We start from the raw sequence: 56,871 nt of genomic DNA on the forward strand, positions 1-56,871 counted from the left end.
CCTGGACCTGCCGACCATGCTCTGGCTGGAACACTTCCTACAGAACTGGTCGGGCAGCTTTGTGCTGGTCTCGCATGACAGACAGCTACTGGATGCCGTCACCAACGGCAGCTGGATCCTGCGCGATAAAACGCTGCACTACTTTGCCCTTCCCTGTACGGCAGCACGCAAGGCGCTTGAAGCAAAAGATGAGAGCGATGCGCAGCGCCACAAGGCGGAGCAAAAGGAGATCGACCGCGTGACCGCCAGCGCGAAGCGGCTGGCGACCTGGGGCAAGGTTTACGACAACGAAGACCTGGCCCGAAAAGCCAAACAGATGGAAAAGCAGGTCGAACGGCTCAGGGAGAGCCAGACGGAACTCACGGCAGGTAGCCCGTGGACGCTAACCCTTCGCGGCGACGCGCTGCGGGCCGACCGTTTACTGGAGATGGAAAACCTTGACGTGCCCCCTGCTCCGGGCCTGCCTGCGTTGTTCAGCGTCGACGTTGCGCGGTTAAAAAGCGGCGATCGCGTGGCGATTGTCGGTCGTAACGGCTGCGGTAAATCGTCGCTGATGAAGCTTATCTGGCGACAGTTTACCGATGAACTGACCCACGACGGGTTGAAGCTGCACCCGCGCGTGTCGCCGGGCTATTACGACCAGACGCTGAATCAGCTGCCCGACAACGCCACGCTGCTCGACGCGCTGGAGCCTTTCGCTCCGGATCCGCAGAACCGCAAAATGGCCCTGATAAGCGCCGGTTTCCCGTGGGCGCGTCACGGACAAACGGTCAGCACGCTCAGCGGAGGCGAACGCTCGCGCCTGCTGTTCGTTGGCCTGACGCTTGCCCGCTATAGCCTGCTGATGCTGGATGAGCCTACCAACCACCTGGACATGGAAGGCAAAGAGGCGCTGGCGCACACCCTTCAGCAGTTCGAAGGCGGCGTCCTGCTGGTCAGCCATGACCGTCAGTTAATTAGCCAAAGCTGCAACCGTTTCTGGCTGATTGAAGAGGGAAAACTGAGCGAGTGGCACGATGCAGAAGCGGTGTTTGAGCGGCTGCGTGATCGCGCGGGGCTGGTCACATCCACTGCGCCTGACATCGCGGCGCCGACGGATCGCCCCTCGCCGTATGACGATCTGCTTGAACGCCTGGTCGCGCTGGAAACGCTGCTGGAAAACGATCTGGCGCGTAAGCCGAAGCATCAAAAGCCGCAGCTGCAGGCGCAATGGCGTAAAGAGATAGAGGAGATAGAAGCCCAGCTGTAAGTCTGCGCCCGGCGAGCGCCTCGCCGGGCCAGAATTTTCCCCCTTAATTATTAGAGGAACGCCGTATTCTTAATCTGAAATCGAATCAAATGATGACATTATGTTGCTGCAGCCTTGCATTACCAGGCTAATGTATTAATCCTTAAGAGGTACTACACCTGCTATGCAGATTCTTATCATGAACAAGGAGATACACATGAAGGCTGCTGTTGTCACTCAGGATCACCAGGTCAACGTTACCGAAAAAACCTTACGCCCGCTAAAGCATGGGGAAGCCCTGCTGAAGATGGAGTGCTGTGGCGTATGCCATACCGACCTCCACGTGAAGAACGGTGATTTCGGCGATAAAACCGGGGTCATCCTGGGCCATGAAGGGATTGGTATCGTTAAAGAAGTCGGCCCTGGCGTGAAGTCGCTGAAAGTCGGCGACCGCGCAAGCGTGGCCTGGTTCTTTGAAGGCTGCGGGCACTGCGAATACTGTAATTCCGGCAACGAAACCCTGTGCCGTGACGTGAAAAACGCCGGTTACTCCGTTGACGGCGGCATGGCGGAAGAGTGCATCGTCACCGCGGATTACGCGGTAAAAGTGCCGGACGGTCTGGATTCGGCGGCGGCCAGCAGCATTACCTGCGCGGGTGTCACCACCTACAAAGCAGTGAAGGTATCGGGTATTAAACCGGGCCAGTGGATTGCGATTTACGGTCTCGGCGGGTTGGGTAACCTCGCGCTGCAGTACGCCAAAAACGTCTTTAACGCCAAAGTCATCGCCCTTGACGTTAACGACGAACAGCTGAAGCTGGCGGCCAGCATGGGTGCGGATCTCACCATCAACTCCCGCAGCGAAGATGCCGCTAAAATTGTGCAGGAAAAAACCGGCGGCGCGCATGCCGCAGTCGTCACTGCCGTCGCAAAAGCCGCCTTCAACTCGGCGGTGGATGCCGTGCGTGCCGGTGGCCGCGTGGTCGCCGTTGGTCTGCCGCCGGAAGCGATGAGCCTCGACATTCCTCGCCTGGTGCTGGACGGCATTCAGGTGGTGGGTTCGCTGGTCGGTACCCGTCAGGATCTGCAGGAAGCGTTCCAGTTCGCCGCTGAAGGTAAAGTCGTGCCGAAAGTCACGATGCGCCCGATCGAGGACATCAACGCCATCTTCAAAGAGATGGAACAGGGCCAGATCCGTGGCCGTATGGTGATTGACCTGCGTTCATAATCACCCACCGTTCAATTACCGCTCCTGACAGGGGCGGTTTTTTTATAGCCATTTTCCGGCAATCCTTATCTTAATTCCTTTGTTCCCTTGTTTTCCCCTGCGCCCGATGATGAATCCGACGCTAACAAGAAGATAACAAAGGAATTCACCATGCAAACCCCATTTCGTCTGCCGCTGTTGACGGCGCTGATTCTGACGACCACCGCCGCCTGGTCCGCGGATGCGCCTGTTAAAGGCGGCACGCTGATTTATCTGGAGCAACAGGCGCACACCAACCTCTATCCGCCTGCCGGCGGCTTCTACCCGAACGGGGGCATTCTGAACCAGATTACCGACAAACTGACGTGGCAGAACCCAAAGACGCTGCAGGTCGAACCGTGGGTGGCCGAAAGCTGGACCACCAACGCCGATAAAACCGAATACACCTTCAAAATTCGCCCGGGGATCACCTTCTCCGACGGCACGCCGCTGGATGCTAACGCCGTGGCGAAAAACTTTGATACCTACGGTTTGGGCAACAAGGCGCAGCGCCTGCCGGTGTCAGAAGTGATCAATAACTACGATCGCAGCGAAGTGGTCGACCCGCTGACCGTGAAGTTCTACTTCAAAAAACCGTCACCGGGATTCCTGCAGGGCACCGCCACCATCGGGTCGGGCCTGGTCTCGCTCAGCACGCTCGAGCGCAATTTTGAAGAGCTGGGTGACGCCCGGCATATCATTGGCTCAGGCCCGTTTGTGGTGAAGGACGAGAAGCTGGGTCGCGAAGTGACGCTGGAAGCACGTAAGGACTACCAGTGGGGGCCCAAAAATCTGGCGCAACAGGGGCCAGCCAATCTTGATGGCATCAAGTTTATCGTGACTCAGGAAGACAGCGTGCGCGTCGGCGCCCTGCTGGCTGGTCAGGCCGACTTTATTCGCCAGGTGCAGGCGTATGACGAAAAGCAGGCGACCGATCAGGGCTATAAAATCTACGCCGCCCCGACCCGCGGGGTGAACGACAGCATTAGCTTCCGTCCGGATAACCCGCTGGTCTCCGATATTCGCGTGCGCCAGGCGCTGCTGCATGCCACCAATGCAAAACAGGTGGTTGAGACCCTCTTCTCGGCTAACTATCCGCAGGCGAAGTCGGTAATTGCCGATTCCGCCGCTGGCTTTGTCGATCTCAGCGACAAATTGTCCTTTGACCCGGCAAAAGCCAACCAGCTGCTGGACGAGGCAGGCTGGAAAGCAGGCAGCGACGGGATCCGCACCAAGGATGGACAGCGGCTGGCGCTGACGGTGTATGAATCCCTGCCGCAGCCACAAAATAAAGAGGTGCTGCAGCTGGTTGCCCAGCAGTGGCGTCAGGTGGGCGTGGCGCTGAACGTGAAAGCCGGCGACGCAGGCAGCCGCACGCTGGATAACCTTGATCCGCTGAAAACCCCGTTAACCGTCTCCGAAGTGGGCCGCGCCGATCCGGACGTGGTGAAAAGCATGTTCTACCCCGCTAACCGCGACGCCCTGCTGCAAAAAGGCGGCTCCAGCGACAAGGTCAAAAGCTTCCGTGACGACAAGCTGAATGCGCTGCTGGTGAATATCTCCTCAGAGGTTGATCCACAAAAACGCCTGCAGCTGACCGGCGATGCCCAGCGTTACCTGCTGGATAACGCCTACGTCATTCCGATTTTCGAAGAGCCGCAGGTCTTTGCCGGTGCGCCGTGGCTGAAAGGCGTCAATTTTGAAGCAGTCGGCCGCCCGTCGTTCTACGGCGCGTGGATAGAGAAACACTGAGGAGCTGACGATGCGCCACGCACTTCTTCAACGTTTTGGGCACGGGCTGCTGGTCTTGTGGACCGCCTTTACCCTCTCGTTCGTGTTGCTCCAGGTGCTGCCGGGCGACGCGGTGCTGATTAAATTTCAGAACCCGGACCTGGGCTTAAGCCCGGCGCAAATCGAGGAGATGCGCGTGGCCTACGGCGCGGACAGCCCGCTTTGGCAGCAATACGGCCACACGCTGCTGGCGATGCTGCGCGGGGATTTCGGCTACTCGTTACAGGCCGGGGTGCCGGTCAGCGAGCTGATTGCCAGCAATCTGCCGGATACCCTGAGCCTCGCCCTGCCCGCTTTTTTACTCGCGGTCCTGCTGGCGTTTGCGCTGGCCTTTGCGTCGCGCCTGCCGGGTCTGCGCTGGCTAAGTAATACCCTCCAGTCTCTGCCGGTCCTGTTTATCTCCTTACCGACGTTCTGGCTGGGGATTGCCCTCATCCAGCTCTTTTCTTTCCAGCTGCGGCTGATCCCGGTGATTAACCCGACGCCGCTGCAGGGGCTGATCCTGCCGATCGTGACCGTCGCGATCCCGATCTCCGCCCCGCTGGCACAAATCCTGATGCGCAGCCTCGACCAGGTGGCGACGCAGCCGTTTGTCGCCGTGGCCAGGGCTAAAGGGCTGAGTGAAACCGCTGTGCTGTGGCGTCACGTCACCGGCAACGCCCTGCTGCCGGTCCTGAACATTGCCGGGCTGCTGCTGGGCGAGCTGATTGCCGGGGCGCTGATCACCGAAACCGTTTTTGGCCGCAGCGGGCTCGGGCAGCTGACCCAGCAGGCGGTGAACAACCAGGACATCGCCGTGCTTCAGGCGGTGGTCATGATATCCGCCCTCGGTTTTGTCCTGATCAATCTGCTGGTGGATCTGCTGATGCCGCTGCTGGATCCCCGTCTGCAAACCGTTACCGGAGGTGCATCATGAGCCTGGTTGATTACGCTGCCGCTGCGCGAAAACGCGTTCCGGGCTGGCAGGGCGTCGCGTGGCAGCCCGGACTGTGGCTGGCATGGGCGGTCATTATTATTGCGCTTTTTGCCGCCGTGGCGCCCGGCCTGTTAACCCACTACAGCCCGATTGAGGGCATCGCCGGAGCGCAACGTCTGGCGCCGCAGGCGGGCCACTGGCTCGGCACCGATCAGCTTGGCCGCGATGTTTACACCCGTATTGTGTATGGTGCGTCCCACTCCCTGAGCGCGGCGCTCGCTGCCGTCACGATGGGGCTGGTGGCAGGCACCGGCCTGGGGGTCATCGCCGGGGCGTTCGCCGGACGCGTCGAGTCTTTCCTGATGCGTTTTGTCGACGTGCTGTTGTCCATTCCGTCTCTGCTGCTCTCGCTGACGGTCATTATTCTGCTCGGGTTTGGCACCGTTAACGCCGCGATTGCCGTCGGCGTGGCCTCCATTGCCAGCTTCGCCCGCCTCGCGCGCGGTGAAGTGGTGCGCATCCGCCATACGGATTATGTCGAGGCAGCGTTCGGCAGCGGCGGGACGTTCCTGGCGGTGCTGTGGCGACACATACTGCCCAATGCCTTAACCGCCGTCCTCGCCTTTGCTACGCTGCAGTTTGGTCAGGCCATTCTGGCCCTCTCCACGCTGAGCTTTCTCGGCTACGGCACCCCGCCGCCCGTACCGGAATGGGGTTTATTGATCGCCGAAGGCCGTAACTATCTCTCTACCGCATGGTGGCTAACCACCTTCCCCGGCGTGGTCGTCATCGCCGTGGTGCTTGCCACCAACCGTATCAGCCAGCAGTTCAGCGGAGGCCTGAAATGACCGTACTCTCGGTAGAAAACCTGACCATCAGCTACCGTACCGCGCGCCAGTGGCGCGAGGTGGTACATAACGTCAGCTTTACCCTCAGGCGAGGGGAAATGCTGGCCTTTGTCGGCGAATCCGGATCCGGCAAAACGACCACGGCACAGGCAATCATTGGCCTGCTGGCGGATAACGCCCGGCGCGATGCGGGAAAAATCGTGCTCAACGGCGAGGAGATTAGCCGGTGGTCAGCGAAGCGTCTCGATACCCTTCGCGGGGCGCGAATCAGCCTGGTTCCGCAGGATCCGGGTAATTCCCTCAACCCGGTCAAGACGATCGGCGTGCAGGTCGGGGAAATTATTCAGTTGCACCAAAAGGTAACGGCTCTCCAGCGTGACGAGCAGGTGCTCGCCCTGCTGAGAAAGGTCGGCCTGAGCCACCCCGAACAGCGCATGACGCAGTATCCGCATCAGCTCTCTGGCGGGATGAAACAGCGCGTGCTGATTGCCATCGCCATTGCCCTGCGCCCGGACGTGATCATTGCCGATGAGCCCACCAGCGCGCTGGACGTGACGGTGCAAAAACGCATTCTCGATCTGCTGGATATCCTGCGTCGGGAATCGGGTACTGCGGTTCTGTTTGTGACCCACGATCTGGCCCTGGCTGCCCAGCGCGCGGACAGGCTGCTGGTGTTTCGCAACGGTGAGGTTCAGGAGCACGGCGACACCGCCGACATTGTCCGCACGCCGCAGCACGCCTATACCCGTCAGCTACTGAGCGATCTCCAGGGCCAGCGCCTGACCATCGCCCCGGTATCAGGTCTTCCGCTCTCGTCACCGGCCATTCGCGCCCGGGCCATCAGCAAACGGTTCTCGCTGGGTAAAGGTCATCAGCTTCAAGCGTTGGATCGGGTGACGTTTGACGTCAGACGCGGCAGCACCCATGCGCTGGTCGGTGAGTCCGGCTCCGGGAAGACCACCCTCGCCCGTATTTTGCTGGGTTTTGAACAGGCGGATAACGGACAGGTCATTATTGATGACATTGATGCCACCGCGCTCAGCCGCGAGGCCCGTCGTCAGCTGCGCCAGAAGATCCAGTTTGTCTACCAGAACCCGTTCGCCTCTCTCGACCCGCGTCAGACGCTGTTTGACATCATCGAAGAGCCCCTGAAGAACTTTTCTCGACTCGCTAAGGCGGAGCGAAAGGCCCGGGTGGAGACCGTGGCGCAGCGGGTTGCCCTGCCCGTCGAACTCCTGACCCGTACAGCCAGAGAGCTTTCAGGCGGGCAGCGCCAGCGCGTGGCCATCGCCCGGGCGCTGATCCTGGAGCCGACTATTCTGGTGCTGGACGAAGCCACCTCCGCGCTGGACGTCACCGTACAGGCGCAAATTCTGGCTCTGCTTCAGCAGCTGCAGCAACAGCTGGGATTAACCTATCTGTTCATCACGCACGATCTCTCCACCGTTCGCCGGATCGCCCACAGCGTCACGGTGCTGCGCAGCGGTCAGGTGGTCGAACACGGTGACGTCGAAACCTTATTCACGTCGCCACAGAACGACTATACCCGCGAACTGATTGCCGCCATTCCCCATTTTTCACCCGCTACGGAGGAGTTCGCATGACGCGAAAACGCCTGGGATTTTTCACCCGCCTGCTTGACGATGCCACGCCAAAAGAGCGCTATCGACTGGCTACAGAACAGATCCGCCACGCCGAACGCCACGGTTTTGACAGCGCCTGGATTGCGCAGCACCACTTCCATGAGAATGAAGGCGGCCTGCCGTCACCGCTGCTGTTTCTGGCCCACGTTGCGGCGCATACCGAAACCATTCGGCTGGGTACGGCCATCATTACCCTGCCGATGGAAAACCCGCTGCGTGTGGCGGAAGATGCCGCCGTGCTGGATTTACTCGCTGATGGCCGTCTCGAAGTCGGTTTTGGTTCGGGCGGCACACCGACCTCTTTCCTGCCGTTCGGACTGACGTTTGAACAGCGCGGCGCGGCCTTTGCCGATCATCTACATGTGATCCAGAGCGCCTGGCGCGGGGATTCGCTCACCCATCCGGATAACCACCTTTACCCGCCAGCGCCACAGCTGGCTGACCGGATCTGGATTGCCACCTTTTCCGTCGACGGTGCCGTTCGCGCCGCGCGGGCCGGACACGGTTTAATGCTCTCCCGCACGCAGCCGCGCCCGGCAGACCAGTTGGATTTAACGCTTGACGCGATCCAGAACCCAATTGTGGATGCCTACCTTGAGGCGCTGCCCGCCGGTACCGCACCGCGCATTCTGGCTTCTCGTACGGCATTCGTCGCCGACAGCGATGACTATGCGCTGAAAGTTGCAACGCCGGGTCTCACGAAACAGGCCCAGCAGCATCGCGCTGCCGGACACGTGGTTAAAGGTGACACTGTCACAGATTTTCGTCGCCAGTTCGACGCCCATATCGGTTCGCCTGAGACGGTGCTGCGTTCGCTGCAGGTCGATTCCGTTCTCAGGCGCGCCACTGACATCTCATTCCAGGTCCATTCGGTCGAGCCCACCCATCGCGACACGCTGCGCTCCATCGAACTGATCGCCGAACATATTGCCCCCCATATCCATTGAGGAGATACCTATGTCATTAAGTCACGACATTCTCGCCGAGCTGGCGGAAATTAAACCCGGTTCCCCTCTGGCAGAGGCGCGCGCCACGCGGGACGCCGCCACGCGCCACGCACAGGGCAGCTACGAAATCTTATTCACTCAGCAGAATAGCGATTTTGCGCTGGACGAGCGCTTCGCCGTCGCGGCAAAAGTTGCGAGGTGGCACAACGCGGAGGCGCTGGCCGCGCACTATGCGGGGTTTGGCCTGGCAGACCCGACCTCAGACCGTCTGACCCCGGCGCTCAATTTCGCGCGCCTGCTGACCTTCTCCCCCGTCGAAGCCACGCCGACATCGTTAAGGGCGCTGACCCAGGCGGGATGGAGCAAGGAAGGCATCGTGACTCTGGCGCAGCTTATCGCCTTTGTCAGCTTCCAGAGCCGACTGATTGCCGGGCTGCGGCTGCTGAACGACAGGCCTGTCGCCACAAGCGATGCGCCGGTGGCGGCAGGCGTCTGGCACACGACCGCCACCACGGCCACCGGAAAGGCGGCTCCCGTCGCCTTCACCCAGCAGGAACTGGGCTGGGAGCCGTGGATCGCCGCCAAACCGCTGGCGGATTTTCGTGATGACGAGGTTGCTGTACTGGCGAAGTTTGGCCACACCGATTCCGACTACTTCCGCCTGCTGGGACGCAACCTGCCGGTGCTTGAACAGCGCACGCTAACGGATAAAGGGATTTTTTATACGCCGGGGGGATTGCCGCGCGCCGAGCGCGAGCTGGCCGCAACGGTCGCCAGTAAAATTAACGGCTGCATCTACTGCGCATCTGTCCATGCGCGGAAAGCCAGCCAGCTGTCAAAGGATGACGCGGCGGTAGAGGCCCTGCTGGCCGTGCGTCCGGGACAATCCCTGAGCGAGGGGCAATCTGCGCGCTGGCAGGCGGAGATTAATTTTGCGGCAGCGCTGTCGGTAACCCCGCCTGCCGCCACGCCGCTGCACCTTGCCGCGCTGGAAAAAGAGGGGCTGGACACCTTAGCCCAGCTTGATCTGGTGCAGTCCGCCGCGTTCTTCGCCTGGGCCAACCGCCTGATGCTGACTCTGGGCGAGCCCTGGATTGCCTGACTTCAATCAGGCTAGCGCGCGAGCGTTAGCCTGAGCCTGTCTGGCCCGCAGATAACCGTAGATCAGTAATGCACTCATGGCCGAGAACGAGAGTAACGCCGCAGGCAGCGTGACGTAGCGCCAGCTAAAGCCGAGGGTAATCATCATCCCGCCAAAGTACGCCCCGATAGCACTGCCGAGATTAAACGCCATCTGCCCTCCGGCCGCCCCCAGCATCTCGCCGCCCTTCGCATTTTGCAGAAGGAGGATTTGCAGCGGCGCAGAGAGCGCGAACAGCCCGGCGCAGCAGATAAAGCCCGTGATTAGCGAGGCCGTTTTCAGTTCACCGCAGGCGAAAAGCAGCAACAGCGAGGCAACAATCACCATGTCGGTGGTGGCCGCAATGCGCAGCGGGCTAAAGCGTCCCGAGAGTTTGCCGCTCAACAGATTGCCCAACACCATGCCAAGGCCCATCAACATCATGATGATGGTCATCATGCCTTCGGAGAAGCCAGAAACGTTGACCATAAACGGTTTAACGAAGCTGAACCACGCGAATACACCAGCATTGCCAAACATCGTGGCGGCAAAAATCAGCCAGGGCTCCGGTTTCTTCAGGAACTGGAACTGCTCGGTCAGTTTAATTTCTGATTTGTCATGGATGTCCGGTACCCAGATCAGCACCGAGAGGATCACCAGCGCATCGAACAGGGCGATCAGGAAAAAGGTATAACGCCAGTTGAACTGGTGTCCCAGCCAGGTGCCGAGCGGGACGCCAACGAGATTGGCGACGGTCATCCCGGCGATCATCCCGGCCACCGCAGCCGTCACCTTCCCCGGCGGCGCAATTTTAGACAGAATAATCGCCCCGACGCCGAAAATCGCGCCGTGAGGAAAACCAGAAATCAGGCGCCCGGTCGCCAGCCAGAAATATGACGTAGAAAACGTAAACAGAGCGTTCCCGACCGCGCACAGGGCAACCAGAAACAGCAGCGTGGTTTTTAACGAGAACTTGCCTGAGAACAGCGCCACAATCGGGGCGCCAATCACCACGCCGAAGGCATAAAACGAGATCATATTCCCGGCGGAGGGAATCGAAATACCGGTGTCACGCGCCAGCTCGGTTAACACGCCCATAATGCCAAATTCAGCCATGCCCAGGCCAAATGTGCCAAGCGCCAACGAAAATATTGTCTTTTTCATACCTCAACCACGGGTTAATCACTCGCAACGGGCATTATTGAATAATCTTGTATGGTGAGCCAGTTCAAATCAGCTGGCTGACAGGTTAATCCATTGATTCAGGAGTTTTCTCCAACTGCTACGCGGTGGGAGTGGCAAACAAAAAGCCCCGGCAGGTGTCAGGGCTGGAAAGGGTTCAAGGTCTGGTTTTACAGTGCGCTCTCTGCCGCTGCTTTAGCGCGTGTAATAGCACCAGCATTGAAAATAGGATGCTCATGATTGTTCGTTATGTCACGAACGCGGTAGATTTTCCATGCATCATCTTCACGACGAAGAAATACCTCAAGATGGATGCTTCTCCCGTTACCCACCCCTTCAATGACCTGGACTACTTCACCGTTTAAAAATTCCCTGGCGTTTTCCACTCGTAACGCAGGTATCCATTCACGAGAATAATCTTGGGTATACGTAAAATAGTCAGACTCAATTAACTCTTGTTCAGAAATTTCCTGAATGGTATTAATGCGAGCAATCGTATCAGCAGAAACATATTTACGTAGTTCGTCGGCAGGATAAGGCCTGGTTTCATCGCTGCCGAATACGGAAAGATAGGATTTATAAAATGATTCGGTAGCGTCTTGCGCGCTATGATGTTGATTGGTAGCCGAACTGCATCCCACCAGCAACAAAACGAATGATAAAAATATTCTTTTCATCAGTGCATCCTGTAAATTTTAAATGATGGTTGCATTTTGCGGTACCCAGGCCCCGGATACATGCTTTTTTGAATAAAATCAGAAATCCACTGCGTACCGTCATACATAGTCATATGACCTATGCCATTTCCACCAGGGTAGGGCTGTATAACAGCTACATCGCCAGAAATTAACGTTGAACCGGGCGGCAGCTCACTGAATCCTGCGCGTAATAATTCAACCCCATAATCTTTTGCATAATCTGTGTTCGCTACCTTAACACCGCCAGCCAGAATGGCCAGGCGGGTAAACTTAGCACATTCACTGTGAGAGCGCCCCAGAGCGTGTGAACGGAGATACGAAACTGCGGCTTCTTTATTCCAACTCATTCTTAGTTCCTTTAAGTAAATAAGAATGAAATTATCACATTAACCACACATAGCATGAGGAATTAAAAGTGCTAATTTTATTGCATCCGCGGCATTCTAATAGAGGAACAGGTGCTTAGCACCTTCGTGCATACCTCAGTATCTGAAAAAAGTGTCGTGACATTAATTACCTAAAAACAATACGCATAATATCAGGTGGATTACACTTCATAGTGCGGCCTCGCTTTTTCCGCACCGGACAACCTGAGGATGACAATCATGGGAAGCAAAAAGAAAACCCCTGTCGCTGTTGATGTCGTAACGAATGCACCGCTTAAGACCAAAGAGTATGAGAAAGAGCTCCGCCGCCTGCACGTCGAACTGGTTAAGCTCCAGCAATGGGTCGTCGCCAAAGGGTTAAAAGTGTGTATTGTTTTTGAAGGACGCGACGGTGCCGGCAAAGGCGGCACCATTAAAGCGATCACCGAGCGCGTCAGCCCGCGCGTGTTTCGCGTTGTTGCGCTCCCTGCGCCGACTGAAAAGGAAAAAAGCCAGCTCTACTTCCAGCGCTATGTGCCCCACCTGCCCTCAGCGGGTGAAATCGTGATCTTCGATCGCAGCTGGTATAACCGCGCGGGCGTGGAGCGGGTGATGGGGTTCTGCACGGAGGAACAGGCGGAGAAATTTTTGGACGGCGCGCCAGTCATGGAAAAAGCAATGGTCGATGCCGGGATTATCCTGCTGAAGTACTGGCTGGAGGTGACGCCGAAAGAGCAGGAGCGACGCCTGCGCGACCGTATTAACGATGGGCGTAAGATCTGGAAGCTGTCGCCGATGGATATTAAATCCTTTAACCTGTGGGACGAGTACACCCGCGCCCGCGACGCCATGTTTGAAGCCACCGATACCGCCTGGGCGCCGTGGTTTGTGGCGCGTTCAGAGGATAAAAAACGCGTGCGACTGAACATTATTTCGCATTTGCTTTCGCAGATCCCGTATAAAGAAATACATGTTGAGAAAGTGGATTTACCGAAACGCAAAATCGGCAAAGTCAAACCCACAAAATATCCGTTCCGGTATGTGGAGGAGCGGTTCTGATTTGAAGAGTAGGCCCGCGCAAGCGCAGCGCCGCCGGGCAAAGCCGACGGCGCAGGTCTTACTTCATCCCTTCCGTACTTTCCTGTTTTGCTTCCAGTCGCTCCACATCACGGTACCAGCGCGGGTGGTGTTTCTGCGCCCAGCGGCGGCTCACCTTCCCTTCAATCATCCCTTTGATTGACCCTTTCACCCAGAACGCCATATACATATGGATCAGGATGGCATGAATCAGGATGATGGCCGACGTCGCGTGGATAAGCAGCGCGTAACGCACCACCTGAATCGGGAAATAATGCGCAAAATACGGACGCCAGATCATCACGCCGGTCACCAGCAGCACAAAAATCATGCTCATGATGGTCCAGAACATCATCTTCTGCCCGGCGTTGTATTTCCCGACCTTCGCGACTTTGTGCTCGTTACCCTTCAGGACTTCGACAATCCCTTTCACCCACGGGATATCCTGCTTGTCAGGAATATTGTGATGGACGAAGCGCACGAACATAAACATCAGCACCACGAAAATCAGCACGCCGAAGAACGGGTGCAGAATGCGCCCCATCTGCGGCGTACCGAAGGTTTCGGTCAGCCACTGCAGCGTCGGGAAGAAGAACGAAATTCCCGATACCGCCACCAGGAAGAAGCAGATCACCACCGTCCAGTGACAGGCGCGATCGACAAATTTGGTGCGCACTATCATTTTCGACTTACTCATGATGCTCCTCCTCGTCGTCATCCACCTCTTTGTTTGGCCCGATACCGATGTAGTGATAGATCAGCCCGGCAAAGGTGGCGATAAAGCCGGCCGCTGAGAGCGGTTTAAGCGCCCCTTTCCACAGGTTGATGGAGGTGTCGATCGCCGGATCCTTCGGCAGGTTGTGGTACAGCTCCGGCTGGTCGCTATGGTGCAGCACATACATCACGTGCGTACCGCCCACGCCCTGCGGGTTGTAAATGCCCGCTTTGTTGTAGCCCCGCGCTTTGAGCTTATCGACGCGCTGCTGCGCCACCTCCAGCATCTCTTTTTTGGTGCCGAAGTGGATCGCCCCGGTGGGACAGGTCTTCACGCAGGCTGGTTCCTGACCGACGCTGACGCGGTCCACGCACAGGGTACATTTGTATACCCGGTTATCCTCTTTATTGAGGCGCGGAATATTAAACGGACAGCCCGCGATGCAGTAGCCGCAGCCGATGCAGTTGTCCTGCTGGAAATCAACGATCCCGTTGGCATACTGGATAATGGCCCCGGCAGACGGGCACGCCTTCAGACAGCCAGGATCTTCACAGTGCATGCAGCCGTCTTTGCGGATCAGCCACTCCAGCTTGCCGTTCTGGTCGGTTTCACTAAAACGCATCACCGTCCAGGATTTGGCGCTCAGATCCGCCGGATTATCGTAAACCCCTACGCAGTGCCCCACCTCGTCGCGAATGTCGTTCCACTCCGAACAGGCCACCTGGCAGGCCTTACAGCCCACGCAGGAAGAGACGTCGATAAGCTTGGCGACTTCTGCCTTGTAGTCCCGCGCGCGAGGCGCGGGGGTAATCGGGTTCGTCGCGGAGCGTTTAATAATGTCTTGTGTTTCCATCGCCATTTAATCGCTCCTTACGCTTTCTCGATGTTGACCAGAAACGCTTTGTACTCCGGCGTTTGCGAGTTAGAATCGCCGACGTTTGGCGTCAGGGTATTAGCGATGTAGCCTTTCTGCGCCACCCCTTCAAAGCCCCAGTGCAGCGGGATGCCGACGGTTTCCACCTGCTGGCCGTGCACGTTCAGCGACTGCAGGCGGCGGGTGACCACCGCCACCGCGCGAATAAACCCGCGCTTGCTGCTCACCTTCACGCGATCGCCGTTGGCAATGCCTTTCGCCTTCGCCAGCGTTTCGCTTATCTCCACAAACTGTTCCGGCTGCGCGATGGCGTTAAGCCGCGCGTGCTTGGTCCAGGTATGAAAATGCTCGGTCAGGCGGTAGGTCGTCCCCACGTACGGGAATTTGTCCTTTTTGCCCAGACGCAGCGCGTCGTCTTCGTAGATACGCACCACCGGACTGGAGACCACGTTCGGGTGCAGCGGGTTTGTCCCCAGCGGCGTTTCCATCGGCTCGTAGTGCTCCGGGAACGGCCCTTCCGCCAGCTTGTTGAGCGCAAACAGGCGCCCCAGCCCTTCCGGCTGCATGATAAACGGCCCGGTGTTGCTGCCCGGTGCGGCGGTGCTGTAGTCCGGGATATCGTTCCCCGTCCATTTTGCCCCGTTCCACTGGATCAGCATGCGCTTCGGATCCCACGGCTTACCGTTGATGTCCGCCGACGCGCGGTTGTACAGCACGCGACGGTTCAGCGGCCACGCCCATGCCCAGCCCAGGGTGTTGCCCAGACCTGACGGATCAGCGTTATCGCGGTTGGCCATCTGGTTACCCTGCTCGGTCCAGCTGCCGGTGTAGATCCAGCAGGAAGAGGCCGTGGAGCCGTCGTCGCGCAGCAGCGCGAAGCTGTTCAGCAACTGACCTTTCTTCGCCACCAGATTGCCGCTCGCGTCATACAGATCCGCCAGCGCCACGCCGTTGTTCTCTTTCGCGACTTCTTCAGACTCGGGACGATCCGGCTGCTTGTAGCGCCAGCTCATCTTCAGCAGCGGCTCCGCGCCTTTGCCGCCTTCGGTGCGGTACATTTCGCGCAGGCGGTGGTAAATCCCGGCCAGGATCTCGCCGTCGTTACGCGCTTCACCCGGTGCGTCCTGACCTTTCCAGTGCCACTGCAGCCAGCGGCCGGAGTTGGCAATGGAGCCATCCTCTTCCGCAAAACAGGTGGACGGCAGGCGGAACACTTCGGTCTGAATCGAGGCCGGATCGACATCGTTTGATTCCCCGTGGTTCTGCCAGAAGGTGGAGGTCTCGGTCACCAGCGGATCGATAACGACCATGTACTTCAGCTTGCTCAGGCTGCGAACGACTTTGTTCTTGTCCGGGAAGGAGGCCACCGGGTTGAAGCCCTGGCAGATATATCCCGTGACGTCGCCCTTATCCATCATGTTGAAATACTTGATGACGTCATAAGCCTGATCCCACTTCGGCAGCCACTCAAAGCCCCAGTCGTTCTCTTTCTGCGCCGCATCGCCGTAGAAGGATTTCATCAGGCTGACGTAGAACTTCGGATAGTTGCTCCAGTAGTTCACCTGGTCCGGCAGCGTCGCTTTTGGCGTGTTCTCCGCCAGATAGCTTTGCAGATCCGTCTGCTTTTCAGACGGCAGCGTCAGGTAGCCCGGCAGGCTGGTCGAGAGCAGTCCGAGGTCGGTCAGCCCCTGAATGTTGGAGTGCCCCCGCAGCGCGTTCACGCCGCCCCCGGCCATGCCCATGTTGCCGAGCAGCAACTGGATCATCGCCATGGTGCGGATGTTCTGCGCGCCGACGGTGTGCTGCGTCCAGCCCAGCGCGTACAGGAACGTGGTGGTTCTGTCGGCGGCGCTGGTGGAGGCCAGCACCTCACACACCTTCAGGAAGTCCGCTTTCGGCGTGCCGCAGATGTTTTCCACAACGTCCGGCGTATAGCGGGAAACATGCTGTTTCAGCAGGTTCCACACGCAGCGCGGGTGCGTCAGGGTTTCATCCCGCATCGCATAGCCGTTTTCATCGAACTGATAGTTCCAGGACGTTTTATCGTACTGGCGTTTTTCGGCGTCATAGCCACTAAACAGTCCGTCATCGAAGGCAAAGTCATCCCGCACCAGCAGGTTCGCGTTGGTGTAGTGCTTAACGTATTCCGCGTTAATTTTGTTGTTTTCGATCAGGTACAGCAGCACACCGGACAGGAACGTGATGTCCGTACCGGAGCGGATTGGCGCATAGATATCGGCCACCGATGCCGTACGCGTAAAGCGCGGATCGACAACGATAAGCGTCGCATCATTGTTGTTTTTCGCTTCCATCGCCCAGCGGAACCCCACCGGATGGGCTTCAGCGGCGTTACCACCCATCACCACCACGACGTTCGCATTTTTGATATCAACCCAGTGGTTGGTCATCGCACCGCGACCAAATGTTGGAGCAAGACTTGCTACCGTTGGTCCGTGTCAGACGCGCGCCTGGTTGTCTACCGCCAGCATGCCGAGAGAGCGCACAAATTTTTGCGTCAGCATGCCGGTTTCATTACTGGCCGCCGAGGCACATAACATGCCGGTGGTCAGCCAGCGATTGACCGTCACGCCCTGCGCGTTCTTTTCAATAAAGTTGGCGTCGCGGTCGGCTTTCATTAATTTTGCAATACGGGAGAAGGCCTCATCCCAGGAGATACGCTGCCATTTATCAGAACCCGGCGCGCGATATTCCGGGTAGCGCAGGCGGTTTTCGCTGTGAACGTAGTCCAGCAGCCCCGCCCCTTTCGGGCAAAGCGCCCCGCGGCTCACCGGATGATCCGGATCCCCTTCAATGTGGTAAATCGCTTCTCTGGCGTTCTTCGCGCCATCGCCCAGGCTATACATTAAAAGCCCACAACCCACGGAGCAGTATGTGCAGGTGTTACGGATCTCTTTCGCGCGCAGCAGCTTATAGTTGCGTGCCTGAGCCAGCGCCATTTTGGGAGCAAATCCCAGCATTGCGGCTGTTGTTCCGGCCATACCGCCCGCGCAGATTTTAAAAAATTGTCTGCGGCTGACGTCCATTGTTGTCCTCGTTATCTGAAAAGACTTCGCGCCGCAAACTAACAGCAAAGCCCCTGATTTTTTTGCGTCAAATCAAGGTCATCTGTCTTCCCCCCCTTAATAGTCACCCCCGCAATATTTCATTACCCCTTTTTGATTAACGGCTTAAGAGAATAATTCACGACAGCGACAGGCGTAATGCGATACATTTTTCCTTTGATTTTTATTGCGATGGCGAAGTAATGGACAGAAAGAGAGCAACGCTTATTGGGCTGGCGGCGATATTGTTATGGAGCACCATGGTCGGCCTTATTCGCAGCGTGAGTGAGGGACTGGGCCCGGTAGGCGGTGCGGCGATGATCTATACCCTCAGCGGATTGCTGTGCCTGGTGACGGTAGGATTTCCTGATATCAGACGGTTCTCGCCGCGGTATCTTATTGCGGGCAGCGTTTTATTTGTCAGCTACGAAATATGCCTGGCGCTGTCGCTGGGCTATGCCGCCACGCGCGCGCAGGCGATTGAAGTCGGTATGGTGAATTACCTCTGGCCGAGCCTGACGATCGTATTTGCGATTTTGTTCAACGGGCAAAAATCTACCCTGTGGGTGATCCCAGGCCTGGTCATTTCGCTGCTGGGCGTCTGCTGGGTATTGGGCGGCGAAGAAGGATTACACCTTGAAGAAATAACCCGCAATGTCGTTTCCAGCCCTCTCAGCTATGCGCTGGCGTTTGCCGGGGCCTTTATCTGGGCCGCCTATTGCACGGTCACCAGCAAATTTGCGAAAGGACAAAACGGCATCACCCTGTTTGTCTTGCTGACCGCGCTTAGTCTGTGGGTGAAATATGCCCTGAGCGATCAGCCCGACATGGTGTTTACCCTCCCGGTGGTGGTGAAGCTCGTTATGTGCGGCATTGCGCTTGGGTTTGGTTACGCCGCATGGAATATTGGTATCCTGCACGGTAACGTCACGGTGCTGGCTGCCGTGTCCTATTTTACCCCCGTACTCTCTGCTGCGCTTGCTGCCGCAGTGTTAAGCTCCCCCCTTTCATTCTCGTTCTGGCAAGGCGCGCTGATGGTCTGCGCCGGGTCGTTGCTCTGCTGGTACGCAACGCGAAAATAAGGTTTTCTCCCGTGGCCGGGGGAATATCAACCCGGCAACATAATTAACATAAATTTAAAATGTGATCGCACTTCAGAATATTTATTCTGATAACAGACAGTCTGTTTAAATTCGGTTTATATTTGCTGTTATCTGTAAAGCCCCCTGAAAGGAATTGACATAAACTGACAACGACATGAAATTAGTCAACCATCAATATTAACGCCATGGATAGCCATGACTGCAATAATTCAGATCTGACACATTTATTGAAATATGCGGAATAGCCGTCGAATATTCAGACCAACCCACTAATTTTAAAGAAAAAAAGTAATAGAACCCGCCTCAGCCCCTCGAACATACCGAAATCTAACGCACGATACTAAAACCTTCAGAAATTATAGCGACAGCAATAATCCCACGCATTAAATACATATTAATCGTATAAATTCCGCTCATATTGTTTGAATATCACCCTTCCCACACGATCGAGATCACACTAATTGAAATTATCTCTAATATTTTGAAACTTATTATTGAAATAAGACTACGAGATTTTTAAGAATAGCATGCCATTGACGAACAGCCTCGTTTAGAAATCGTTCAAAGTGGTTCAGGAAATACCCAAAAAAATTATAAGGAACATTTAAGATGAAACTTAAATTAGTTGCAGTGGCAGTCACTTCCATGCTGGCAGCAGGCGTTGTTAACGCTGCCGAAATTTACAACAAAGACGGTAACAAGCTGGATCTGTACGGTAAAGTGACAGGTCTGCACTATTTCTCAGATGATACAAACAACGACGGCGACAAAACTTACGTTCGTCTGGGCTTCAAAGGCGAAACGCAGATTAACGACCAGATGACCGGTTACGGCCAGTGGGAATATGAGTTCAAGGGCAACCGCTCCGAAGCTCAGGGTTCTGACGGTAACAAAACGCGTCTGGCGTTTGCAGGTCTGAAATTCAACGAATTCGGTTCTTTCGACTATGGTCGTAACTACGGTGTTGCTTACGACGTCGGCGCATGGACTGACGTTCTGCCAGAGTTCGGCGGCGATACCTGGACCCAGACCGATGGCTTTATGACTGGCCGTACCACTGGCGTTGCAACCTACCGTAACACCGACTTCTTTGGCCTGGTTGATGGTCTGAACTTTGCAGCACAGTACCAGGGTAAAAACGACCGTACCGATATCACCGAATCCAACGGTGACGGCTGGGGTCTGTCTTCCAGCTATGAGTTTGATGGATTTGCTGCAAGTGCAGCCTACGCGAAATCTGACCGTACTGACCGTCAGGTTCGTGCTGCAAGCAACCTGAATGCAGGTGGTGAGAACGCAGAAGTATGGGCTGCAGGTCTGAAGTACGATGCCAACAACATCTACCTGGCAACCACTTACTCTGAAACCCGCAACATGACGGCATTCGGTAACGGTCACGTGGCGAACAAAGCACAGAACTTCGAAGTTGTGGCTCAGTACCAGTTCGACTTCGGTCTGCGTCCATCCATCGCTTATCTGAAATCCAAAGGTAAAGACATCGGTTCTTACGGCGACCAGGATCTGGTTGAATACGTTGACGTTGGCGCGAGCTACTACTTCAACAAAAACATGTCTACCTACGTTGATTACAAAATCAACCTTGTTGATGACAGCAAGTTCACCAAAGATGCTAAAGTGGCTACCGACAACATCGTTGCTGTAGGTCTGACCTACCAGTTCTAAGATGTGTCAGGACAAAAGGCCGGCGATTATCGCTGGCCTTTTTTCTATTCGGGGCGCTTATTCCTGGCCCGCCGCCCGACGCAGCCAGGTTTGCAGCAGCTTGCCGTCCTCGGTCATCTCTGAATCTGAACGCACGCAGAGGTAATAATCGCGTCCGTCATCAATCGGTAGGTCAAAGATCTTCACCAGCTCGCCGCTCTCAAGATACGGCGCAATCAGCGGCTCACGCATTAGCGCACAGCCCAGACCAGCCTGTACGCCCGCCAGCGTCAACAGTCCGTCTTCAAACAGCGGGCCGCTGCGCCGGAGAGGACGTTTTACCCCCTGCAACAAAAACCACTGCGTCCAGCTCGTGCGCTCTTCATCGTGCAGGAGCGGCATTTGCAGCAACTGCTCAGGCGTATCGATATGGCCATGAATGCGTAAAAACGCACGGCTGCACACCGGCACCATCTGACCGGAAATCAGCTTTTCACTCTGATAGCCCGCCCACTGCCCGTTGCCAAAACGAATCGACATATCCGACGCGTCGCTCAGATAGTTACGGTGGTTGGCATACACCACGTTGATCTCGGTTTGGGGATTGGCGCGCATAAACGCAGGCAAACGTGGGATAAACCACCCCATACCAAAAAGCGGGATCAGGCTGATGGTGACCTGACGCGTTTGCGCCTGCTCCGCCAGGTGCTCCGTCGCCTGGCGCAGCACGTTAAAGGCCGCACGGATCGAGCGGTAATATTCCCGCCCGTGCTGGCTCAGCACCAGCCTGCGCCCCTGACGTTCCGTGAGCGGCATTTGCAGGTATCCTTCGAGCACCTTGAGCTGATGGCTGACGGCCGACGGAGAGATATTCAGCTCCTGTGCGGCCAGCGTGACGCTGCCCAGCCGGGCGATGGCCTCAAAGGCACGTACGGCCCGAAGCGGCGGATCGTTTGCCAGGCGGCTTTCTGCATACGCCGCCAGATTCGCCAATTGTTCTGTTTTATTCATATGTTGATTTCTTTAGGCTTTTCACCCAAAAGCAGGCATAAACTATTTTCATATAAATCATAAAGATAAAACAATATTTATTTATCATAAGAAATAATAGATGCGTATTTTACAATTTAATTCATTTATTGGATGGTAGCCGCAGAACGAGCACTTTGCGGGTACAGACGTTGGATACACTCATACAACAACTGATCAACGGTGTGATGCTGGGAAGCATCTACGCGCTGATCGCGCTGGGCTATACCATGGTGTATGGCATTTTGCGCATTATTAACTTTGCCCACGGCGATATTCTGATGGTCGGCGCGCTCACCACGCTCTCCGCCATGAACGCCCTGAACACCACCTTCCCGCATATGCCGCTGCTGTTGCAGCTTGGCATGGCCCTGATGATTGCCATGGCCGTTTGCGCCGTGCTGGCGATGGCCGTGGAACGCTTTGCCTACCGTCGACTGCGCAACGCCCCCGGCTCGCGCCGCTTATCTCGGGTATCGGCGTCTCCGTCCTGCTGCAAACCGTGGCGATGATTATCTGGACGCGCAACCCGCTGATGTTCCCGCAGATCCTGCCCATGGATCCGATTGCCGTGACGTCTGGAAGTGAAACGCACCCGCCCGCCATCGTGACCGTTACCGGCATTGTCACCGTGGCGCTGGCGCTGGCTGTGATGACCGGCCTGTGGCTGCTGGTGGAATACACCCGTCTGGGGCGCGGCATGCGCGCCGTGGCGGAAAACCCACGCGTGGCCACGCTGATGGGGGTTAACCCAAACGCCATCATCACCCTGACGTTTGCCATTGGCGGCGTGTTTGCCGCGCTGGCAGGCGTGATGATGGCCAGCAATTACGGTAACGCCAGCTTCTCGATGGGCTTTTTGCCCGGGATCAAGGCCTTTACCGCCGCCGTGCTGGGGGGCATTGGTAACATTCGTGGCGCCATGATTGGCGGCATCCTGCTCGGCATTATCGAAGCGCTGGGCGCAGGTTACCTGGGTGAACTGACCCATGGCGTATTTGGCAGCAACTATCAGGATGTCTTTGCCTTTATGGTGCTAATCCTGGTGTTGGTCTTCCGTCCGGCTGGCCTGCTGGGCGAGCGCGTGGCGCACAGGGCGTAAGGAATACCATGACAACACTTCAACTCCAGACCCCGGTGACGACACGCAAATTCTGGTCAGGCATGAGCCTGTTCTGCCTTGCGCTGCTGATTGCTCCCGTGGTGGCCACGCAGCTTGGCGGCAACTACTGGGTGCGCGTCATCGACTTCGCCCTGCTCTACATCATGCTGGCGCTCGGGCTTAATATTGTGGTCGGCTATACCGGCCTGCTGGACATGGGCTTTATCGCCTTTTACGCGGTCGGCGCCTACCTCGCGGCACTGATGGCCTCCCCACACCTGCTGGAGGTGTTTCCGATCCTCGGCGTCTGGTTCCCGGACGGGCTACACACCTCGTATCTGCTCATTATTCCGCTGGCCGCCCTCGTCGCGGCAGTCTGCGGGATTTTACTCGGTGCTCCTACGCTCAAGCTGCGCGGGGACTACCTGGCGATAGTGACCCTCGGCTTTGGCGAAATTATCCGCATCCTGATGCGTAACCTCGACCGTCCGGTAAACATTACCAACGGCGCAAAGGGCATTACCGGGGTGGATACGTTGAACCTGTTCGGCCTGAAGTTCAGCGGCGTATACCACTGGTTTGGTTTCAAAGTGCCTGCCCTGTGGCTGTGGTACTACCTGCTGATGCTGGTCATTGTGGCGATTATTTTTGTCTGCCTGCGCCTGCAGCATTCCCGCATTGGTCGCGCCTGGCACGCCATCCGCGAGGATGAAGATGTGGCGCGCGCGATGGGCATCAACGTGCGTAACTATAAGCTGCTCGCCTTTGCGATGGGCGCCTCCTTTGGCGGCGTGGCGGGTGCGCTTTTCGGCGCGTTTCAGGGCTTTGTCTCCCCGGAATCCTTCACGTTACAGGAATCGATTGCCGTACTGGCAATGGTGGTGCTGGGCGGCATGGGGCACATTCCGGGCGTGATCCTGGGCGCGGTACTGCTTACCGCCCTGCCGGAACTGCTGCGCAGCCAGGCAGCGCCGGTTCAGCAGGCGCTGTTCGGTACGGTGCTGATTGACCCGGAAGTGCTGCGCCAGCTGTTTTACGGTCTGGCACTGGTGCTGGTCATGCTGGTACGCCCGTCCGGGATCTGGCCGGTACGCCACAAGGAGGCGAAGGCATGAGCCTGTTAACCGTACGCAACATGACAAAACGCTTCGGCGGGCTGACTGCTGTAGATGACGTTTCGATAACCGTGAACAGAGGCGAGATCTACGGGCTGATCGGCCCCAACGGCGCGGGAAAAACCACCTGCTTTAACCTCATCACCGGCCTTTATCCGGCGGACAGCGGCGAGTTTTCGATAGCGGATAAGCCCTATTTCCCAAAACACATAGAGAAAGTGACCGCCGCCGGGATTGCGCGCACCTTCCAGAACGTGCGCCTCTTCAACGACATGTCGGTACTGGAAAACGTGATGGTGGGCCGCCACGTTCGCACCCGTAACGGCCTGTGGGCCGCGCTGAGCCGCCACAAACGCGCCCGTGAGGAAGAGAAACAGACCCGCGAACTGGCCTGGCACTGGCTGGACTATACCGGCATTGCGCAGTTCGCCCACTATCGCGCCTGCGATCTGGCCTATGGCCATCAGCGTCGCCTGGAAATCGCCCGCGCGCTGGCAACAGATCCGCTGCTGCTGGCGCTGGACGAGCCCGCCGCCGGGATGAACGCGGCGGAAAAAGTGGCGCTCGGCGAGCTGCTCATCCGCATCCGTGATGACGGCAAAACCCTGCTGATGATTGAGCATGACGTCAAGCTGGTGATGGGCATCTGCGATCGCCTGACGGTCCTTGATTACGGCAAAACGCTTGCCAGCGGCACGCCGGAAAACGTGCGGCGCGACCCGGCAGTGATCGCCGCCTGGCTTGGAGGCAACGCCCATGTCTGAATTACTGAAGGTAGAACGTCTGGACGTGCATTACGGCGGCATTCAGGCCGTACGCGACGTCTCCTTTACCCTGCGCGAGGGCGAACAGGCTACGCTGATCGGTGCGAACGGCGCGGGGAAAAGCTCCACCGTACGCGCCATTGCCGGGCTGGAAAGCTTTAGCGGCAGTATTGAATTCAGCGGTAAAGCGGTGCGTAAACAGAGCCCGGAGACCCTGCTTCGCGACGGACTGGTGATGGTCCCGGAGGGCCGCGGGATCTTCTCCCGCATGACGGTACTGGAAAACCTGCAGATGGGCGCCTGGCTAAGGCGTGACACTGTCACCGTTAAACGCGAAATGAACGAGATATTCGAGCGCTTCCCGCGTCTGGGCGAACGCCAGCATCAGCTTGCCGGGCTGTTGTCCGGCGGTGAGCAACAGCTGCTGGCCCTTAACCGCGCCCTGCTCAGCCGCCCGCGTCTGCTGATCCTCGACGAGCCCTCGATGGGCCTTGCCCCGAAAATGGTCGAGAACATTTTTGCCGTGATCGCCGGGCTGCGTGAGCGCGGTGTCGCCCTGCTGCTTATTGAACAAAATGCCCGGCTCGCGCTGGAAGTGACCGACAGCGCGTGGGTGATGGACAGCGGCAGCATTGTTTATCATGGCGAATCGACAGCGCTGCTTAACGACGACCAGATTGCACAGATTTATTTGGGCGAAATGCCCGTTTAACCACACCAGCCAACATCAGGGAAATACAATGAAAACAGTAAAAATTAGTGCGCTCAGCGCCGCTATTCTCCTCGGCAGCTTTGCCTCGACGGCCACGTGGGCCGCTGACAGCGAAACCGTGGTCATCGGTCTGGCGGGGCCGCTGACCGGCCCATCAGCCCGTATCGGGAAAGATCTGGAGAACGGCGCGCAGCTGGCCATTGACGACATTAACAAGCAGCACCCGACTATCGGCGGCAAAGCAGTCACCTTCAAACTGCAGTCCGAAGACGATCAGTCTGACCCGCGTACCGCCGTGGCCGTCGCGCAGCGTCTGGTGGACAGTGATGTGGCGGGCGTGGTCGGCCACTGGAATACCGGCACCAGCATTCCTGCGGCTCGCATTTATCACGATGCAGGCATCGCCCAGGTGGCACCAGTCGCGACCGGTCACGCCTATACGCAACAAGGTTTTGATACCAGCTTCCGCGTGATGGGACACGACGATGACGGCGGCCAGCTCGCCGGTCAGTATGCGGTCAATACCCTGAAAGCCAAACGCATTGCGGTGATCGACGACCGCACCGCATTTGGTCAGGGGCTTGCAGACCAGTTTATTAAATCGCTGGAAGCCCAGGGCGTGAAAATTGTCGATCGTCAGTACGTGGATGACAAAACGGTCGATTTCAGCGCCGTACTGACCGCCATCCGCAGTAAAAACGCCGATCTGATCTTCTTCGGCGGCGTCGACAGCCAGGCCGCACCGCTGGCCCGTCGCATCAAACAGCTGGGCATGAATGCCACGCTGATGGGCGCAGGCGGATTCGTCAGCCAGACGTTCCTCAAGCTGGCGCAGAAAGAAGGCGAAGGCGTTGTGGCGCTGGAGCCGGGTCTGCCCGTTGACCAGATGCCGGGTGGAAAGGCATTCGAACAGGCCTATCAGTCCCGCTACCACACCCATATCGAACTGCACGCCCCGTTCGCCTATGACGCCACCCGCGTGCTGGTTGCGGCAATGGAAAAAGCAGACTCCGTTGAGCCTTCCGCGTATCTGCCTGCCCTGCGCGCCATCAGCTATTCCGGCGTCACCGGGCAGATCGCGTTTGATAAAGAGGGCAACCTGAAATCGCCGTCGTTCACGGTCTACAAGGTTGTCGACGGCAAATGGCAGCCGCAGACCGTGCTGGGCGGCGCAAAAGCGAAGTAACGCAGCGAGGCAATGTGATGAGTGATAATAACGAGCTGGGCATTCTCGCCCGCCGCAAAATTGAAGCCGAAATTATTAAGCCAATTTATGAAATCCTGGTGCGCGAGATAGGGAAAGCCCGCGCCCAGGCGGTGATTGGCGAGGCCATTGAGCAGGCCGCGATTGACGCTGGCAAAGCGTTTGCCAGCAAAGAACCCAACGGCGCGAACATCAAGAGCTTTATCGCCCTGCAGTATCTGTGGGAGAAAGATAACGCCCTGGACGTGAAGGTGATCGACGCCGACGACCAGCAGTACAACTACAACGTGACCCGCTGTCGCTACGCCGAGATGTACCACGAGATGGGGCTGGGCGAGATTGGCCACCTGCTCTCCTGCGCGCGCGATGAAAAATTCATCGTTGGCTATGCGCCGGACGTTGAGCTAACTCGCACCACTACCATTATGCAAGGCGGTGCGTGCTGTGATTTCCGCTACCGCAGCAGCAAGGACAAGCCATGATTCGCGTCAACGCCGAACGGCTGTGGTCAACGCTTGAGATGATGGGGCAGATCGGCGGCACGCCTGCCGGTGGCGTCACCCGTCTGGCATTAAGCGAGGAAGATCGTGTTGCGCGTAACCTGCTGCGCGACTGGGCGCTGGACGCCGGTTTTACCTGTGACGTCGACAGCATGGGCAATATGTTTATCCGCCGCGCGGGAAAAAACCCGCAGCTTGCCCCGGTCATGACCGGTTCGCACGTGGATACCCAGCCACTGGGCGGGAACTATGACGGGGTTTACGGCGTGCTGGCCGGGCTGGAGCTGCTGCGTACCCTCAATGACCATCACGTTGAGACGGAGCGTGACATCGTGCTGGTTAACTGGACCAACGAAGAAGGCGCGCGCTTCGCGCCAGCCATGCTTGCTTCAGGGGTCTGGACGGGGCAGTTTAGCGAAGCGTACGCTCATGCCCGCGCCGATCACGATGGCATCACTGTGGGTGAAGCGCTGGATAACATTGGCTACCGGGGTGAAGCCCCTGCCCGCGCGTTTCCGGTTCACGCCTGCTACGAGCTGCACATCGAACAGGGACCGATTCTGGAAGACGAAGCCCTGGATATCGGGCTCGTCCGCGCGGCAATGGGCCAGCGCTGGTTTACCCTGACGCTGGACGGATTTGCCGCCCACGCGGGCACCACGCCGATGCACAGCCGCCGCGACGCGCTGACGGCCTTCGCCGAACTGGCGCTGAAGGTGGAAGAGATTGGCTATCGGCATACGCCGGACGGACGTGCGACGATCGGCATGGCGCAGGTTACGCCAAACTCGCGCAACGTCGTGCCGTCTCGCGTGGTATGCAGCGTGGAGTTTCGCCATCCGGCGCAGGCGGCACTGGAAGCCATGGAGGCAGCGCTGCATAAGGTAGCTGAAAGCCTGAGCCTGCGCGGCGTGTCGGCACTCGTTGAGCGCATTTTTGACTACGCGCCCATCGCGTTTGATGCAAAATGTCTGGCTCGCACGGAGAAGGCGGTGGCAGAACTGGGCTATTCGTCAAAACCGATGGTCTCGGGTGCGGGACATGACACCTGCTATGTCAGCAACATTGCCCCTGCCAGCATGATCTTTATCCCCTGCGTGAAAGGCATCAGCCATAACGAAGCGGAAAGGATCCTCCCTGAGTGGTCCGAGAAAGGGGCGAACGTGCTGTTGCACAGCGTCCTGTCCGCGGCCCAGGAGAGCTAGAACGGCGCGAAAGCAGCCCCTGCTTTCGCGCAACGCTAGACGGCAACGCGGCGGCTGATTTCAACCACCCGATCGCTGGGAAGGTGGTAGTGGTTGATGACGTGCGTGCAGTTGCGCTTCATGAAGGCAAAAATGTGTCGTTGCCAGGCCGCCATACCGGCCCCGCCTTCGCCTGCCACAATGGTTTCATGCCCGACATACCAGGTGGCGTCGTCCGTGGCAAAAATTGCGTTAATCTCGCTGACGCCCTGCAACAAACGCGGGATGTCCGGGTGTTCCATAAAGCCATATTGCGCCACGCCGTGCCAGTAGCCCGGCGCGCGCTGCTCCACCCTGATACGCTGCTCTTCTCCGACGTAGGGCACGTTGAGAATATCAATGGTCAGCGACAACACGTCCTGCTGTAGCGCCCGGTTTCGCGCGACATGCCAGCGCATTACCGGTGGGATATTGTTCTGCGTGCGGGTCAAAAAGACAGCAGAGCCCGTCACTCTGGGCACCGTCTTTTGCTGAAGCTGGGCAAAGAACGCATCCACGCTGACGCCCTTCTCGCCCACCGACGCGGATACCGCCTGCACGCCGCGATGCCAGATCAGCATCACCGTACAAATGGCGGCGGCCATCAGCAGCGGGATGTAGCCGCCCTCAAGGACCTTTATCAGATTGGCAAATAAGAAGGTGGCATCGATCGTCAGGAAACAGAGGGCGATAACCCCGCTGCTGAACAGGCTCCAGCGCCATATTTCCCGCATAGCGACAAACAGCAGTCCTGTCGTCATCAGCATGGTTAACGACACGGCAATGCCGTACGCCGCGGCAAGCTTGTCGGAGGATTTAAAGAACACCACCAGCCCTATCGTCACCACCATCAGCAGCCAGTTTATTATCCCGATATAGATCTGACCGTAGCTTTCTGCCGCCGTCTGTTTGATACGTAGCCGGGGTAACCAGCCGAGCTGAATCGCCTGACGCGTCATGGAAAAAGCGCCGGTAATAATCGCCTGACTGGCAATGATCGTCGCCAGCGCGGCAAGAATGATGAGCGGCACCTGCAGCGCTGGCGGACAGAGCGTATAGAATAGATTTTGTTTGCTGTCGGCACCGGCCAGAATCAGCGCTGACTGACCAGCATAGTTGAGCAGCAGCGAAGGAAAGACGACGCCGTACCAGGCAAACCAGATGGGCTTTTTACCGAAATGCCCCATATCGGCGTACAGCGCCTCGGCACCTGTCACGCAGAGAAATACGCCCCCCAGGACCAGGAAACTGGTGTACCCGTTCGAAAACAAAAACGCGATGCCGTAAGCAGGATTAAGGGCCAACAATACCGAGGGATGCTGAACGATCCCCCGCACGCCCAGGGCCGCAATCGCCAGGAACCACAGCGCCATCACCGGGCCAAATATCTTCCCTATGCGGGCGGTGCCAAAAGGCTGGATCAGGAACAGCGCCAGCAACACCACAACCGTGAGGGGTAAGATGTACGGCTGGGACTCCGGGATGACCATCTCCAGCCCTTCCAGGGCGGAAAGCACGGAGATGGCCGGGGTTATCGCGCCGTCACCGTATATCAACGCGGCGCCGATGAGGGCGGCAAAAATGACCCAGCGACCGCCTTTGCCTTTTTCCACCAGAAGCGACATCAGGGCCATAATGCCCCCCTCGCCATGATTATCAATTCGCATGGCGAAGGCGGCATACTTAATGGAGGTCACCAGGATGAGCGTCCAGGTAATCAGGGAGAGCAGGCCCAGGATGACGTCGGGCGTCGGGTCATGCTCAGAGAGCGAAAGCACCGTCCGGAAGGTATAAAGCGGGCTGGTGCCGATATCACCAAAAACAACACCCAGCGCGCCCCCTGCAAGCAGGGTTAACCGGGAGAGAGGTTGGGACGGTTCACTGCTGTGGCGCGGGCTCATATTTTTCAGCAAGAGTCAGATAATCCTTTAAAAAACATAGCTCATCTGCCCCGCCCGCGCCAACCGCTGCCCCTGTTTTACCGCGCGGTTTACTGCGGATTGACCTTCGCCAAGCTAAACCAGATCCCCACTGCCAGCAACAGTAGCATGCCGCCCGCACTGCCCAGCGCCACGCTGTGGGAAGTAATAAACGCACTTTTCGCCGCCTCAATCACCGGCTCCGCCAGGGACGGCGTCAAATCCTGCGCCACCTTCATCGCTTCCCCAATCGATGACGAGGCTTTATCGATGAGCGAGGCATTCAGCCCCTGCGGCAGGTCAATCGACGCCGAGAAGCTGCGGGTCAACAGCAGACCAAAAATGGCGATCCCCAGCCCGGCCCCCAGCTCATAGGACATGGTTTCAATCGCCCCTGCAGCGGCGGCTTTCTCCTTCGGCGCGGCAGCCATAATGGCGGAAGTCGAGGCCAGCAGCGCGCTGGCGGCACTGAAGCCGAGCAGCACCATCAGCCCCCACGCCTGCCACTGCTGCGTGCTGAAGTCGAGCGTCGACAGGCCGATAAAGCTGACGGCGCTGAGCCCCATGCCGCCGGCCGCGACGATGCGTAGCCCTAATCGCCCAACCAGCACGCCCGCGATCGGCCCACTGAACCCGCTGGCGACCATCACCGGCAGCATAAACATGCCCGCTTCAAACGGCGTAAAGCCGTGAACAAACTGCAGCTCCTGGGCCATCAGCAGCTCAAACCCGACCAGGGCAATCATGGCGGTCATCGCCATCACCACGCCGCTCAGAATAATGCGATGGCAGAAGAGACGCATATCGATCATCGGTACGCGGGCACGAAGCTGAATACGCACAAAGATAAACAACAGCACCGAGCCGGTAACCAGCGCGGCGGCCACCAGCCACGGCGACAGTACGCCCTTAAGCGCGGTTTTGGCGCTGTAGACCAGCAGCAAAATCGCCACAATCAGCATGATGGCATGGCTGATATTCAGCGGCTGCTCCGGGCGGCCCTGCTGACGGGGCACAAAACGCGCGGCCAGGGACACGACCACCAGCACGATCGGCACGTTGATTAAAAACACCGATCCCCAGTAAAAATGCTCCAGCAGCATACCGCCAATCAGCGGGCCAAACGCCGCCCCGCCGGAACCGACCGCCGCCCAGACGCCGAGCGCGATGTTGCGATCTTTCGCGTCGGTAAAAAGCGTGCGGATCCCTGCCAGGGTGGCCGGAATAATCATCGCCGCACCGATCGCCAGCGAGGCGCGCGCCGCGATCAGCCATCCTGCTGAGGGGGCAAACGCAGCCGCCAGCGATGACAGACCAAACAGCGTACTGCCGATCATCAACAGCCGTTTAAAACCGATGCGGTCACCCAGGGCGCCCATCGGCAGCACCATACCCGCCATCACCAGCGAGTAGATATCGATGATCCACAATAATTCGTTACCGCTGGCGCCCAGCGTCATGCTCAATGTTGGCGCCGCCACGTGCAGCACCGTCGCGTCAATCGCGACCGGGATATACACCAGCACGATAATCACTAACGCTAACCACTGACGAAACATAAATTTCCTTTTCATTTTAAACCTGGACACATGTCCAGATTGCGATCCTACGTAAAGTTGAACGCGTGTCCAGCTTTTTGTTACACTCGTTTCGTTCCCATTGAGAGTGAGTAACGATGCGATATCTGAGCAAGGATGAACGGCGCGAAGCCATCTTACAGGCCGCCATGCGCGTGGCGCTGGCCGAAGGACTGGCGGCAATGACGGTACGCCGCGTTGCGGCTGAAGCCGGCGTCGCGACCGGACAGGTTCACCATCATTTTACCTCCGGCGGGGAGTTAAAATCGCTGGCCTTCGTACGGTTAATCCGCGAACTGCTGGATGCGGATGTTGCGGGTGAACAGGCCGGATGGCGGGAACAGCTTCATGCCATGCTCGGCAGCGATGACGGCAGGTTCGAGCCTTATATTCGTCTCTGGCGTGAAGCGCAGATCCTGGCCAGCCGTGATGCCGACATTAAGGGTGCCTATGTGATGACCATGGAGATGTGGCATCAGGAAACGGTGGCGCTGATTAACGCGGGAACGGAGGCCGGGGTATTTCGTCCCGGCGATCGGGCGGAAAATATCGCCTGGCGCTTGATTGGTCTGGTGTGTGGTCTTGACGGGATGTATATCTTAAACATGCCCGAAATGGATGAGGTCGCGTTTAACAGGCATATTGATAAATTGATCGACCTTGAATTGAATTAATCATCCAGAGTCGTTATTTAACCCATATATTAAGCGCCTGTTGCGTAGCACAGGTTCTTAATTTTCGCGTCCCCTTCCACACCCATTCATGCCATGAATATTTATCGCATTATCAGAAATAATGAGAGCTACCTCAAATTCCTTAACAAAAGAAAAATATTGAACTAATTCACTCGCGTTCTCATATACACTTCATACTGCCCTTCCTATAAAAAGGACAATTTAGCCAAAAGTAAATAAGACAATATTTGAGTAGATTTTCTCCATTACAAGCAAAGATAACTTTTTACTCAACGTGGGATTAAATCATGCCTTCATATGTTATGTCTGTTCGTAAAGCAACAAGAGGTAAATTTACCGCCGACATTGGTGGTACAAGCTATTTGGTTGTTCCTGATGGTGAGGACCCCAGCCCCGACCATGCCATTCCTGAGCAAAAATGGTTTGATCAGGTTATACAAGGCGCGCAGTGGAGAAACGAGAAAGGTGAAAAGCGCGGGGACTTACTGTTTTCTGTTCATGGTTACAACATGAGCGAGGGCGAAGTGATCGAGCGACACAGGCTTTTGGCAAACGGATTGTCTGATATTGGTTTTAAAGGAATAGTGGTTTCCTTTGACTGGCCAAGTGATGATAAGGCGCTGGCCTACTTACCTGACCGTCACAAGGCAAAACTTACTGCAATGCGCCTTATGACAGAAGGAATTTCCTACGTATCAGAAAAACAAAAACCCGACTGTCCCATCAATATTCATGTTCTGGGCCATTCAACTGGGGCTTATGTGCTCACTGAAGCATTTGATGATGCGGATGATACTAACCTGCCAAATAGTGCCTGGAAAGTGAGTCAGATCATTTTCGTCGCAGGCGATGTATCGAGCAGCGTAATGTCAAACCCTGACCCGCGAAGTGATTCGATTTACCGTCATGGCATTCGTCTCACTAATTATTCCAGCCGTCGCGACCAGGCTCTGGATATATCAAATGTCAAACGCGTCGGCGTAGCGCCTCGGGTTGGGCGTGTTGGTCTTCCTGAGAATGCACCTTCAAACGCAATAAATGTAGACTGCACGCAGTATTACGAAAAACTAGAAAGTGATTCTGCTATTCTCGAGCAGGATGAACCCGCAGGGATTAAAGGCATGCCATCCCATTCGTGGTATTTCGGAAATAAAATATTTACCCGAGATTTGTTTTGCACACTAATTGGCATTGATCGCTATGTTATTCCAACCCGATCGGTTGATGGCGAAGGAAAAACGATCCTTATTCGCTAAGCGCAATTTGTGACAGGTGCCGGGTGGCGGCTACGCCTTACCCGGCCTACAGTTTTAACCTTTCCAGGCCTGGTAAAGTGTAGCCGCCATCGGGCAATTAAGACTGCAACATGCCGTGTTGCAGCAGGAAAACCTACCACGGAATGCCAACGGGATAGAGAATCTTCAGTTCGCACTCACGCTGGACTGCGTGGCGGAAAAGGCCTGTATGAGCCGACGCAGTTTTACCCGGCGGTTTCAGCAAACGAACGGGGAGAGTTTTTCGAGCCGGCTGCTCAAGCAACGCATCACCGTCGCGCAACGTTACCTCGAAAAAACAGATCGGCCGGTTGACGATATTGCCGAGCGTGTCGGTTTTCCCTCGACAACGTCCTTGCGCCGTCACTTTAATAATCTGCTTAATACTTCGCGTTCCCGCTATCGACGCGAATTTCGTGGCTGATAGCAAGCGACGTTATTTCCCGTGACTTTCAAACCCGGCCATCACCGCCGTCAATTCTGCGAGTGAAAAACCGTGCTTAGGATCGTCAACGCCCAGCCCAAAGCGTTTCTGCATCAACTGGTAAAGCGCCTCAGCATCCGGCAAGTTGATCTGCTCCTCCACGTGACCGTTCTGCCAGTGGGTAAAGTTGAAGTTGGTCAGCGTCAGCTTGCCGCCGTCCGGCAGATGGCGGCACATCAGCAGATGATGGCGGAAGTGCGACTGCGGCCAGTGCGCCGACCAGAAATTCCCCATCACGTAATCACTGAAATACTGTGTCGTCAGGTCGAAATGGTACATCGACTGCCAGTGCTCGTGGTGACGGAACTGCAGCACCCAGTCGTTACCCTCGCTCAGCAGACGATACAGGCCGTGCGGCGTTTCCTGTTCCTCACCTGCGAGCAGACGAATTGGCGCCGTCAGCGTCTGGCCGCCAAACCCCACGTCCGCAATCCAGCGCTCGCCGTTAAGCTCAACCAGCAGCAGGCGGTGCGTGCGCGGCGGCATTTGCGGCGGGCTCGCTAATACCACGCGTCCCAGCACGCTGCGCACCGTGAAGCCGACTTCACGCAATACCCGCTCAAACAGGCCGTTTTGCTCAAAGCAATATCCTCCGCGACGGGCGGCGATCAGCTTGTCGACCAGGCACCGATCGTCAAGCTGGATTTCTCGCGGCAGCACGACGTCAATATTCTCAAAAGGGATCGCACAGTTATGGTGTAAATGCAGCGCTCGCAGGGTATCGATATCCACCCGTGTCGGTTGCGTCCAGCCGATGCGGGCGAAATAGGCGGTCAGGAATGGGGACATGAATCAGTTTCCTTTGATTGTGATGTTCTGTTTATAAACTAATTTTACGCACTCACTTTGATTTACGTGCTTTTTCGTCATACTCATCGTTACAGATGAGGAGATCCTATGAGCCACTTTCGCCCTGTTGAATTACGTCATGCCAGCCGTCTGCTGAACCACGGCCCTACCGTGCTGATCACCAGCCGCGATGAGAGCCTGGACAGACGTAACGTTATGGCCGCCGCATGGTCAATGCCCGTTGAGTTTGAACCGCCACGCATCGCGATAGTCGTGGACAAAAGTACCTGGTCACGCGAGCTGATCGAACGCAGCGGGAAATTTGGCATCGTTATCCCCGGCGTGGCGGCGGCCAACTGGACTTACGCGGTCGGCAGCGTCAGCGGGCGCGATGAGGACAAATTCAACTGCTATGGGATCCCGGTGGTGAATGGCCCAGAGCTCGGCCTGCCGGTCATTGAAGAGAAATGCCTGGCGTGGATGGAGTGCCGGTTATTACCCGTGACCTCCGCTGCAGAGAAATACGACACGCTGTTTGGCGAAGTGGTTTCAGCGGCAGCGGATGAACGGGCGTTTATCGCCGGACGCTGGCAGTTTGACGGGGATAAACTCAATACTCTGCATCATCTTGGAGCCGGGACGTTTGTGGCGAGCGGAAAGATGGTGAAGGCGCTGGATTGATTGTTTAAATCATATATGGCTGAATTATATTAAATTTCTATGGCATTTTATGTTTACTCTTGAGTTGTAAAACGGAGGATATTTCCGGAGTTGCAGCATTAGCACTCTCCCGTTAAGGAAATATCAATGTCATGGAATAAAGATGGCGCAATCTCCTATGCCAAATCACACGCCCAACCGAAGAGCACCGGTTATTGTGCTCGCTACGTCACCGAAGCGATCAGAACGGGGGGAAAATTAAAAATTCCCAATACGCGTCTGGCAAAAGATATGGGGCGTACATTGGTCAACGCTGGATTCCGCCTGGTATACGATCAACCTCATGCCGGAGACGTAGCCGTTATCCAAAATATAGTGGGTCACGATAGCGGGCACGTTTGCATTTATGATGGTCAGCAGTGGATAAGCGATTTTGTACAACGCACCCTGTATCCGGGACAGGCTTACCGAAACATACAGCCTCATTACGAACTGTTCAGGCACGACTAATGAAAATACTCTGCTTTTTCCTTTTTTCCCTGTCTCCCTTCGCGGTCGCAGATAGCCTATCTTCACCAGGCCAGGCTGCGCTTAAATTCAATCAATGGTATATCGCTCAGCTGAATCAGGACAAACCACCAGTGCTGAATCCAGACATTATGAATGAATACGTTGCCTCCGGGACAATTGATGCAATTAAGGAGATGTACTCAGGAGACAGTAACGAAAAAGACATGCCCGATGCTGATATGTTCATTAAAGCGCAGGACTGGGATGAGGACTGGGATCAGATAACCGTTCTGCATTCTGATTTTGATGCCGTTTGCACAAACGTTTATATCGCATTTGGTAAGAAACAAGATCACGTTGTAGCAGATTGTCTCGTTCAGGAAAAAGGGAAATGGAAAGTTCGATCGGCCACGCTGATCAAGTAATAAACGTCTATGAAAGCCCTCTGCTACAGCGGCAAAAGCACATGGTAGCCCAGCGACTACCATGTGCAATTCATTAACTACTTCGCACGCCGTGAAATAATCTCATCCGCAACATTCCGCGGGGCTTCCGCAAAATGGTGGAACTCCATCGTATACGTCGCGCGTCCCTGGGACATCGAACGCAATGTCGTGGCATAACCAAACATCTCTGCCAGCGGTACATCGGCGCGGATAATCTGGCTGCCGTACTGCTCTGCCATCCCCTGCACCATGCCGCGTCGGGATGAGAGATCGCCCATGATGTTACCGGCGTACTCTTCCGGTGTTTCCACCTCCACGTGCATGATCGGTTCAAGAATCACCGGATCCGCCCTGCGGGCCCCCTCTTTAAAGCCGAGGATCGCCGCCATGCGGAACGCCATCTCCGAGGAGTCGACGTCGTGATACGAGCCAAACGTCAGCGTCGCTTTGACATCGACGACCGGATAGCCCGCCAGCACGCCGCTGTTCATCGCTTCCCGCAGCCCTTTCTCAACGGACGGAATATACTCACGCGGCACCACGCCGCCCTTAGTGGCATCTTCAAATTTAAAGCCACTTCCGGGCTCCAGCGGCTCCAGGCTCAGCACCACATGGCCGTACTGGCCTTTACCGCCGGACTGTCGGACAAATTTGCCTTCGATATCCTTCACCGTTTTACGCAGGGTTTCACGGTAGGTCACCTGCGGACGACCGATATTTGCTTCGACGCCAAACTCACGCTTCATGCGGTCGACGATAATCTCAAGGTGTAACTCACCCATCCCGGAGATAATGGTCTGGCCGGACTCCTCGTCAGTGTGCAGGCGGAAAGACGGGTCTTCTGCCGCCAGACGCTGCAGCGCAATGCCCATTTTCTCCTGATCGCCTTTGGTTTTCGGCTCAATCGCCAGCGAAATCACCGGATCCGGGAACTCCATGCGCTCAAGCGTAATGACGGCGTTCGGATCGGTGAGCGTGTCACCGGTGGTCACGTCTTTCAGCCCGACGCAGGCCGCGATATCCCCGGCGCGCAGTTCGTCCACCTCGTGGCGATCGTTGGCATGCATCAGCACGATACGTCCGATGCGCTCTTTCTTCCCTTTCACCGGGTTATACACCGCGTCGCCTTTGCGCAGTACGCCAGAGTACACGCGGATAAAGGTCAGTTGTCCGACGTACGGGTCGCTCATCAACTTGAACGCCAGAGCCGAGAACGGCTCATCATCACTCGGGTGACGCTCCGCGTGCTGCCCTTTTTCATCCACGCCATCAATGGCCGGCACGTCCAGCGGCGACGGCATAAGCTCAATCACCGCATCGAGCATGCGCTGTACACCTTTGTTTTTGAACGCGCTGCCGCACAGCATCGGCTGGATTTCCCCCGAAATGGTGCGAATACGTAGCCCTTTGATAATTTCCGCTTCCGTCAGGTCGCCTGTTTCCAGGTATTTGTCCATCAATTCATCGCTGGCTTCCGCCGCCGCAGAGACCATTTTTTCCCGCCATTCCTGGGCGGTACTGACCAAATCGTCCGGCACGGGGGCATAGGTAAACACCATGCCCTGCGTCGCATCGTCCCACAGAATGGTGCGCATCTTGATCAAATCCACCACGCCGGTGAAGTGATCTTCGGCCCCCACCGGGATGACAATCGGCACCGGATTGGCCTTCAGGCGTTCCTGCATCATCCGCACGACGCGGAAGAAATCGGCACCCGGACGGTCCATTTTGTTGACGAAGGCCAGACGCGGAACGTGATATTTATTGGCCTGACGCCAGACGGTTTCCGACTGCGGCTGCACGCCGCCCACGGAGTCATACACCATCACGGCACCGTCGAGTACGCGCATGGAACGCTCCACCTCAATGGTGAAGTCCACGTGCCCCGGGGTGTCGATGATGTTGATCCGGTGCGGTTCATAGCCTCTGTCCATGCCTGGCCAGAAGCAGCTAACCGCCGCGGACGTAATGGTGATCCCGCGCTCTTGCTCCTGCGCCATCCAGTCAGTGGTTGCCGCGCCATCGTGTACTTCACCCAGCTTGTGGCTCATCCCGGTATAAAACAGGATGCGCTCAGTGGTGGTGGTTTTACCGGCATCGATATGCGCGGAGATACCGATGTTGCGATAACGTTCGAGAGGGATGGGTCGGGGCATGATATTTCCTTAGTCACTATGACATGTTTGTGACGACCAGGATGGTCGTGCATTCGTTCGTTTGCTATAATAGTCCTATTGTACGAGTATTATCGAACTATTTTTTAAGGGTTGACCTATTGTTGATATAGCTCAATCTGACGCCATACGCAGGAAAACGATGATCCCTAACCACCCTGAAACTGAACAAATACTGCTGGAAAATGTGCTCTTTGCCCTCGGCAACCCGCTCCGGCTATCGATTATTCGTCGGCTGGCCGATGGCAGCGAACTCAGCTGCAACGCGCTGCGCCCGGAAGATGTGGTGAAGTCCACGATGACCCATCACTGGCGCGTATTGCGCGACAGCGGGGTCATCTGGCAACGTCCGCAGGGACGCGAAAACATGATTTCATTGCGACGAGACGATCTGGATACCCGCTTTCCGGGGTTGATGGCGATCCTGCTGCAGGTTAAGTAACTTCTGTCCCTTCCAGGCGATAGACCGGGACCTGCCGGGTTGTTTTGGTAAGCGTATCGAACACCTCGGCGTTGGACGTCACGATCCGCATCCCTGTTTTGCGTAACCGTTGTACATCAGCCGCGATGCGCTGAATGCCAAACCAGAAAAGCCCGTCGAGCGCGGTCACAGACAGCCCGTTTTCCAGCGCCAGTTTGAGGCGCTCTTTTGGCGCTTTCACCTGCTGGGCAATTTGCCGGTAAGACGCTTCCGTCGCACCCGTGGCGTCACTGCGCTGGATACGCGTCTTCAGGTGATAGGTAAACTCGTCAGGTATGCCGTCCAGATCCCGTTTAAGGCTGTAGACGCAGCCAAAGCGCTTGCCGTTAAACAGAACATTTTTCTGACTGAGCTGAAGCTCTTTTCTGACAGCGTCAATCAACTGGGGCGCGCGGGTGAGAAGCAGCCTGAAGGGCAGCTCGAAGCTGGTGACGTAATCCACATTAAGCAACGCGAGACGCAGGCGATCCTCCGCACCGGACTGTTGCTCACGGCACTCCTCCAGCACCTCCGCCCACTGGCGCGTCAGGCGCTCCGGTTCGGCGGCTTCGGTCAGGAGATATTTTTCAATCTGATAATCAACTCTTCCGGTCATCGTGTGGTATCCCGTCGCTGTGGCTGCGGTAATTCTATACAGCGCGGTGAGTTTTATAAAGGACTGAACCGCAGCGACACGATGTAAATGTCGTTGCGATTCAGTATCCTGAGGTTTCGAATCAGTGCGCCATAACCCAGCCCATCAGCAGCGTGGCGAAAATGACCGTCGAGGCACCGCCGATACGCGTCGCAATCTGCGCGAACGGCATGAGCGACATGCGGTTGGAGGCGGACAGAATGGCCACATCTCCCGTACCGCCCAGCCCACTGTGGCAGCAGGTTACAATCGCCGCTTCCACCGGATACATATTCAGACGCGACGCAATCACGTAGCCGCTCAGCGCCATCGCAATCACCACCGATCCGCATACCACTACATAGCCCACCGAGAAGACCGACACCACGCTTTCAAGCGGCACGTATAGCATCCCGAGGCCGATCATCAGCGGCCAGACCAGCGCAGCCGAAACGAATTTATAGCAGCTGTGCGCACCCTGCTCCATTGAGGCCGGGATCACCCTGAAGTATTTACACAGGACGGCAATCAGGATCATCAGCACCGGGCCGGGAATGTGGACCAGTTTTTCAAACAAGCCTCCGACGATGAAAAACGCGCACACCATCAGCAATCCGCCGCCCATCAGATGAAAATCCGTCTGCTGTGCGCTTTGCGCCCCGGCAAACAGGCTGGCGTCGTCTTTACTCCGCGTGAGCATGCCATTTCCCGAAAGCGCAGGACGTTTCGTCCCGAGACGCGCCAGCGAGCCCGCACAAATAATGGCGAAGATATTTCCGACGACCGCAGCGGGAGCCAGCTGCGCCACGTAGACGTCCGGCGTCTGCCCCAGGATTGCCGAATAGGCCAGAGACAGGGGCAAAATCCCCTCGCCAATTCCGCCGCCAATGATAGGGACAATGATAAAGAAGAAGGTGTGGTAAGGCGTATACCCAAACAGCGTTCCCACAATAAGCCCGCTCAGCACGGCCATCAGTGTCCCCGCCACCAGCGGAACAAACATGCGCATCATGCCCTGGATCAGCAGCACCCGGTTCATCCCCAGAATACTGCCGACCACCAGGCAGGCGATGACGAAATAGAGCAGATTCGCCTCCTTCATCAGCAGATGCACCGTATCAAGGGTTTGTTTCCCGAATGCGCCAAAATAGACCAGCACGGAAGGCACCATCAGACACAGGATCGCCGGGCCGCCGATGTCCTTCAGCACGGGGATTTGACGCCCCACTTTGGCAAACGCAAAGCCAAGGGTCATGATGACCGCCAGTCCGCCTATCATATTTTTCGGCAACAGCCCTGCCCAGGCGGACGTCGCCACAATCGCGGCAATCCCCACGAACAGCATCAACGGGACTGCGCCAACCTCGGTATTGTTGAGCCCAAAGGCGAAACGCGAGGTCGACAGCTCAGAAGTCGGTACAGGATTATCTTTCATATAATCACCTGAAATTTGTGTTCGGATATGCAGAGAACGGAATAAACGAAAAACTATTCCTGATTCAAATAAATGTTCTTAAATAGAAAATAAAAACTTTGGTGGCCTTTTCTAAAAACAGGCTCAGCGTGAAATTAACATACCCCCCCCAAGAGAAATGTGAACACAATAGCCCTTTCCTTTTAAATAATTTAATTCATTATTATGTAACTAAAGTTATTCATGACATTCAATGCAATTCTTTTGAAATTAATAAAACCAGAAAGAATGTGAACCTTGTCACTCCTGATCCGTTAGCTAAGCGCTAAATTAGCTCCCCAACAAAACACAGAAAACTGCGTGCCTTTATCATCCTTAAAGTCACTGTTTCTGCTCGTCTTATTTCTGTTTCGTTTAAATATTCAGGAGTTGACCATGTCTCGTAAAGACGTTCTGTACACGCCCTATAATGGCGCCGTACTGCTGGAAAATCCGTTATTAAATAAAGGCCTCGCCTTTATTAAAGAAGAACGGGATAATTTTAATCTGCATGGATTATTGCCGCATAACGTTGAAACCATTGAAGAGCAAACCGAGCGCGCCTGGGTGCAGTTCTGCCATTTTAAAAGCGATATTTCCCGTCATGTTTATTTGCGCAATATTCAGGACACCAATGAAACTCTCTTTTATAACCTCTTGCGTTCGCATCTGAAAGAGACGTTACCGATTATCTATACCCCGACGGTGGGTGAAGCCTGCGAGCATTTCTCCACGATTTATCGCCGCGCGCGCGGCTTGTTTATTTCATGGCCTAACCGCCATCGTATTGATGAGATGCTGCAAAGTTTCTCGCGCAACGACGTTCGGGTGATTGTGGTAACGGACGGAGAGCGCATTTTAGGGCTCGGCGACCAGGGTATCGGCGGCATGGGCATTCCGATTGGCAAGCTGTCGCTCTATACCGCCTGCGGAGGGATCCATCCGGCCTCCACCCTCCCGATTATGCTGGATGTCGGCACCAATAATCAGCAACACCTCGACGACCCGATGTACATGGGTTGGCGTCATCCGCGCATCAGCGACGATCAATACGCTGAATTTATGGATATGTTTATCAGCACGGTTAAAGCGCGCTGGCCCAACGTTCTCCTGCAATTTGAAGACTTTGCGCAGAAAAACGCCACCCGACTACTCCAGCGCTACCGCGATCAGCTGTGCTGCTTCAATGATGATATTCAGGGCACGGCAGCCGTCACCGCAGGGACGCTGCTCGCGGCGGCTCACGCGGCGGGCACGCGCATTCGCGATCAGCGCGTGGTCTTCCTCGGCAGCGGCTCTGCGGGATGCGGGATCGCTGAAAAAATTGTGGCGCTGATGGTCGATGACGGCCTGAGCGAGTCGGAAGCCCGCAGCAGGATCTTCATGGTCGATCGCTTCGGCCTGCTGACCGACGACATGACCAACCTGCTCGATTTCCAGAAAAACCTGCTTACCGCGCGCGACGCCGTAAGCCGCTGGCAGGTAGACGCAAAGAATATTTCCCTGCTGGACGTGGTGAAGAACGCACATCCCACGGTGATGATCGGCGTTTCAGGTCAGCCGGGGCTGTTCAGCGAAGAGATCGTCAAAGAGATGCATCGCCACTGCCCGCGCCCGATTATCATGCCGCTCTCGAACCCGACGTCGCGGGCGGAGGCCCAGCCGCAGGATCTCATCGCCTGGACCCAGGGAGCCGCGCTGGTGGCCACCGGCAGCCCGTTCGCGCCGGTATTCTGGGAGAACGCGCACTACGAGATTGCCCAGTGTAATAACGCCTATATCTTCCCGGGCCTGGGACTGGGCGTGCTGGCCTGTAACGCGCGCCGGGTGACGGAAGAGATGCTGATGGCAGCAAGCCGCAGCCTGGCCGCCCAGTCTCCACTGGTGACCACAGAAAGAGGAGGATTGCTGCCGCCGGTAGATCAGATTGAAACGGTCTCGCGCCAGATTGCCGTTGCCGTCGCCCGGGCCGCGATTGAACAAGGCATAGCGCCATCGTTAGATGATGAAACCCTGATGGCGCGTATCGAGAAGACCTGGTGGCAGGCGGACTATGCGCCGTACCGCCGATCCGCGCTGTAGCGCCGGTCATGCCCTCACCCTGCGGTGAGGGCATCGCTGTGGTGTTAGTGATGTATGCCTGAGCGGTCAGAAAAATCGCTGGCGGAGAGACTATCACCCCGAGTTGCCGCCTGTTTCAGACGGGCATATCGGTCAGGTACCCCTTCAGGACGGGTTTTGAAGCGACGGTGCAGCCACATATACTGCTCTGGGGCCATACGTACGGCCTGCTCAATTGCCCTGTTCATCTGCGTCGCCACGGCTTCTTTATCGCCGCCCTGCAACGCCTCACTGATATCCTCCAGAATAATCAGCTCGTAACCGGTGCCATCCGCCCTGCGACGCGGCACAAAGGAGATGACGGCAGGCTTAGCGCTTTTGACCAGCATATAGCTGCCCGCCGTCGTTGCGGCATCCGGCACCGCAAAGAACGGCACAAACACGCTGTTGGTTTTGCCATAGTCGTGGTCCGGGGCGTACCACAAAATTTCATTCTGCTTCAGCGAGCGGATCATGCCCTTTAAATCATGGCGATCGAGCATGGTTTTGTTGGAACGCAGACGTCCGCGCGTCTGAAGCCAGTCCAGCAGAGCATTGTTATTAGGGCGATAGACCCCAATACCGGGGTTGAGCATGCCAAATATCCGTGCGCCCAGCTCAAGCGTCAGAAAATGCATCCCCACCAGCACCACGCCTTTTCCCTGCGCCCTCGCCTTTTCCATGTGCTCATACCCCTGCACGGTAAAGCATTTCTTCACCCGCCACGCAGGCCAGAACCATGCCATCCCGGTTTCAATCACCCCCATTCCTACCGATTCAAAATTACGCTGCAGCAATGACTCGCGTTCATCCTTTTTCATCTCCGGGAAACAAAGTTCCAGGTTGCGGCGGGCAATCTCGACGCGGCGAGGAAGTAAGCGCATCGCCAGTCGCCCCAGGCCATGACCGATTCTGAACAGAAGCGGATAAGGGAGCAGCATGATGAGCCACAGAGCCGCAATGCCGGCCCAGCTTAGCCAGTAACGGGGATGAAGAAAGGCGAATGAAAAACGGGGTAATTTTGTCATCAGAAAATTATCCTTTAACGTGTCTGTCCTTAATTGATTCTGTTGAAGATCTTTCCTAAGGATGAATAAAAAGTCAGCCAGAAACGTTAAGTGTAGCGGATAAGACAAAACGCATTTTTATCGATTTTTGCGAAAACGGGAAAACAAGCCGGGGAGGATTTATACGCTCCCCGGCAGAAGATCTTACATCGAATACCCGGGCTTCTTAATAAGCTCCTCCAGCTTCGGTCCAATTTCGGTATCCCAGACCTGCGCCTTCCAGTCTTCAGGCGCGATCTGCTTCAACGCCACCGACACGGAACTGTCTTTGCTGTTGAAATGGCGAATAATCACGTCGGCAATATCTGCCGCCAGGGCAGCTTTTTGTTCGTCGTTCAAATCACGGGGAAAACATTTGATATCTACGTGTGGCATGTACAGGCTTCCGGTTGTGAATGAGGGTTCCACGTTATCAGATAATATTGTTTGCCTTTAACACCTTGTGCAGTTCCGGTCGCTGACATACGGCGTCCGCAATCGCCGTGAATTTAGGGGTATTTTCGGCAAACCAGGCGTGACGGGGCCCCCAGGTGCGCGCTACCGCAATATACACATCCAGCAGCGTCAGCCTTTCCCCCAGCGCAAACGGGGCACCCTTAAGCTGGCTTTCGAACCACAAATAAAGAGATTTCCGGTATTCGATGCAGTTTTTCTGCAGCTGTTCCGGCGCATCCGGCACCCAGCGTTCGGGATAGTCTGCATAGGTAAACGTGGGATAGACGTTGGCCACAAACCAGATGAGCAAACGCTGAAACTGCTGACGTTCAGCCTGCCCCACGGGCGGGGCGAGATCGGGACACCGGTCGAGCGCCATCAGGGCAATCGCCGCCGTTTCGGTCATGATGGCGCCATTTTCCAGCTCCAGCGTCGGCACCTGGCACAGCGGATTGAGCTTGTGCAGCAATTCACGCTGCGGACCGGGCTGGTCAAACCCGTCCACGTTGATAAATTGATAAGGGATATCAGCCAGGGTCAGCATCACCTCACTGATTGCCGAGCCCCAGCCGGGTACGCCATAGAGTTTAATCATGTTGCCCCCTGAGGGTGAGGGATGAAAACCCTAAGTGTAGAGCACCATTAGTAGGTTATCCCAGGCGGGTTGACCTCCGATTGCGCCACCGCTTCGCCCTGCTCGCCCCAGCGCGTCAGCACCTTCTGGTACTCTCCGCGCTCAATCGCACCGTTCAGCGCGGCCTGCAAGGCATAAACCAGTTGATTGCCTTTTTTGGTCGTGGTGGCGACATAAGCTTTCTTCGGCCCTAAACCGACCACGCGGGTTTTGCCGGTGAGCGCCGCTTTGTAAGCTGAAACCGACTGAGGACCAAAGAACACATCCGCCCTGCCGGACTGGATATAGAGATTGCCCGAGGCATCGTCGTGAAGATAGACCGGCAGCGCAGGCGCCCGCCCCGCCTTTTTATTTTCTTCGTTCCAGCCCAGCAGGATGCGCTCCTGATTGGTACCCGAGCCGACAATCACCCTTTTCCCGGCCAGATCTTCCGCGCTTTTGATTGACTGAATCTCGCTGGTGGATTTCACCGAAAACGCCAGCGAATCGACGCGGTAGGTCGCAAAATCAAACTTCTCTTTACGCTGTTCGGTCACCGCAATGTTCACCAGCGCCACGTCGTAACGCCCAGAAGCGATCCCCAGCGGCCAGTCTTCCCACGCCGTCGGCACCAGCTTTAGCTTCAGCCCCAGGCTGCCCGCCAGCAGGCGGGCAATATCCGGGTCGCTGCCGATCCGCGTGCGGTTATCGCTGGCCAGCAGCGCCAGCGGCGGGGAGTTCAGCATCGAGACGGCGACCGTCAGCGTACCTGGCTCAACGAATTTATAACCGGCGGGGATCTTCGCCACGGCCTGCCGATCCACCGTCACCGGCAGCGGCTGCTCGTTGGCTTTCAGATCGATGCTGGCGTGGCTCGCCGTCGTAAAAAGCAGTCCTGCCAGAAGGCCATATTTCATCTGCGCTCCTTACAGCACTTTTGACAGGAACTGGCGCGTTCGCGCGTGCGACGGGCGGTTCAATACCGCGTCGCTGCTGCCCTGTTCCACGATTTTTCCGTCGACCATAAACACCACCTGATCCGCCACCTCGCGGGCAAAGCCGATCTCGTGAGTGACCACCACCAGCGTAGTGCCGGACCGGGCCAGTTTTTTGATTACGTCCAGCACTTCCCCTACCAGCTCCGGATCCAGAGCCGAGGTAGGTTCATCAAACAGCATCACGCGGGGACGTAACGCCAGCGCGCGGGCAATCGCAATGCGTTGCTGCTGGCCGCCGGAGAGATGGCGGGACCAGGCATCGGCTTTGTCCCGCAGCCCGACCACGTCCAGCAGGCTGTACGCTCTTTCCACCGCCTCTTTTTTGCTGAGCTTTTTATGCGCGATGGGCGCCTCAATCAGGTTTTCCAGCACCGTGAGATGGGGAAAGAGATTGAAGTTCTGAAACACATAGCCCACGTTGACGCGCTGTTTGAGGATCTCTTTCTCCTTCAGCTCGTAGAGCTTGTCGCCCTGGCGACGGTAGCCAATGTAGTCCCCGTCGATCTGAATAAAGCCTTCGTCGACGCGTTCCAGGTGGTTAATGGTACGCAGCAGCGTCGATTTACCCGACCCGGACGGCCCGAGGATGACCGTCACGGATCCCGGCGGGATCTCAAGCGACACGTTGTCGAGCGCCTTATGGCGTCCAAAATATTTGCTGACGCCGGTAATCGAGATATGTCCTTCAGGAGAGGCTTGCATGGATAGGCTCCTGTGCTGGCGTGGTGGTGACAGAACGGGTACGACGGGCGGCACGGTTCTGATTAACCGCAGAGCGGCGTTCGCTGCGGGCGAGTGCGCGTTCAACACCGTACTGGATAGCGGACAGGACGGTGGTGATCGCCAGGTACCAGGCGGCACCGACCATCAGCAGCGGGATCACCTCCTGCGTGCGGTTGTAGATCATCTGGATGGTATAAAACAGCTCCGGCATCGCCAGGACGTACACCATCGCTGTGCCCTTGGCGAGGCTGATGATTTCATTGAATCCCGACGGCAGAATGGTACGCAGCGCCTGAGGCAAAATGATGCGCACCGTGCGGCGCCAGGCCGGCAGACCGAGCGCGGCGGCGGCCTCATACTGCCCGTGATCGACCCCGAGGAAACCACCGCGAATGATCTCGGCGGTATAGGCGCTCTGCACCAGCGTTAGCCCCACCACGGCGGTAGAGAACTGCCCCAGCACGTTGATGGTTTCAAAACTGCCCCAGGTGATGCTGGTAAACGGCACGCCGAGCGAGAGCGTGTCGTAGAGATAGGAAAAGTTGTACAGGATAATCAGCACGACGATCAGCGGCAGCGACCGAAACAGCCAGATGTACGCCCACGCCAGGCTGCTCAGCAGCCAGGATGACGAGAGTCTCGCCAGGGCCAGCATGCCGCCAAACACCACGCTCAGCGCGGTGCCGATCAGCGTCAGCAGCAGGGTCTGCCCGACACCGTCGAGGATCACCGGGTCGAAGAACCAGCGGGCGAACACCGCCCACTCCCAGCGCGGGTTAAAGGCTACGGACTGAATCACGACCGCCAGGACAAACAGCGCCACCGCGGCGCCGACGGCCCGCAGCGGATAACGCGCCGGGACCACCTTAATGGTTTCAACGTTGCTCATCGTCGTTCCTCATGCGGTTTTACTGAACGCTTCACGTACCAGCGTTTTGGTGAAACGCAGCCGACCGTCAAACGGCGGCTGGCTATACTCTTCCGGATCGCGGTTCAGATCGAACTGCGGCTGATAGCCCTGGCTAAGATAGAGCCTGACCGCTTCCGGCTGGCGAAAACCGGTTGTCAGGTAGATTTGGCTATAGCCTGCCAGCACCGCCCTGCGCTCCAGCTCCTGTACCACGCGCCCGGCAAGCCCCTGCTGACGCAGGGTTTTGTCCGTCCAGATACGTTTGATTTCCGCGGTGCGTTCGTCGAACGGTTTGTACGCGCCGGTGGCAATAATCTTCCCGTCGCGCTCCAGGACGATAAACAGCCCCTGCGGCGCCAGATACCACTCGGTGAGCTCCACTTCCGCATCTTTAGAGAAGTAGTCCCCGTAGCGGGCCGCATATTCCCCGAACAGCCCCTCGATAATGGGCTGAAGTTCGGCATCTTCCGGTGATACATCACGAAATCGTTCGCTCATTACGCCTCCTTAATCGCCCAGGCCAGCCGGGTTCACTTCGGACTGAGGAATGCGCTCAACCCCTTCTCCCCAGCGGTTCAGCACTTTGTCGTAATCGCCGTTTTTGATGACGCCGTTCAGCGCGGTTTGCACCGGCTCAACCAGTCCGCTGCCTTTTTTCAGCGTCACCGCGATGTGTGCCGCCTTCGGCCAGCCGCCGTCGACGCTGCCCACCAGTTTGGTTTTCCCGTTCAGCGCCGCTTTCCATGCGCCAATCACGTTCGGGCCAAAGTAGGCATCCGCGCGGCCGGACTGCAGTGCCAGGGTTTGGGCCGCATCGTCTTTGGTGTAGATCGGGGTAAAGGGCTTCAGCCCCTTCTTCAGGTTTTCGGCATTCCATGCCAGCAGGATGGCCTCCTGGTTGGTGCCGGAGCCGACGATAATCTTCAGCCCGGCGATGTCTTCCGCCTTCTGCAGCGACGTAATCGGGCTCGTGGATTTCACGTAAAAGCCGAGGGAATCCTTACGATAGGTAGCAAAATCAAACTTCTGTTTGCGCTCTTTAGTGACGGTGATGTTGCTGATGGCGGCATCGTATTTCCCGGACGCCACGCCCAGCGGCCAGTCCTCCCAGGAGGTGGGCACCACATTGAGCTCCAGCCCGAGGCTGTCGGCGACCAGACGCGCGACGTCAACTTCGCTTCCCAGCAGCGTTTTGTTGTCGTCGGAGAAGACCGTCAGCGGCGGCTGATTGAGTCCCGCCACCGCAACGGTAAATTTCCCCGGCACGGCAAAGCGATAATCTTTCGGCAGCTGCGCTACCGCCTCGCTATTTTTCGCGGTGTTAATCGGGGTTTTATTGGCCTCGATGCTCACGCCGGTGCCGTTAATATTGACGTTCTCTGCCCAGACGGCAGGGGTAAAGGCCAGCGCAAGCGCCAGAATAAGCGATGATTTCTGCATAGCGGGGTTCTCTTTTATTGTTGTGTGTACTGGTTTTTCGGTTGGTCTAAGCCAAGGCTTTCACGCAGCGTGGTGCCCGGGTAGTCGGTACGGAACAGGCCGCGGGCCTGAAGAATGGGCACCACCTGGTCAACAAAGCGCGGGAAGGTGTCCGGCGTGCCGCCCTGAATAATGAAGCCGTCTGCGGCATAGCCTTCAAACCAGGCCTGAAGACCGTCTGCCACCTCCTCCGGCGTGCCGGAAAAGCGCGGGCGCGGCGAAGCGGCCTCCAGCGCCACCTGACGCAGGGTTAAGTTGCGTTCGCGAGCGTTACGCTTGATTTCATCGGTGGTGCTGCGGAAGCTGTTTTTGCCTAAGTCGCCGATATCCGGGAACGGCTCGTCGAGCGGATACTGGCTGAAATCGTGATGTTCAAAATAACGCCCGAGGTAATTGAGGGCGTCATTAATCGACACCAGCGCCGCCGTGGTCTGGTACTGGTTTTCCACATCATCGGCATCTTTCCCCACAATCACGCTGACGCCCTGGAAAATATGGAGATCCGCCGCGCGGCGGCCGTTTGTTTCCAGCTGCTGTTTTACGTCGCGGTAAAAGGCTTTTGCCTCGTTGAGCGTCTCGTGGTGGGTGAAAATGGCGTCGGCATGTTTCGCCGCCAGCTTTTTCCCGTCGTCCGACGCCCCGGCCTGAAAGACAATCGGGCGACCCTGCGGCGTGCGGCCAATATTCAGCGGACCGGCAACCTGGAAGAAGTCACCGTGGTGGTCGAGCGTATGCAGTTTCGCCGGGTCAAAAAACTGGCCGCTCTCTTTGTTACGAATAAACGCGTCCCCTTCCCAGGAATCCCACAGTCCTTTCACCACGTCGAGATATTCATCGGCAATCCGGTAGCGCAGCGCATGCTCGGGGTGTTTTTCACGGGAAAAGTTCTTGGCCGACCCTTCCAGCGGCGAGGTCACCACGTTCCAGCCCGCGCGGCCGTTGCTCAGGTGATCGAGGCTCGCGAACTGGCGCGCCGTGGTGAAGGGCTCGCTGTAGGAAGTGGATAAGGTTCCCACCAGCCCCAGGCGCGAGGTGATGCTGGCCAGTGCGGAAAGCACGGTTAACGGTTCAAAACGATTCAGAAAATGGGGGATCGATTTCTCGTTAATATAGAGGCCATCGGCCACGAAGAGAAAATCGAGCTTCCCTTCCTCGGCCTTTAACGCCGTCGCTTTCACAAAGTCGAAATTAATACTGGCATCGGCGATCGCTGCAGGGTGGCGCCAGGCGGACATATTCCCGGATGCACCATGCAGAATGGTGCCCAGCCGCAGTTGTCGGGTTGCAGACATATTTACCTCTCCTGAATTAAACGTGTTGCAGAGCTTTTTCCGCAAGCTGTGCAAAATAGCGGGCGGCGGGCTCAATCAGTGCTTCATCCGGGTTAAAGGCCGGGTGATGTAAACCAAACGGACTGTTGCTGCCAATGCTGACAAACGCGCCGGGAACAGACTGCAAATAGACCGCAAAATCTTCCCCGCCCATATGCAGTTCCGCGTGCCGGGTTTCATATCCGGCCTCACGCGCGACCGAGGTGGCAAAATCAGCCCAGCGCTCGTCATTCACCAGCGCGGTAGGCCCGGCATACCAGGTGATATCAATCTGCGCGCTGAAGGCGCTGGCAAAACCGGCGGCGATTTCGCCCACGCGGGCTTTCACATTCTGCTGTACTTCCGTGCGATGGGTTCGCAACGTGCCTTCCAGCTCGACGCTTTCCGGCAGCACGTTCCAGGTGTTGCCGCCCGCAATACGTGTCACGCTCAGCACCACCGAATCCAGCGTGTTGACGTTGCGACTGGCGACGCTTTGCAGCGCCGTTACCAGCTGGCTCGCCAGCACAATGGCGTCGTTACCTTCATGAGGACGTGCGGCGTGCGCGCCTTTGCCGGTAATGCGGATCACGAAGCGGTCGACGTTGGCGTAGAACGGCCCGCCGCGGGTGGCGAACTCACCGACCGGCAGGCCGGGCTCGTTGTGCATACCGAAAATCGCGCTGACATCGCGCAGGGCACCGGCGCGCACCATGCTCTTCGCACCGCCAAAGTTCTCTTCAGCAGGCTGAAACAGGATGCGCACCCGGCCGTTAAGCGAGGCCTCCCGCTCTTTCAGCTTTAACGCGGCGCCGAGGATGACGCTGGTGTGAATATCGTGTCCGCAGGCGTGCATCACCCCTGCATGCTGTGAGCTAAACGGCACGCCGCTGCGCTCCTCGATCGGCAGCGCGTCAATGTCGGCGCGCAGCGCAACCAGCCTGCTGCCCGTTCCGATTTCCGCCACCAGCCCGGTCGACAGGTCGTAAGGCTGTGGGGTGATCCCGGCGTTGGTCAGCCACTGGCGCAGGCGCGCGGTGGTTTCGACCTCCTGGCCGGACAGCTCCGGGTTCTGGTGCAGTTCGCGGCGCCAGGCAATCAGTTGTTCGCCAAAACTCATACGGTGACCTCCTTGTTAAGACGCGCCCCGGCCAGCAGGCGCAGCGACGCGACGCGCGTAGCCCCCTCCGCTACCGGCGTGTCGATGATAAATTCGTCAATGCCCCACTGCTGATGCAGCGCGTTGAGCTGTTCCACTACCGACTCAGCGGTACCCGCCAGCAGCGACTGCGCCCGGCGTGCAATGCGCACCGGCTCACTGCCCGCCTGGCGTGCAAACGCGTAGGCCTGTTCTTCGCTGGCCACGGTGACACGCTGCCCGTTTGCCAGCTCAACGCCCCACACTTCGACCTTCTGCGCCAGCGCGTCTGCCTCAGCCTGCGTCGGCGCGACAATCGCCTGCACCGCCACTATCACGTCACGCGCGCTGTTCTCGCGCCAGGTCGATACCACCTCAGGCAGCAGGTCCGGGTCACCGTTCAGGTGTGCGGCAAACACAAAGTGCCAGTCGAGCCTGGCGGCGAGCAGCGCGCTTTCGGTACTCGCGCCCAGCAGAAAACCCTCAGCAGGCAACGGCGGCAGCGGCGTGGCGCGGACGGCCTCTTCAATAGCGTGATGCTCAGGACGGATCCAGCGGTCGAGCTGGGCCAGTTGTTCGGCAAAGCTGCCCTTTTCCTGTTGATTCAGGCCCTGCTGCAGCGCGCGGGTTGAGAGCGGTAATCCGCCGGGGGCTTTCCCGACGCCGAGATCGACGCGGCCAGGCGCCAGCGCGGCCAGCACGTTGAAGTTCTCGGCGACTTTATAGGGGCTGTAGTGCTGAAGCATTACGCCGCCTGACCCGACGCGAATGCGCGTGGTTTGCCCGAGGATCCAGGCAATCAGCAGCTCCGGCGAAGGGCTGGCAAGCTGTGGGGTGTTGTGGTGTTCGGCAATCCAGAAGCGGTGATAGCCCAGATTTTCTGCCTGCTGCGCCAGCGCAAGGGTACGCGCCAGTGCATCGGCAGCCGTTTCGTTTTCAGCGATGGGGCTTTTATCCAGAATGCTGATTCGCCATGACATGTTGCGTTCTCGTTTGACTTAACATGTCGACATTATTAAAGGCGCATTTCACCACTGAGAAACAATTAATTTACATTTAGTTTGCCGGAAAACAGATATATAAAACCCTGCTAAGAATAAGACTTTAAGGAAGCAATCAGCGATTCCACCTGCTCCCGACGGGTAATGCGGACGAAGCGAATATGGCTATATTGCGGGTTTTGCAGGTCGGCTTCGTAGCGCGTACGGTTATTACGCCAGGTTTTCATCGTCCAGATGATAATGGATTCTCTGCTGAAGAACGCGCGCCGGAAACTCTCTTTATTCCCCGTTCCCGGCCAGAGCTCGTGCTTATGCCAGGCCCGCTTTATTGCTCGCGTGACGGCCTGCCAGAGGGTGCGGGTAAACCCGTAATCCACCCACACCACCACATCGACATCGCGCCATTTCACAGGCCGCGTGCGGTTGTAGTTACCGTCCAGTACCCAGTCAGGCGAAGCCTGTAGCGCCTGCGCCAGCTTTGCCTGAAACTCGTCGTCCGGCGTGCCCTGCCAGTCAGCCTGCCAGTAGAGTCTGTCCATCTCGATACAGGGAATAGCCAGTTCGGTCGCAATCTGCTTCGCCAGCGTGCTTTTTCCACTCCCGCTGGTTCCTATGACGTTAATTTTCATCTCAGCCTCCCTGTATTCACGAAAATGAGACCAAATCATAGCGTTTTCATTCTGTTAACGAAACGCTATTTCAGCATGACAATTTTTCCAGGGAGGCGATCTCCCTCTTGCAGTTTGGCTTATGTCATTTATTTAAATCGATTCAAAATAACACCCACTAAAATATTTTCAATTTTATTACATTCGACAACATTAACATATTAAAAATAATGGATGCCGGGTATTTCGGAGGTTCTCAATTTCAGCGAGAATATGCACAGATCGTTATTAAAATAATCACTTTTATCTTGCCGGAGCGCTTTCCGGATTTTTATTCTTGCACAACATCATGGAGTTACTCATGAGGCGTAACACCCCCGTTACACAAAACGAGTATTTACTTAACGCTGGTTCGACGTTAATGTCCACCACCGATACAAAAAGTCATATAACTTATGCCAACTCCGCTTTTATAGAAGCCAGCGGATATAAAGAAGAGCATCTTCTGGGTGAGCCGCATAACCTCATCCGCCATCCCGACATGCCTGCCGAAGCGTTTGGCGACATGTGGTTTACCCTCCAGCAGGGTGAGACCTGGACAGGGCTGGTGAAGAATCGTCGTCATAATGGCGATCACTACTGGGTGCGTGCCAACGTGACGCCGGTCTGGCAGGGGGGATCCCTGACCGGCTATATTTCGGTGCGCAATATCCCCTCACGGGAGGAGATCGCGGCCAGTGAAAATCTGTATGCAAAAGTACGTAATAATGAATTAAAACAGTACCGTTTTTATAAAGGACTGTTCGTTCGGCGCGGTTTATTTTCCTTTTTATCGCTCTTTAAATGTCTAAGTACCGGAAAACGAATTCAGCTTGGTATTACTGCGACAGCGTTACTTTCCTGCCTGGCGGTATATTTATTCCGCGATCGTCTCGTTCAGGCCACCACTCTGGTGCTGCTTTTTTCTGCGCTGTCCTGTTATCTTCACGCGCAGATCGCCCGGCCGGTAAAATCCATTGTTCAACAGATGCAGCGCGTGGTTTCAGGGCGTAAAACGGACTATTACCATTTTGACAGGATCGATGATATCGGGCTGATGATGCGCCTGGTGAATCAGTCTGGTTTAAACCTGAATTCGCTGGTTGACGATGTCGGGGCGCAAATCAGCGGTATTGGCACCATCAGCCAGCAGGTCGCGAAAGAAGGTGCGGCGCTGCAGACGCGCTCTGAGGAAACCGCAGATTTCTTGCAGCAAACTGCATCTGCGGTGGAAGAGATCGCCAGCGCCGTTAAGCAGACGGCCGAAACCGCGAACGAGGCGATTCAGATGGCGGATCGCACCCGCGACAGCGCCCACTGCGGTGAAGCGATGATGAAAGAGACCATCGGTATGATGCAGTCCGTTTCGCAGGATAACGGCCAGATCGTCGATATTATTAGCGTTATCGATCGTATTGCCTTCCAGACCAATATCCTTGCGCTGAATGCCGCCGTGGAAGCGGCGCGCGCCGGTGAAGCCGGCCGCGGCTTTGCCGTGGTCGCGGCTGAGGTGCGCAATCTTGCACAGCACTCCGCGACGGCGGCGAAAGAGATCAAAGCGCTGATCGAGAAAAACGTCGCCAGCGTCAACGCTGGCGTGGAGAAGGTGGTACAAACCGAATCACAGCTGACGGTCATGATCGACCATGTTCTGCAGGTTTCCACCTTGATTAAGGAGATTGGCCTCGCCACGCAGGAGCAAACTCAGGCGCTGACGCTGATTAACGCCTCCCTCTCCCGTATCGGCACAATGACCCAGAGCAATACGGGGATGGTGGATAACGTCACTCACGCCGCGAATCACCTGACGCAGCGGACGACGCGCCTGCAGCAGGCGATTGCCGTTTTTGGCGGTTAGCCGTTCGGGTACTGCTCGTCGGTCACTTTTTCCAGCCATGTTACCGGGCTGCCATTTACCGCTTCGGCGATGGCAAGATGCGTCATCGCCGTTTGCGCACTTGCGCCGTGCCAGTGCTTCACGCCGGGTGGGATCCAGGCGATATCGCCCTGATTCAGGATTTCCGCCTCTTTGCCCCACTCCTGTAACCAGCCACGACCCTGCGTCACAATCAGCGTTTGTCCCAGGGGATGCGTATGCCAGGCCGTGCGCGCGCCCGGCTCAAAGGTTACGGTTGCCCCGCCGACGCTGGCTGGTTCGGTCGCCTGAAAAGGCGCGTCAATGCGAACAGCGCCGGTAAACCAGGCTTCCGGTCCTCGTGCTGACGGTAATGAACCGCTGCGGATAATTTTCATCTTTTGCTCCTCGTTGACTGTTGCGTTAACAGTAGCGCAAAGCACTCGGCAGCATTAGGGTGCATAATCAGATAGGACACATGACTGAAACTCATAAATAGAACCACGATGCTAAAAGATAATTTCAACGATCTGCTCTCCTTTATGGTGGTGGCCCGCGAGCGTAGCTTTACGCGCGCAGCGGCGCAGCTGGGCGTCTCGCAATCGGCACTGAGCCATGCGATGCGCAAGCTTGAGGCGCGATTAGACGTTCGCCTGTTAACCCGCACAACCCGCAGCGTGGTTCCGACACCCGCGGGTGAGCAGCTTTTTTCGCGCCTCAGCCCGCATCTGCTGGAGATCGAACAGGAACTCACGGCGCTTCGCAGCACCCGCGACAAACCCGCAGGCGCTATCCGCATCGTCGCCGGCGAGCACGCGATGGACGCCGTGCTCTGGCCGGTACTGAAGCCTTTTATGCTGCAATATCCTGACATTAACGTCGAAGTGATGGTCGACAATGGCCTGACAGATATCGTAGATGGCCGCTTCGACGCGGGAGTTCGCCTGGGTGAACAGGTGGCAAAAGACATGATTGCGATGCGGATTGCGCCGGACATGCGCATGGCGGTCGTCGGCTCCCCGGATTACCTGGCTCGTTTTGGTGTGCCGCTCGTGCCGGAGCAACTGGGTGAACACCGCTGTATCAATCTCCGCCTGCCCACCCGAGGCGGATTGTATGACTGGGAATTTGAGCGCGACGGGCGCGAGCTTCGCGTGCGGGTTGACGGACAGCTTACGCTGAATAACCTGTCGCAGCGCATCGACGCCGCGGAGAATGGTCTCGGATTAGCCTACGTGCCCGAGTCCTCGGTTCTGGACGCTCTGAATCAGGGACGGCTGGTCAGGGTCCTTGAATCGTGGTGCCCCACGTTTGAAGGATACCACCTCTATTATCCGAGCCGCCGGCAGCACACAACCGCGTTCAGGTTACTTCTCGATGCCCTGCAGCAGCAA

At 56.8% G+C, this 56,871-nt stretch carries 50 protein-coding genes and 3 pseudogenes (2 of these 53 cut by a window edge); 28 read left to right on the plus strand and 25 right to left on the minus strand.

Annotated features, from left to right (window positions below):
* From ACMGGU_RS09835 to ACMGGU_RS09870, 8 genes are all read left to right on the plus strand, one after another.
* Positions 1-1,249, plus strand: partial view of an ABC-F family ATP-binding cassette domain-containing protein gene (locus tag ACMGGU_RS09835; protein WP_395299319.1) — the 3' portion only. Its footprint begins 464 nt before the window's first position; 1,249 of the gene's 1,713 nt are visible here — the last part of the coding sequence; the start codon falls outside the window, past its left edge; the stop codon is at positions 1,247-1,249.
* A 196-nt stretch (positions 1,250-1,445) separates the two neighbouring features.
* Positions 1,446-2,456: an alcohol dehydrogenase AdhP gene (gene adhP / locus ACMGGU_RS09840; RefSeq protein WP_008501719.1), complete on the plus strand. Its 1,011-nt coding sequence runs from the start codon at positions 1,446-1,448 to the stop codon at positions 2,454-2,456.
* 150 nt (positions 2,457-2,606) lie between these two features.
* A complete protein-coding gene (locus ACMGGU_RS09845) occupies positions 2,607-4,226 on the plus strand; it encodes a TIGR04028 family ABC transporter substrate-binding protein (protein WP_223539023.1) in 1,620 nt (539 codons plus the stop codon).
* A 10-nt stretch (positions 4,227-4,236) separates the two neighbouring features.
* A complete protein-coding gene (locus ACMGGU_RS09850) occupies positions 4,237-5,181 on the plus strand; it encodes an ABC transporter permease (RefSeq protein WP_223539024.1) in 945 nt (314 codons plus the stop codon).
* On the plus strand, positions 5,178-6,029 hold the full coding sequence (locus ACMGGU_RS09855) for an ABC transporter permease (RefSeq protein WP_025910991.1): 852 nt from the start codon (positions 5,178-5,180) through the stop codon (positions 6,027-6,029). The genes ACMGGU_RS09850 and ACMGGU_RS09855 overlap by 4 nt, the downstream gene beginning before the upstream one ends.
* A complete protein-coding gene (locus ACMGGU_RS09860) occupies positions 6,026-7,633 on the plus strand; it encodes a dipeptide ABC transporter ATP-binding protein (protein ID WP_048223342.1) in 1,608 nt (535 codons plus the stop codon). Before ACMGGU_RS09855 ends, ACMGGU_RS09860 begins: the two co-directional genes overlap by 4 nt.
* Complete coding sequence (locus ACMGGU_RS09865) at positions 7,630-8,619, plus strand: putative FMN-dependent luciferase-like monooxygenase (protein WP_223539026.1); 990 nt, start codon at positions 7,630-7,632, stop codon at positions 8,617-8,619. Before ACMGGU_RS09860 ends, ACMGGU_RS09865 begins: the two co-directional genes overlap by 4 nt.
* Positions 8,620-8,629: 10 nt before the next feature.
* Positions 8,630-9,721: an alkylhydroperoxidase domain protein gene (locus ACMGGU_RS09870; protein ID WP_223539027.1), complete on the plus strand. Its 1,092-nt coding sequence runs from the start codon at positions 8,630-8,632 to the stop codon at positions 9,719-9,721.
* A gap of 6 nt (positions 9,722-9,727) precedes the next feature.
* Here the strand turns inward: ACMGGU_RS09870 and araJ are convergent, their stop codons facing one another.
* The 3 genes from araJ to ACMGGU_RS09885 all read right to left on the minus strand — a co-directional run bounded on the left by araJ (position 9,728) and on the right by ACMGGU_RS09885 (position 11,966).
* Positions 9,728-10,903, minus strand: a complete 1,176-nt coding sequence (gene araJ, locus ACMGGU_RS09875) for an MFS transporter AraJ (protein ID WP_395299320.1) — start codon at positions 10,901-10,903, stop codon at positions 9,728-9,730.
* Positions 10,904-11,091: 188 nt separating this feature from the next.
* Positions 11,092-11,598 (minus strand): YbjP/YqhG family protein, encoded by a 507-nt coding sequence (locus tag ACMGGU_RS09880; RefSeq protein ID WP_420300492.1) that lies wholly within the window; start codon positions 11,596-11,598, stop codon positions 11,092-11,094.
* A complete protein-coding gene (locus ACMGGU_RS09885; RefSeq protein ID WP_229225925.1) occupies positions 11,598-11,966 on the minus strand; it encodes a hypothetical protein in 369 nt (122 codons plus the stop codon). The genes ACMGGU_RS09880 and ACMGGU_RS09885 overlap by 1 nt, the downstream gene beginning before the upstream one ends.
* A gap of 258 nt (positions 11,967-12,224) precedes the next feature.
* Here ACMGGU_RS09885 and ppk2 point away from each other — a divergent pair, with 258 nt between their 5' ends.
* Positions 12,225-13,043, plus strand: a complete 819-nt coding sequence (ppk2, locus tag ACMGGU_RS09890) for a polyphosphate kinase 2 (RefSeq protein WP_069719172.1) — start codon at positions 12,225-12,227, stop codon at positions 13,041-13,043.
* Positions 13,044-13,101: 58 nt separating this feature from the next.
* On the opposite strand, the gene fdnI is transcribed toward ppk2, so the two are convergent.
* The 3 genes from fdnI to fdnG are packed head-to-tail and all read right to left on the minus strand — an operon-like array spanning position 13,102 to position 17,694.
* Positions 13,102-13,758 (minus strand): formate dehydrogenase-N subunit gamma, encoded by a 657-nt coding sequence (fdnI, locus tag ACMGGU_RS09895; RefSeq protein ID WP_025910984.1) that lies wholly within the window; start codon positions 13,756-13,758, stop codon positions 13,102-13,104.
* A complete protein-coding gene (fdxH, locus tag ACMGGU_RS09900) occupies positions 13,751-14,635 on the minus strand; it encodes a formate dehydrogenase subunit beta (RefSeq protein WP_045908794.1) in 885 nt (294 codons plus the stop codon). Before fdxH ends, fdnI begins: the two co-directional genes overlap by 8 nt.
* Before the next feature lie 11 nt (positions 14,636-14,646).
* Positions 14,647-17,694 (minus strand): formate dehydrogenase-N subunit alpha, encoded by a 3,048-nt coding sequence (gene fdnG, locus ACMGGU_RS09905; protein ID WP_420300493.1) that lies wholly within the window; start codon positions 17,692-17,694, stop codon positions 14,647-14,649.
* A 221-nt stretch (positions 17,695-17,915) separates the two neighbouring features.
* Here fdnG and yddG point away from each other — a divergent pair, with 221 nt between their 5' ends.
* Complete coding sequence (gene yddG, locus ACMGGU_RS09910) at positions 17,916-18,794, plus strand: aromatic amino acid DMT transporter YddG (RefSeq protein WP_008501732.1); 879 nt, start codon at positions 17,916-17,918, stop codon at positions 18,792-18,794.
* A gap of 630 nt (positions 18,795-19,424) precedes the next feature.
* Positions 19,425-20,498, plus strand: a complete 1,074-nt coding sequence (gene ompC / locus ACMGGU_RS09915; RefSeq protein ID WP_021240201.1) for a porin OmpC — start codon at positions 19,425-19,427, stop codon at positions 20,496-20,498.
* A 57-nt stretch (positions 20,499-20,555) separates the two neighbouring features.
* On the opposite strand, the gene ACMGGU_RS09920 is transcribed toward ompC, so the two are convergent.
* Positions 20,556-21,488, minus strand: coding sequence for a LysR substrate-binding domain-containing protein (locus ACMGGU_RS09920; protein ID WP_090392483.1), 933 nt, complete (start codon positions 21,486-21,488; stop codon positions 20,556-20,558).
* A gap of 170 nt (positions 21,489-21,658) precedes the next feature.
* On the opposite strand from ACMGGU_RS09920, the pseudogene ACMGGU_RS09925 reads away from it, so the two are divergent.
* The 7 genes and pseudogenes from ACMGGU_RS09925 (at position 21,659) to ACMGGU_RS09955 (ending at position 28,108) form a co-directional block, all read left to right on the plus strand.
* Positions 21,659-22,608, plus strand: a pseudogene (locus ACMGGU_RS09925) (branched-chain amino acid ABC transporter permease).
* A gap of 8 nt (positions 22,609-22,616) precedes the next feature.
* Positions 22,617-23,723 carry a branched-chain amino acid ABC transporter permease gene (locus ACMGGU_RS09930; RefSeq protein ID WP_090392480.1) on the plus strand — a complete coding sequence of 369 codons (1,107 nt, stop codon included), beginning with the start codon at positions 22,617-22,619 and terminating at the stop codon, positions 23,721-23,723.
* Positions 23,720-24,487 carry an ABC transporter ATP-binding protein gene (locus ACMGGU_RS09935; protein WP_048029857.1) on the plus strand — a complete coding sequence of 256 codons (768 nt, stop codon included), beginning with the start codon at positions 23,720-23,722 and terminating at the stop codon, positions 24,485-24,487. The genes ACMGGU_RS09930 and ACMGGU_RS09935 overlap by 4 nt, the downstream gene beginning before the upstream one ends.
* Positions 24,480-25,199: an ABC transporter ATP-binding protein gene (locus ACMGGU_RS09940; RefSeq protein WP_420300494.1), complete on the plus strand. Its 720-nt coding sequence runs from the start codon at positions 24,480-24,482 to the stop codon at positions 25,197-25,199. The genes ACMGGU_RS09935 and ACMGGU_RS09940 overlap by 8 nt, the downstream gene beginning before the upstream one ends.
* Positions 25,200-25,227: 28 nt before the next feature.
* Entirely contained in the window at positions 25,228-26,385 is a 1,158-nt protein-coding gene (locus ACMGGU_RS09945; RefSeq protein ID WP_045908804.1) for a branched-chain amino acid ABC transporter substrate-binding protein, read from the plus strand.
* A 17-nt stretch (positions 26,386-26,402) separates the two neighbouring features.
* Positions 26,403-26,885 carry an L-2-amino-thiazoline-4-carboxylic acid hydrolase gene (locus ACMGGU_RS09950; protein ID WP_047071799.1) on the plus strand — a complete coding sequence of 161 codons (483 nt, stop codon included), beginning with the start codon at positions 26,403-26,405 and terminating at the stop codon, positions 26,883-26,885.
* Positions 26,882-28,108 (plus strand): Zn-dependent hydrolase, encoded by a 1,227-nt coding sequence (locus tag ACMGGU_RS09955; protein WP_262805194.1) that lies wholly within the window; start codon positions 26,882-26,884, stop codon positions 28,106-28,108. The genes ACMGGU_RS09950 and ACMGGU_RS09955 overlap by 4 nt, the downstream gene beginning before the upstream one ends.
* A 35-nt stretch (positions 28,109-28,143) precedes the next feature.
* Here the strand turns inward: ACMGGU_RS09955 and ACMGGU_RS09960 are convergent, their stop codons facing one another.
* Positions 28,144-30,027: a potassium transporter Kup gene (locus ACMGGU_RS09960; RefSeq protein WP_420300969.1), complete on the minus strand. Its 1,884-nt coding sequence runs from the start codon at positions 30,025-30,027 to the stop codon at positions 28,144-28,146.
* Positions 30,028-30,116: 89 nt separating this feature from the next.
* Positions 30,117-31,604 (minus strand): MFS transporter, encoded by a 1,488-nt coding sequence (locus tag ACMGGU_RS09965; RefSeq protein ID WP_090392474.1) that lies wholly within the window; start codon positions 31,602-31,604, stop codon positions 30,117-30,119.
* 116 nt (positions 31,605-31,720) lie between these two features.
* Here ACMGGU_RS09965 and ACMGGU_RS09970 point away from each other — a divergent pair, with 116 nt between their 5' ends.
* The 3 genes and pseudogenes from ACMGGU_RS09970 to ACMGGU_RS09980 form a co-directional block, all read left to right on the plus strand.
* The gene (locus tag ACMGGU_RS09970) at positions 31,721-32,296 is read left to right on the plus strand and encodes a TetR family transcriptional regulator (RefSeq protein WP_167210864.1); all 576 of its coding nucleotides are present in this window, start codon (positions 31,721-31,723) and stop codon (positions 32,294-32,296) included.
* A 308-nt stretch (positions 32,297-32,604) separates the two neighbouring features.
* Entirely contained in the window at positions 32,605-33,573 is a 969-nt protein-coding gene (locus ACMGGU_RS09975; RefSeq protein ID WP_262796287.1) for an alpha/beta hydrolase, read from the plus strand.
* 157 nt (positions 33,574-33,730) lie between these two features.
* Positions 33,731-34,015, plus strand: a pseudogene (locus ACMGGU_RS09980) (helix-turn-helix domain-containing protein); the annotation flags it as partial.
* A gap of 12 nt (positions 34,016-34,027) precedes the next feature.
* On the opposite strand, the gene nhoA reads toward ACMGGU_RS09980, so the two are convergent.
* Positions 34,028-34,864: an N-hydroxyarylamine O-acetyltransferase gene (gene nhoA, locus ACMGGU_RS09985; RefSeq protein WP_252077076.1), complete on the minus strand. Its 837-nt coding sequence runs from the start codon at positions 34,862-34,864 to the stop codon at positions 34,028-34,030.
* A gap of 108 nt (positions 34,865-34,972) precedes the next feature.
* Here nhoA and ACMGGU_RS09990 point away from each other — a divergent pair, with 108 nt between their 5' ends.
* The 3 genes from ACMGGU_RS09990 to ACMGGU_RS10000 all read left to right on the plus strand — a co-directional run bounded on the left by ACMGGU_RS09990 (position 34,973) and on the right by ACMGGU_RS10000 (position 36,459).
* Positions 34,973-35,545 (plus strand): flavin reductase family protein, encoded by a 573-nt coding sequence (locus ACMGGU_RS09990; RefSeq protein ID WP_033145657.1) that lies wholly within the window; start codon positions 34,973-34,975, stop codon positions 35,543-35,545.
* Between the two features lie 126 nt (positions 35,546-35,671).
* Positions 35,672-36,034: a hypothetical protein gene (locus ACMGGU_RS09995; RefSeq protein ID WP_024909588.1), complete on the plus strand. Its 363-nt coding sequence runs from the start codon at positions 35,672-35,674 to the stop codon at positions 36,032-36,034.
* Complete coding sequence (locus tag ACMGGU_RS10000; protein ID WP_395299326.1) at positions 36,034-36,459, plus strand: DUF3828 domain-containing protein; 426 nt, start codon at positions 36,034-36,036, stop codon at positions 36,457-36,459. Before ACMGGU_RS09995 ends, ACMGGU_RS10000 begins: the two co-directional genes overlap by 1 nt.
* 77 nt (positions 36,460-36,536) lie before the next feature.
* Here the strand turns inward: ACMGGU_RS10000 and fusA are convergent, their stop codons facing one another.
* The gene (gene fusA / locus ACMGGU_RS10005) at positions 36,537-38,636 is read right to left on the minus strand and encodes an elongation factor G (RefSeq protein WP_039262847.1); all 2,100 of its coding nucleotides are present in this window, start codon (positions 38,634-38,636) and stop codon (positions 36,537-36,539) included.
* Positions 38,637-38,796: 160 nt separating this feature from the next.
* Between fusA and ACMGGU_RS10010 the strand changes: the two genes are divergently transcribed.
* Positions 38,797-39,096, plus strand: coding sequence for an ArsR/SmtB family transcription factor (locus ACMGGU_RS10010; protein WP_008501755.1), 300 nt, complete (start codon positions 38,797-38,799; stop codon positions 39,094-39,096).
* Here the strand turns inward: ACMGGU_RS10010 and ACMGGU_RS10015 are convergent.
* Together ACMGGU_RS10015 and ACMGGU_RS10020 are read right to left on the minus strand one after the other, a co-directional pair.
* Complete coding sequence (locus ACMGGU_RS10015) at positions 39,089-39,730, minus strand: helix-turn-helix domain-containing protein (protein WP_045908811.1); 642 nt, start codon at positions 39,728-39,730, stop codon at positions 39,089-39,091. The two genes, ACMGGU_RS10010 and ACMGGU_RS10015, sit on opposite strands and share 8 nt — an antisense overlap.
* Positions 39,731-39,851: 121 nt before the next feature.
* Positions 39,852-41,183 carry a 2-hydroxycarboxylate transporter family protein gene (locus ACMGGU_RS10020; protein WP_048029843.1) on the minus strand — a complete coding sequence of 444 codons (1,332 nt, stop codon included), beginning with the start codon at positions 41,181-41,183 and terminating at the stop codon, positions 39,852-39,854.
* 414 nt (positions 41,184-41,597) lie between these two features.
* Here ACMGGU_RS10020 and ACMGGU_RS10025 point away from each other — a divergent pair, with 414 nt between their 5' ends.
* Positions 41,598-43,283, plus strand: coding sequence for an NAD-dependent malic enzyme (locus tag ACMGGU_RS10025; RefSeq protein WP_420300495.1), 1,686 nt, complete (start codon positions 41,598-41,600; stop codon positions 43,281-43,283).
* A 44-nt stretch (positions 43,284-43,327) separates the two neighbouring features.
* On the opposite strand, the gene ACMGGU_RS10030 is transcribed toward ACMGGU_RS10025, so the two are convergent.
* The 11 genes and pseudogenes from ACMGGU_RS10030 to ACMGGU_RS10080 form a co-directional block, all read right to left on the minus strand.
* Positions 43,328-44,329, minus strand: coding sequence for a Kdo(2)-lipid IV(A) acyltransferase (locus ACMGGU_RS10030; protein ID WP_420300496.1), 1,002 nt, complete (start codon positions 44,327-44,329; stop codon positions 43,328-43,330).
* Positions 44,330-44,512: 183 nt separating this feature from the next.
* Positions 44,513-44,743, minus strand: a complete 231-nt coding sequence (gene pptA, locus ACMGGU_RS10035; protein ID WP_008501760.1) for a tautomerase PptA — start codon at positions 44,741-44,743, stop codon at positions 44,513-44,515.
* A gap of 37 nt (positions 44,744-44,780) precedes the next feature.
* Complete coding sequence (locus ACMGGU_RS10040; RefSeq protein WP_420300497.1) at positions 44,781-45,398, minus strand: glutathione S-transferase family protein; 618 nt, start codon at positions 45,396-45,398, stop codon at positions 44,781-44,783.
* Positions 45,399-45,445: 47 nt separating this feature from the next.
* On the minus strand, positions 45,446-46,333 hold the full coding sequence (locus ACMGGU_RS10045; protein ID WP_420300498.1) for an ABC transporter substrate-binding protein: 888 nt from the start codon (positions 46,331-46,333) through the stop codon (positions 45,446-45,448).
* A gap of 9 nt (positions 46,334-46,342) precedes the next feature.
* Positions 46,343-47,116 (minus strand): amino acid ABC transporter ATP-binding protein, encoded by a 774-nt coding sequence (locus ACMGGU_RS10050; RefSeq protein WP_023292311.1) that lies wholly within the window; start codon positions 47,114-47,116, stop codon positions 46,343-46,345.
* The gene (locus tag ACMGGU_RS10055) at positions 47,100-48,026 is read right to left on the minus strand and encodes an amino acid ABC transporter permease (RefSeq protein ID WP_333073755.1); all 927 of its coding nucleotides are present in this window, start codon (positions 48,024-48,026) and stop codon (positions 47,100-47,102) included. The genes ACMGGU_RS10050 and ACMGGU_RS10055 overlap by 17 nt, the downstream gene beginning before the upstream one ends.
* A 9-nt stretch (positions 48,027-48,035) precedes the next feature.
* Positions 48,036-48,545, minus strand: coding sequence for a GNAT family N-acetyltransferase (locus ACMGGU_RS10060; protein WP_008501765.1), 510 nt, complete (start codon positions 48,543-48,545; stop codon positions 48,036-48,038).
* Positions 48,546-48,554: 9 nt separating this feature from the next.
* Positions 48,555-50,818 (minus strand): annotated as a pseudogene (locus tag ACMGGU_RS10065) (NtaA/DmoA family FMN-dependent monooxygenase).
* Between the two features lie 16 nt (positions 50,819-50,834).
* Positions 50,835-51,956: an amidohydrolase gene (locus ACMGGU_RS10070; protein WP_045908821.1), complete on the minus strand. Its 1,122-nt coding sequence runs from the start codon at positions 51,954-51,956 to the stop codon at positions 50,835-50,837.
* The gene (locus tag ACMGGU_RS10075) at positions 51,953-52,954 is read right to left on the minus strand and encodes an LLM class flavin-dependent oxidoreductase (RefSeq protein WP_420300499.1); all 1,002 of its coding nucleotides are present in this window, start codon (positions 52,952-52,954) and stop codon (positions 51,953-51,955) included. The genes ACMGGU_RS10070 and ACMGGU_RS10075 overlap by 4 nt, the downstream gene beginning before the upstream one ends.
* Before the next feature lie 110 nt (positions 52,955-53,064).
* Complete coding sequence (locus tag ACMGGU_RS10080) at positions 53,065-53,604, minus strand: AAA family ATPase (RefSeq protein ID WP_262780812.1); 540 nt, start codon at positions 53,602-53,604, stop codon at positions 53,065-53,067.
* Positions 53,605-53,944: 340 nt separating this feature from the next.
* Between ACMGGU_RS10080 and ACMGGU_RS10085 the strand changes: the two genes are divergently transcribed.
* The gene (locus ACMGGU_RS10085; protein WP_420300500.1) at positions 53,945-55,480 is read left to right on the plus strand and encodes a methyl-accepting chemotaxis protein; all 1,536 of its coding nucleotides are present in this window, start codon (positions 53,945-53,947) and stop codon (positions 55,478-55,480) included.
* Here the strand turns inward: ACMGGU_RS10085 and ACMGGU_RS10090 are convergent.
* Positions 55,477-55,875, minus strand: a complete 399-nt coding sequence (locus ACMGGU_RS10090) for a cupin domain-containing protein (RefSeq protein ID WP_337279997.1) — start codon at positions 55,873-55,875, stop codon at positions 55,477-55,479. The two genes, ACMGGU_RS10085 and ACMGGU_RS10090, sit on opposite strands and share 4 nt — an antisense overlap.
* Positions 55,876-55,983: 108 nt before the next feature.
* Between ACMGGU_RS10090 and ACMGGU_RS10095 the strand changes: the two genes are divergently transcribed.
* A protein-coding gene (locus ACMGGU_RS10095) for a LysR family transcriptional regulator (RefSeq protein WP_420300501.1) crosses the window boundary here: on the plus strand, positions 55,984-56,871 show its 5' portion. 27 nt of this gene lie beyond the right edge of the window; 888 of the gene's 915 nt are visible here — the first part of the coding sequence; it begins with the start codon at positions 55,984-55,986; its stop codon lies off the right edge, out of view.

Source organism: Enterobacter sp. BNK-8 (genome assembly GCF_048685095.1).
Classification (GTDB): domain Bacteria; phylum Pseudomonadota; class Gammaproteobacteria; order Enterobacterales; family Enterobacteriaceae; genus Enterobacter; species Enterobacter quasiroggenkampii.

What these genes read in the sequence shown, in the direction of transcription:
- ACMGGU_RS10000 (WP_395299326.1), top strand. Translation starts at nt 36,034, where the DNA reads ATGAAAATACTCTGCTTTTTCCTTTTTTCCCTGTCTCCCTTCGCGGTC.
- ACMGGU_RS09860 (WP_048223342.1), top strand. Translation starts at nt 6,026, where the DNA reads ATGACCGTACTCTCGGTAGAAAACCTGACCATCAGCTACCGTACCGCG.
- ACMGGU_RS10040 (WP_420300497.1), bottom strand. Translation starts at nt 45,398, where the DNA reads ATGATTAAACTCTATGGCGTACCCGGCTGGGGCTCGGCAATCAGTGAG.
- ACMGGU_RS09970 (WP_167210864.1), top strand. Translation starts at nt 31,721, where the DNA reads ATGCGATATCTGAGCAAGGATGAACGGCGCGAAGCCATCTTACAGGCC.
- ACMGGU_RS10080 (WP_262780812.1), bottom strand. Translation starts at nt 53,604, where the DNA reads ATGAAAATTAACGTCATAGGAACCAGCGGGAGTGGAAAAAGCACGCTG.
- fdnI (WP_025910984.1), bottom strand. Translation starts at nt 13,758, where the DNA reads ATGAGTAAGTCGAAAATGATAGTGCGCACCAAATTTGTCGATCGCGCC.
- ACMGGU_RS10010 (WP_008501755.1), top strand. Translation starts at nt 38,797, where the DNA reads ATGATCCCTAACCACCCTGAAACTGAACAAATACTGCTGGAAAATGTG.
- ACMGGU_RS10050 (WP_023292311.1), bottom strand. Translation starts at nt 47,116, where the DNA reads ATGCAAGCCTCTCCTGAAGGACATATCTCGATTACCGGCGTCAGCAAA.
- araJ (WP_395299320.1), bottom strand. Translation starts at nt 10,903, where the DNA reads ATGAAAAAGACAATATTTTCGTTGGCGCTTGGCACATTTGGCCTGGGC.
- ACMGGU_RS09845 (WP_223539023.1), top strand. Translation starts at nt 2,607, where the DNA reads ATGCAAACCCCATTTCGTCTGCCGCTGTTGACGGCGCTGATTCTGACG.
- ACMGGU_RS10020 (WP_048029843.1), bottom strand. Translation starts at nt 41,183, where the DNA reads ATGAAAGATAATCCTGTACCGACTTCTGAGCTGTCGACCTCGCGTTTC.
- ACMGGU_RS09945 (WP_045908804.1), top strand. Translation starts at nt 25,228, where the DNA reads ATGAAAACAGTAAAAATTAGTGCGCTCAGCGCCGCTATTCTCCTCGGC.
- ppk2 (WP_069719172.1), top strand. Translation starts at nt 12,225, where the DNA reads ATGGGAAGCAAAAAGAAAACCCCTGTCGCTGTTGATGTCGTAACGAAT.
- ACMGGU_RS10070 (WP_045908821.1), bottom strand. Translation starts at nt 51,956, where the DNA reads ATGAGTTTTGGCGAACAACTGATTGCCTGGCGCCGCGAACTGCACCAG.
- ACMGGU_RS09855 (WP_025910991.1), top strand. Translation starts at nt 5,178, where the DNA reads ATGAGCCTGGTTGATTACGCTGCCGCTGCGCGAAAACGCGTTCCGGGC.
- ACMGGU_RS10075 (WP_420300499.1), bottom strand. Translation starts at nt 52,954, where the DNA reads ATGTCATGGCGAATCAGCATTCTGGATAAAAGCCCCATCGCTGAAAAC.
- ACMGGU_RS09920 (WP_090392483.1), bottom strand. Translation starts at nt 21,488, where the DNA reads ATGAATAAAACAGAACAATTGGCGAATCTGGCGGCGTATGCAGAAAGC.
- ACMGGU_RS10090 (WP_337279997.1), bottom strand. Translation starts at nt 55,875, where the DNA reads ATGAAAATTATCCGCAGCGGTTCATTACCGTCAGCACGAGGACCGGAA.
- ACMGGU_RS09930 (WP_090392480.1), top strand. Translation starts at nt 22,617, where the DNA reads ATGACAACACTTCAACTCCAGACCCCGGTGACGACACGCAAATTCTGG.
- yddG (WP_008501732.1), top strand. Translation starts at nt 17,916, where the DNA reads ATGGACAGAAAGAGAGCAACGCTTATTGGGCTGGCGGCGATATTGTTA.
- ACMGGU_RS09850 (WP_223539024.1), top strand. Translation starts at nt 4,237, where the DNA reads ATGCGCCACGCACTTCTTCAACGTTTTGGGCACGGGCTGCTGGTCTTG.
- ACMGGU_RS09940 (WP_420300494.1), top strand. Translation starts at nt 24,480, where the DNA reads ATGTCTGAATTACTGAAGGTAGAACGTCTGGACGTGCATTACGGCGGC.
- ACMGGU_RS09990 (WP_033145657.1), top strand. Translation starts at nt 34,973, where the DNA reads ATGAGCCACTTTCGCCCTGTTGAATTACGTCATGCCAGCCGTCTGCTG.
- ompC (WP_021240201.1), top strand. Translation starts at nt 19,425, where the DNA reads ATGAAACTTAAATTAGTTGCAGTGGCAGTCACTTCCATGCTGGCAGCA.
- ACMGGU_RS09955 (WP_262805194.1), top strand. Translation starts at nt 26,882, where the DNA reads ATGATTCGCGTCAACGCCGAACGGCTGTGGTCAACGCTTGAGATGATG.
- ACMGGU_RS09950 (WP_047071799.1), top strand. Translation starts at nt 26,403, where the DNA reads ATGAGTGATAATAACGAGCTGGGCATTCTCGCCCGCCGCAAAATTGAA.
- fdxH (WP_045908794.1), bottom strand. Translation starts at nt 14,635, where the DNA reads ATGGCGATGGAAACACAAGACATTATTAAACGCTCCGCGACGAACCCG.
- nhoA (WP_252077076.1), bottom strand. Translation starts at nt 34,864, where the DNA reads ATGTCCCCATTCCTGACCGCCTATTTCGCCCGCATCGGCTGGACGCAA.
- ACMGGU_RS10060 (WP_008501765.1), bottom strand. Translation starts at nt 48,545, where the DNA reads ATGAGCGAACGATTTCGTGATGTATCACCGGAAGATGCCGAACTTCAG.
- ACMGGU_RS09870 (WP_223539027.1), top strand. Translation starts at nt 8,630, where the DNA reads ATGTCATTAAGTCACGACATTCTCGCCGAGCTGGCGGAAATTAAACCC.
- ACMGGU_RS09880 (WP_420300492.1), bottom strand. Translation starts at nt 11,598, where the DNA reads ATGAAAAGAATATTTTTATCATTCGTTTTGTTGCTGGTGGGATGCAGT.
- ACMGGU_RS09885 (WP_229225925.1), bottom strand. Translation starts at nt 11,966, where the DNA reads ATGAGTTGGAATAAAGAAGCCGCAGTTTCGTATCTCCGTTCACACGCT.
- ACMGGU_RS10055 (WP_333073755.1), bottom strand. Translation starts at nt 48,026, where the DNA reads ATGAGCAACGTTGAAACCATTAAGGTGGTCCCGGCGCGTTATCCGCTG.
- ACMGGU_RS10045 (WP_420300498.1), bottom strand. Translation starts at nt 46,333, where the DNA reads ATGAAATATGGCCTTCTGGCAGGACTGCTTTTTACGACGGCGAGCCAC.
- ACMGGU_RS10015 (WP_045908811.1), bottom strand. Translation starts at nt 39,730, where the DNA reads ATGACCGGAAGAGTTGATTATCAGATTGAAAAATATCTCCTGACCGAA.
- ACMGGU_RS10030 (WP_420300496.1), bottom strand. Translation starts at nt 44,329, where the DNA reads ATGACAAAATTACCCCGTTTTTCATTCGCCTTTCTTCATCCCCGTTAC.
- adhP (WP_008501719.1), top strand. Translation starts at nt 1,446, where the DNA reads ATGAAGGCTGCTGTTGTCACTCAGGATCACCAGGTCAACGTTACCGAA.
- ACMGGU_RS09965 (WP_090392474.1), bottom strand. Translation starts at nt 31,604, where the DNA reads ATGTTTCGTCAGTGGTTAGCGTTAGTGATTATCGTGCTGGTGTATATC.
- ACMGGU_RS09975 (WP_262796287.1), top strand. Translation starts at nt 32,605, where the DNA reads ATGCCTTCATATGTTATGTCTGTTCGTAAAGCAACAAGAGGTAAATTT.
- ACMGGU_RS10025 (WP_420300495.1), top strand. Translation starts at nt 41,598, where the DNA reads ATGTCTCGTAAAGACGTTCTGTACACGCCCTATAATGGCGCCGTACTG.
- ACMGGU_RS09865 (WP_223539026.1), top strand. Translation starts at nt 7,630, where the DNA reads ATGACGCGAAAACGCCTGGGATTTTTCACCCGCCTGCTTGACGATGCC.
- ACMGGU_RS09995 (WP_024909588.1), top strand. Translation starts at nt 35,672, where the DNA reads ATGTCATGGAATAAAGATGGCGCAATCTCCTATGCCAAATCACACGCC.
- fusA (WP_039262847.1), bottom strand. Translation starts at nt 38,636, where the DNA reads ATGCCCCGACCCATCCCTCTCGAACGTTATCGCAACATCGGTATCTCC.
- ACMGGU_RS09935 (WP_048029857.1), top strand. Translation starts at nt 23,720, where the DNA reads ATGAGCCTGTTAACCGTACGCAACATGACAAAACGCTTCGGCGGGCTG.
- ACMGGU_RS09960 (WP_420300969.1), bottom strand. Translation starts at nt 30,027, where the DNA reads ATGAGCCCGCGCCACAGCAGTGAACCGTCCCAACCTCTCTCCCGGTTA.
- pptA (WP_008501760.1), bottom strand. Translation starts at nt 44,743, where the DNA reads ATGCCACACGTAGATATCAAATGTTTTCCCCGTGATTTGAACGACGAA.
- ACMGGU_RS10085 (WP_420300500.1), top strand. Translation starts at nt 53,945, where the DNA reads ATGAGGCGTAACACCCCCGTTACACAAAACGAGTATTTACTTAACGCT.